The organism is Streptomyces sp. NPDC050738 (assembly GCF_040654175.1).
Classification (GTDB): Bacteria; Actinomycetota; Actinomycetes; order Streptomycetales; family Streptomycetaceae; genus Streptomyces.
In genome coordinates, this window is the sequence record NZ_JBFAHN010000003.1 from 621,371 (window position 1) to 676,891 (window position 55,521).

The window sequence follows — 55,521 nt, forward strand, 5'->3', positions numbered from 1 at the left end:
TGAAGGCGTTGGCGTAGCTGTTCTCGGTGCCGACGAGCGGCTGGCTGTAGTTCTCCGCGTCCGGGTAGTCGGCGATCCAGCCGACGGCGTACGCGTCGTACTTGCCGTGCGTGTAGTTCTTCTGGAACGCCGTCCAGTCGCTCTCGCCCGCGAGCTTCACCTTGAAGACGCCGCCGTTCTCCAGCTGCTTCTTCAGGAGCGCCGCTTCCCTGTCGGTCACGCTGGTCGCGGAGTAGCCGAGGGTGATGGTCACCGGAGTGTGCACGCCGGCGTCGGCCGCGAGCTCCTTGGCCTTGGCCGGGTCGACCTTCGTGTACGTGTCGAAGAACGCGGTGCTGTGTCCGGCGTAGCCCTGCGGGATCAGCGAGTAGAGCGGCTCGACCGTGCCTTCGTAGACCTCGGAGGCCAGGCGGGAGCGGTCGATCAGATTGGCCGCGGCCTGTCGCAGCGCGACCTGGTTCATGGGCGAGGACTTGCGCACGTTGAAGATGAGGTTGCGGGTCTCGTTGCCCGCGACCTCGTTGACATGCGCCGAGGTGTCGCCGGGAGTGAGCGCGGAGAGGACCTTGGGCGGCAGCTCCCGGTGGGTCGCGTCCACCTTCTTCTGCTCCCAGGCCTTGTCGAGCGCCTCGGGCTGCTTGAAGTACTCGACCTCGATCGGCACGCCGGTCCTGGTGATGGCGCCCTTGTACTTCGTGTTGGGCTCCAGCGTCGCGCTGACCCCCTTCTTGTACGCCTTGAGGACGTACGGACCCGAGCCGGCCACCGTGGTGCCCTCGAGGCCCTTGTCCGCGGGGTACACGGTGTGGTCGACGATCGCGCCCGCTCCGGTGGCGATCTTCGAGGCGAAGGTCGCGTCACGGGTCTTCAGGTGGAAGGTGACCTTGTCGCCGACCGCGTCGATCTTCGCGATCGTGGTGAGCAGCGGGCCGGGCCCGCTGTCGTTGTCGATGTTCCGCACCCGGTCCAGCGAGAACTTGACGTCCTCCGCCGTGAGCCGGTTCCCGTTGGAGAAGTGGAGGTCGTCGCGCATCGTGCAGCTGAAGGTGCGCAGCGAGGCGTCGGTGAAGCCGCATTCCTTGGCCGCGTCCGGCTCCGGCGTCGCCGATCCCCGGGGGAAGGTCATCAGCGACTGGTAGAGGGCGCTGTAGAGCGCCCAGGAGCCTGCGTCGTAGGCGAGCGCGGGATCGAGGGAGGAGACGTCGTCCGTCGTCCCCAACCTGATCTGCGTCTTTTTCACGCCACTGTCGGGCAGCAGCTGCCAGGCACCCACGCCGGCTATCGCCAAGACGACACACATCACCAGAATCCGAAGACGGATCGACCGCATTGTCGCGCTCTCCTCAGCAACCCCACCCGCATATTGGCGCTCACCCAATCACAAGGGTTTCACCACCGGAAGAGGCTTTTGCCCGGCGACGCCAAGTCGTTAGCTGACGGACGCCGAGGAGCTCTCCGCGGCCTGTTCGCTCCGCAGGGCCCGCACTCCACGGAACCCGATCACGCCAACCGCCGTCCCCAGGAGAAAGGACGTAATGGCGAGCAGCAGATGGACCCAGAAGTACGCGGTCGGGTCACCCGCGTCGTCGAAGGCGAGACCGCTGCCGTCCTTCACCAGATTCTTGACGAAAGTGATCCAGATGAACCAGGACCACACCCCGAAGGCGAGCAGGAACCAGGAGACGGGGCGACTGAGCTTCATACGTCCAGTATTGCCCCCGTACTCCGGGCGGCCGCGCCGGGGTGGGCCGGGGGTGGGCCCTGTCCGGCGGTTCACCACCGCGGTGTGGGCGGACGGCGTACGGCCCTGTACGTTCTCGTCCGTGTCTGCCGTGAAAAAGACCGCCCTGACGGTCCTCGCCGCCGCGTTGCTGCCCGCCCTGTCCGCCGCGCCCGCCGTCGCGGCCGGTGAGGCGGACGACCCGAAACCACCTGCCCGGATGTCCAGGGTCGGCGGCGACACGCTCGGTCTGGCGGGTACGCAGGTGAAGCTGGGCGCCGGTGCCCCCGTCGTCCCGAAGGACGTGTCCGGGCGGTCGTGGATCGTCGCGGACGCCGAGACGGGCGCCGTCCTCGCCTCGCACAACGCGCACTGGCGGCTGGCCCCGGCCTCGACGCTGAAGATGCTCTTCGCGGACACCGTCCTGCCGAAGTTCCCCAAGACGCAGACCCACAAGGTGCTCCCCTCCGACCTGGCCGGCATGGGTGACGGCTCCAGCCTCGTCGGCATCAAGGAGGACCTCACCTACACCGTCCACGACCTGTGGCGCGGGGTCTTCCTGCGCTCGGGCAACGACGCGGTGCATGTCCTCTCCGCCATGAACGGCGGCGTCCCCAAGACGGTGACCGACATGCAGCGGCACGCCGAGGAGCTGCAGGCCCTGGACACCCATGTGGTGTCGCCGGACGGTTACGACGCCCCGGGTCAGGTCTCCAGTGCGTACGACCTCACGCTCTTCGCCCGCAACGGCATGCAGAAGGCGGACTTCCGCGAGTACTGCTCCACGGCGGACGCCCAGTTCCCCGGCGTCCAGAAGAAGGGCAAGAAGCGCGAGACCTTCGGCATCCAGAACACCAACCGTCTGCTGACCGGCGCCAACGGCGTCACCCAGTACCCGGGCATCGCGGGCGTCAAGAACGGCAACACGACGCATGCCGGCGCGACCTTCACGGGTGTTGCCGAGCGCAACGGCCACGTCCTGCTGGTCACCGTCATGAACCCGGGCTCGACCGAGAGCCAGGCGGTCTACAAGGAGGCCGCCAGGCTGCTCGACTGGGGCTTCGCCTCGGTCGGGAAGGTCACTCCCGTAGGTGAACTCGTCGCTCCCAAGTCGGCGAAGCTCGGCGGCTCGGACAAGCCGGCCACGCAGCAGGACGGCAAGGGCAAGAAGGGCCCGGCGACGGCAGCGGCCGTCACGGCCAAGGACGGTTCCAGCGGGGTCGGCATCGCACTCGCCGTCGCGGGCGGGCTGCTGATCGTGCTGGCGGCCGGGGTGTTCCTGGTCAACCGGAAGTGGCCGCTGCCTGATCTGGTACGTCGCCTTCCGCGTCGCTGATCTCCTGCCGCTCGTCGCCGTCGTGCCGCGTCGCCGTCCAGGCGGCGCAGTACAGCATCAGTTTCACGCTGAAGTTGATCCACAGCAGGAGCGCGATGGGGACGCCGAAGGCGCCGTACATGCTCTTGGCCGCGACCCCCTTCATATAGCTGCTGAGCAGGAGTTTCAGCAGCTCGAAGCCGACCGCGCCGATCACCGCGGCGGTCAGCAGACGGCGGCGCGGCGGGTGCACCCCGGGCAGCAGGGTCAGTACGTACAGCAGGACCAGGAAGTCGGCGCAGGCCGCGACCGCGAGGGCGGCGATCTGCAGCACCACGCTGCCCCAGCCGTTCTTTTCGAGCCCCGTCGCGTCCGCGGTCCAGCCGATCGCGGTGGAGCCGATCGCGGATGCGGCGAACGAGGCGAGGACCGCGCCGCCGAGGCCGAGCAGCACACCGCCGTCCTTGAGTTTGCGCAGGAACGGATTGCCTTCCTCGTCCTCCAGCTCCCATACGGCGCGCAGACATTCCCTTATCGAGCCGACCCAGCCGATTCCGGTGAAGAGCAGCAGCGCTCCGGCGACAAGTCCGATGGCGCCCGCATTGGACACCAGCGCTTCCAGATCCAACTGGTCCGAAATTCCCGGGACTTGTTCGGCGAGCTTGTTCTCCATGGAATGCAGCCGCTCATCGGAGAGCAGCGCCGCACCGATTGCGGCAGCAACCGTGATCAGCGGAAAGAGCGCGAGAAAGGAGATGAAAGTGATCGCCGCGGCCAGCCGCGACCAGTGGACCCGCTGGAGCGTTTCGAAACTGCGCCAGGCGTGCGTGCACATCAGCCGGGTCAGCGGCGGCCCGATGACGGGGAGTTTTTTCAGCCAGTCCATGAGGTCCGCGTACCCTCCGCCGCTCGGAATACCAGAGTGCGCGTTCCCCAGAAGCGCAGGCAGGTGGCGAGTGCCATGCCGATGACGGCGCCGGAGAGCGTGTCGGCGCGCGGGGAGGTGAGGCCGAGGCCGTAGTGGGAGACGGCGAGGCAGAGGAGCTGGAGGAGTGCGCCGGCGATGTTCACGCCGAAGAAGACGGCGTACTCGCGCAGGCCCACCTTGCGGCCCCGGTACGTACCGAAGGCGTTGCCGAGGTAGGCGACCGTACAACCGGCGAGGAAGGAGACGGACTTGGCGGTGATCGGGTCCCATCCCGGCGAGGTGCGCAGCCAGACGAAGAGACCGAGATCGGCTGCGTACGCGCAGATCCCGGCCAGCGCGAAGCCCGCGACCTCCTTGGTGCTGATGCTCACAGGTCGGCCACGGCGAGGGCGTACAGGGCGATCCAGACGAGGCCGATGACGGCGAGCGCGCGGTCGTGCAGGACGACGTCCTCGGGGGCTCCTGCGGTGCCCCGGTCGGCGAAGACCGCGTAGCGCAGGATCGCGAGGATGAAGGCGGCCATGGAGAGCTGGCGCCAGGGCAGCAGGCTGCCGTTGGAGGTTCCGCCGCTCTCCATCGCCCACAGGCAGTACGCGAGGACGGCGACGCCCGCGGCCAACTGCCAGACGAAGCGCAGATATCCGGGGGTGTACGCGGAGAGCAGGGCCCGCGTCGCCCCGCCCTTGCCCTCCATCTGGACGGCTTCGGAGTAGCGCTTGGCGGCGACCATGAAGAGCGCGCCGAAGCCCGCGGTGATCAGGAACCAGCGGGAGAGCGGGATGCCGAGGGCGACTCCGCCGATCATCGCGCGCATGAGGAAGCCGGTGGTGACGACGGTGAGGTCGACGACCAGGACGTGCTTGAGCCATACGCAGTAGGCGAGTTGCATGGCGATGTAGCCGGAGAGGATCGCCGCCGTGAGCTCGTTGCACCAGGCGACGGCGGCCGCCGTGGTGAGGACGGCGAGGACGGCCCCGGCGGCGTAGGCGACCAGCACGGGGACCTGGCCTGCGGCGACCGGGCGGCGGCACTTGGTGGGGTGGGCGCGGTCGGCGTCGGCGTCGCGGGCGTCGTTGATGAGATAGACGGCGGATGCGGCTGCCGTGAACAGCACGAAGACCACGAGGAGTTGGCGCACGGTGCCGCGGGTGAGCAGCTCACCGGCGGCCGCGGGCGCGGCGACGACCAGGACGTTCTTGATCCACTGGCGGGGGCGCGCGGTCTTCAGCAGACCGAGCGGCAGGCCGAGCACGGAGGGGCGGAACTGGGGCCCGGGGGACGGGAGTTGGGGCTTGTCGAGGAGTGCGGCACCGGGTTCAGACATGGGCCGCACCCCCCTTCTTCATCCACTGGGCGCCGATCCCCGCGGTCAGCCCGCCGAGCAGCGCTCCTGCGGCCACGTCCGAGGGGTAGTGGACGCCGACGACCAGCCGGGAGACGCACATCATGGCGGCGAGCGGTGGCGCCAGATGGCGGCCCGCGGGGCGCAGCGCACCGAAGGCGACGGCGGCGGCTGCGGCGGAGGTGGCGTGGGAGGAGGGGAAGGAGTGGCGGCCCGCGGTCTTCACCAGGGGCTGTCGGGCGGGGAGTTGGGGGCGCGGGCGCCGTACGAGCCGCTTGATCCCCATGCTCGCGAGGTGCGCGGCGCCGATCAACGCGGTGCCCCGCAGCCAGGCCCCGCGCCGTTCGTGGTCGAGAGTCGCGCCGGTCAGTCCGGCGGCCAGCCACACGGCGCCGTGCTCGCCGCTCCAGGAGAGCGCTCGGGCCGCGGCCGCGATGCGCGGGTCGCCGCCGCAGTCACGCATCGCCGTCAGGAGTCTGTGGTCGGCGTCGATGGTGCTGTCAATGCCGAGGGAACGCACTGCTGTCACCCCTTCTCCGTACAGGGAGTCCGGCCAGTTGGCCGCACGCCGGAGTGACTCTTCTAGGACAAACCCCAACAATCACGACTATGCGGTGTGACACCCTCTTAATCACCCGTTTCGGTGCGTGCGGTAGCGATACGGTCGCCTGTATGCCTGCCGATTCCACGCGAACCCTCACTTCCCAGACACCTTTGCCCTCGGTGACGTCCGTGACCGGTTGGGGCCGCACCGCCCCGACGACGTCGCTGCTGGTCCGCCCGCGTACGTACGAAGAGGCGGCGACCGCAGTGCGCGAATGCGGCGAGCGCGGCGGCATCGCCCGCGGCCTGGGCCGCGCGTACGGCGACGCCGCGCAGAACGCCGGCGGCGCGGTGCTCGACATGACGGGCCTGGACCGGATCCGCAGCATCGATGCGGACGCGGGGGTGGTCGTGTGCGATGCGGGGGTGAGCCTGCACCGGCTGATGGAGGTGCTGCTGCCGCTGGGATGGTTCGTGCCGGTGACGCCGGGGACGCGCTATGTGACGGTCGGCGGGGCGATCGGCGCGGACATTCACGGCAAGAACCACCATGTCTCGGGGTCGTTCTCGCGGCATGTGCACTCGATGGACGTCCTGCTGGCGGACGGATCGGTGCGCACCGCGCTCCCGGACTCGGACCTCTTCGAGGCGACGGCGGGAGGGATGGGGCTGACGGGCGTGATCCTGTCGGCGACGATCCAACTCCACCCGGTGGAAACGTCGTTGATGAGCGTGGACACCGAACGGGCCACGGATCTCGACGACTTGATGTCCCGCCTGACGGCGACGGACGACCAGTACCGCTACTCGGTCGCCTGGATCGACCTGCTGGCACGGGGCGCGGCGATGGGCCGCTCGGTCCTGACGCGCGGCGACCACGCCCCGCTGGACGCGCTGCCGGTACGGGCACGGCGCACGCCGCTGGCCTTCCGTCCGGGTCAACTCCCCTCGGCGCCCTCCTTCTTCCCCGAGGGTCTGCTGGGCCGCAAGTCGGTCTCCGTCTTCAACGAGCTCTGGTACCGCAAGGCGCCGCGCAAACGCACGGGCGAGCTCCAGAAGATCTCCACCTTCTTCCACCCCCTGGACGGCGTCCCGCACTGGAACCGGATCTACGGCCGCAGCGGCTTCGTCCAGTACCAGTTCGTGGTCGGCTACGGCCAGGAGGAGACCCTGCGCCGCATCGTCCAGCGGATCTCCCGCCGGGGCTGCCCGTCCTTCCTCGCGGTCCTCAAGCGCTTCGGCGAGGGCGACCCGGGCTGGCTGTCCTTCCCGATGCCCGGCTGGACGCTGGCCCTGGACATCCCCGCGAACCTCTCCGGCCTGGGCGCCTTCCTCGACGAACTGGACGAGGAGGTGGCGGGGGCGGGCGGCCGCATCTATCTGGCGAAGGACTCACGCCTGCGCCCGGAGAGGCTCGCCGAGATGTACCCGCACCTGCCCCGATTCCGCTCGCTGCGGGCGGAATTGGACCCCACCGGGGTCTTCACCTCGGACCTCTCACGCCGCCTCTCCCTCTAGTTCAGCCAGCATTGGAGCCCACCCCATGAAGGACGCCTTCGGCACCCCCCAGTCCCTGCTCGTCCTCGGCGGCACATCCGAGATCGCCCTGGCCACCGCACGCCGCCTGGTGGCCCGCCGCACCCGTACGGTCTGGCTCGCGGGCCGCCCCTCCCCCGCACTCGACGAGGCGGCGGTCCAGCTGCGCTCGCTGGGTGCGGAGGTCCGCACGGTCGCCTTCGACGCGCTCGACTCGGCGTCGCACGAGGAGGCGCTGGGGAAGGTGTTCGCGGAGGGCGACATCGACATGGTGCTGCTGGCCTTCGGCATCCTCGGCGACCAGTCCCGTGACGAGAGCGAGCCCCTGTCGGCGGTCCGGGTCGCCCAGACGAACTACACGGGCGCGGTCTCGGCGGGCCTGATCTGCGCCAAGGCCCTCCAGGGCCAGGGCCACGGCTCGCTGGTGGTGCTGTCGTCCGTGGCGGGCGAGCGGGCGCGCAGGGCGAACTTCATCTACGGCTCCAGCAAGGCGGGCCTCGACGCCTTCGCACAGGGTCTGGGCGATGCGATGCACGGCACGGGCGTGCACGTGATGGTGGTCCGCCCCGGCTTCGTACGGTCGAAAATGACGGAGGGGCTGGAAGAGGCGCCGCTCGCGACGACCCCGGAGGCGGTGGCGACGGCGATCGAGGCGGGGCTGCGGCGGCGCTCGGAGACGGTGTGGGTGCCGGGGACGCTGCGGGTGGTCATGTCGGCGCTGCGGCACGTGCCGCGGCCGCTGTTCCGCAAGCTGCCGGTCTGAGGCTGCTGGCTGCTTGCCTGCCGGCTGCTCTGCTACGGAAGCGACGGCTCCGCCGGGACCCCGTGCGATGCGTTCTGCGGGGGGATGACGCCGCCGCCGAAGACGAACTCGCGGAGCTTGCGCCAGACGCCGTCGGCGCCCTGTTCGTACAGGGCGAAGGCCGCGCAGGTCCAGGCCGCCTCGAAGTCGGCGAGGGCTGCGTACGCCCGGTCCATCAGCTCGTCGGAGATGGCGTGCGCGACCGTGACGTGTGGGTGGTACGGGAAGTGCAGGTCCCGGGTGAGGGGGCCCGCCGGGTCGCGGACCTGCTGCTGCAGCCAGGCGCAGGCCGAGCCGCCCTCGACCACCTGGACGAAGACGACCGGGGACAGGGGGCGGAAGGTCCCCGTCCCGTAGAGCCGCATCGGGAAGGAGCGGCCCGCCGCCGCGACCTCCGCGAGGTGCAGCTCGATCGCGGGGAGGGCGGCGGCGTCGACCTCGGTCGGCGGCAGCAGGGTGACGTGCGTGGGGATGCCGTGGGCGGCAGGGTCGCCGAAGCCGGCGCGACGGCCCTGGAGCAGGCTGCCGTACGGCTCCGGGACCGCGATCGAAACGCCGAGCGTTACGGTCCCCACGTCGTTCTCCTCCGCTGTCGGGTTCATGCCTTCTGCGTGCAGTGTGGCGCGCAGGCGGGCCTTGTGGCCAGAGTCCTTGGTCAGGCCCTTGGTCCTGTCCTCGGCGTCAGTGCTTGGCGGGGAGGAAACCCACTCGCTCGTACGCCTGGGCGAGTGTCTCCGCCGCCACGGCGCGGGCCTTCTCGGCACCCTTCGCCAGGATTGAGTCCAGCGTCTCGGGGTCGTCCAGATATTCCTGGGTGCGGGTGCGGAAGGGGGTGGCGAAGTCGGTGACGGCTTCGGCCACGTCGCCCTTCAATGCACCGTACATCTTCCCCTCGTAACCGGTCACCAGGTCGGGGACCGAGGTGCCGGTGAGGGTGGAGAGGATGGTGAGGAGGTTGGAGACGCCCGGCTTGTTCTCGGCGTCGAAGGTGATCACGGTGTCGGTGTCGGTGACCGCGCTCTTGACCTTCTTGGCGGAGACCTTGGGCTCGTCGAGAAGGCTGATGACGCCCTTGGGGTTGGCCGCCGACTTGCTCATCTTGGCGGTCGGGACCTGCAGGTCGTAGATCTTCGCCGTCTCTTTGAGGATGTACGGGGAGGGCAGCACGAAGGTCTCGCCGAAGCGGCCGTTGAAGCGCGTCGCGAGGTCGCGGGTCAGCTCGACGTGCTGGCGCTGGTCCTCGCCGACCGGGACCTGGTCGGCCTGGTAGAGCAGGATGTCGGCGACCTGGAGGATCGGGTACGTGAAGAGGCCGACGCTGGCGTTGCCCGTGCCCTGCTTGGCGGACTTGTCCTTGAACTGCGTCATGCGCGAGGCCTCGCCGAAGCCGGTGAGGCAGTTCATGACCCAGGCGAGCTGGGCGTGCTCGGGGACGTGGCTCTGGACGAAGAGCGTGCAGCGCTCGGGGTCGAGGCCGGCGGCGAGCAGCTGGGCCGCGGCGAGGCGCGTATTGGCGCGCAGCTCGGCCGGGTCCTGCGGCACGGTGATCGCGTGCAGGTCGACGACCATGTAGAAGGCGTCGTGGGACTCCTGCAGGGCGACCCACTGGCGGACGGCGCCGAGGTAGTTGCCGAGGTGGAACGAGCCTGCGGTGGGCTGGATTCCGGAGAGCACACGGGGGCGCTCGGAGTGCACGCTGGGACGATCAGAGGCCATGCACACCATTCTCTCAGGTGTGGAACCGATCCCCGTCGGCCGGTGTATGAAAGATGTGAGGACGCGGGAGGGGGGCCTGATCGGCGCTGTCGACGAGGCTGCGGTGATCGCGCGCGTACGGGCCGGGGAGGCGGAGGCGTACGCAGAGCTGGTGCGCGCCCACACAGGCATGGCGATACGGGCTGCGGTGGCCTTCGGGGCGGGGTCGGACGCCGAGGACGTGGTGCAGTGCGCCTTCTTCAAGGCGTACCAGTCCCTGGGGAGCTTTCGGGACGGGGCCGCCTTCCGGCCGTGGCTGCTGCGGATCGTCGTCAATGAGACGAGGAACACACTGCGCTCGGCGGTGCGCCTGCGGTCGGCGACGGGGCGCGAGGCGGCGCTGCTGGAGGCGGAGCCGCTGATACCGGACGCGGCGGATCCGGCGGTGGCGGCGCTGGAGGGCGAGCGCAGGGCACTGCTGCGGGACGCGCTGGGGAAGCTGAGCGAGGAGCACCGGCTCGTCGTCACGTACCGCTATCTGCTGGACATGGACGAGGCGGAGACCGCCGAGGCGCTGGGGTGGCCCAGGGGGACCGTGAAATCCCGGCTGAACAGGGGGCTGAAGAAGCTGGGGCGGCTGATGCCGTCCCCGGACGGGCGGGGAGGAGGTGATGACGCATGAGCGAGAAGGGGATGCCTGAGCTGCCTGAGCTCCCCGAGGAGCTGCGGGATCTGGGGCGGCGGATGTCCGTGCCCGAGGTCGACGAGGAGTCGATGGCCGAGCGGGTGCTGGCGCGGCTCATCGCGGAGTCCGTGCCGGTCCCGGTCCGGGAGGCGGAGACCGGGACCGGGCCCCCGGGCCGGTTCGCGCGGGCGCGGGGCTGGGCGCGGCGGCGCTGGCGGATGCTGATCGCTGCGCTGTCCGGGCTGCTGGTGGTGCTGGTGCTCACGCCTCCGGTGCGGGCGGCGGTGGTGGACTGGTTCGACTTCGACTTCGGCGGGGTCGAGGTGCGGTACTCCCCGGCGCCGACGCCGTCCGCGTCCCCTGCGCCTGCCCCTGCGCCCTCCTCCGCTCCTGTCACTCCGTGGTGCGGGCCTGGGGTGAGCGCGGTGGAGGCGGCGCGGCTGGCCGGGTTCCGGCCGCTGATACCGGCGGAGCTGGGTGCTCCGGACGTGGTCTCGGTGGCGGCGGCCCCGGCGGGGCGGTCGGTGGTGAGCCTGTGCTGGCGCGGGGCGGACGGGCGGACGGTCCGGCTGGACGAGTTCCCTGCGCAGCTGGATCTCGGCTTCTCCAAACAGACCTCGCAGATGCCCGAGTGGCTGCCGCTGGCCGACGGCACCAACGGACTGTGGTTCGCCCAGCCGCATGTGCTGCGCTTCCGGCTGCAGGACGCGCAGGGCGGCGGATGGACCCCCGCCGCACGCGCGACGGGTCCGACGCTGTTGTGGGTGCGCGGCACGACGATGACGCTGCGGCTGGAGGGGGTCGGCTCCTGGACGCGCGCTGTGGCCATCGCCAACTCGGCCCGCTGAAAGGGGAACCCGAAGGGCTCGGGCGGTGTACCAGAAGTGACTCGGTTCGGAAGGGCCGTACCGGAGTCGGCTGGGGGACGTATGCAGCGGCATCGAAAGGTACTTCGACAGGCACGACGCCTTCTTGCACTGGCTGTTGTGCTCGCAATGAGTTGGGCCTTCGCACCGGGTGCTTCGGCCGGGGGGCCGACGAGCGTCCTGATCGTCTCGCCCGAGAGCGCGAGGACCACGTCGTTCTACTACACGGACAAGGACTACGAAACGCTCACGGAGCTGCTGGCCGCACCCGGCAGTGGCGGACAGTCGACGAGGCCCCCGTCTCTGGGAGAGGCGATGGCGGCCCGCCAGATCAATGTGACGTGGATGATCCACGACATCTCGCCCTGGCGGCTCGACCAGGTGTATGCCCGCCCGGAGAGCGGCACGGTCTGGATACGCAGCTCCACCGACGCCCCCGACTTCGCCAGCGGCACCTGGCATCGGGCGGCACAAGCGCATGAGTTGAAGGCGCTGTTGAAGAAGCTGGGGATGATGGAACCGCCGTCCGACCGGGGCGCAGGACCGGTGCCACCGCCCGATCAGACGAGCGGAGCAACCACCGTCGTCCCTACCGAGCCGGAGCAGCAGCCCACGCCGGCGGCTGCCGCAGCCGGATCCGCGTCAGGGACCGGCTCCGTCTCCCGCGCCGGCGACAGCACGGACTGGTGGTGGGCGATACCGGGCCTGGTGGTCGGTGCGGGGCTGGCGTTGGGGCTTCGGCCCATGAGTGTCCGACTGCTCTCGCGGCCTCGTGGCGGGCCCCGCCAGGAGCTGAGGGACGTATGAGGGCTGCGCTGTTGACCGCCTTGGTGTGTACGGCAGTTGTGGCTCTCGCGCCGGGGGCGGTGGCCGAGGAGCGGGCTCCGGATCTGGCGCTGGTCATCCCCATGGGCGGCGGGGCGCCGGCGTCGCTGTCCGAGAGGGACGCCGACTTCGCCGTACTGAAGGCCCTGATGCAACCGCGGTTCGCTCGTACGGAGCGCACTCCGGAAGGTCTCTCGCCCACCGTGCGGGCGACGGTGATCTGGGGCCTGACAGGGGTAGGCGGCTGGCCGCAGACCGACCGGGCACCGGGCGGGGACATCGCATTCGAGGGGCAGGATCAGGTGATGGCCGCAGAGGACTCCTCGTCCACCACGGTCTGGGTGCGCTCGGATCCCTCGGTCGATGTGAACGACGACGACATCCGCTGGCACCGGGTTCCGGTCGGAGTGCTCGACCTGCTGGCCCGGCACCATCTGCTCGGACCGGACCGGCCGCCCGCCCGGTCGGAGAAGGGCGGGGCGGACGGCTGGTGGTGGCTGATACCCGGACTCGCCGCCGGATACGGCGCGGCCGTGCTCGTACGCCGGCAGCGGGCTCGACCAGAGGAACCGCAACATCAGTTGATCGACCTGGACGCCTAGGCCCAGTCCGGCTAGTCGGTGGGCAGGCCGGGGGCCGGGAAGGCGGCCATCAGTTCCGCCACCTCCGCGCGGACCTTGGCCAGCTGGTCCTCGTCGCCGGTGCGGGCCGCGGTGACACCACGGTCGATCCAGTCGGCGACGGCGGCCATGTGCTGGGTGCCGAGACCGCGAGAGGTGAGGGAGGGAGTGCCGATACGGACACCGGAGGGGTCGAAGGGCTTCCTCGGGTCATAGGGGACGGTGTTGTAGTTGACGACGATTCCGGCTCGGTCGAGGGCCTTGGCCGCCACCTTGCCGGGGACGTCCTTGGGGGTGAGGTCCATCAGGATCAGGTGGTTGTCGGTGCCGCCTGAGACCAGATCGAAGCCGCGGGCGAGCAACTCCTCGGCGAGGGCCCGGGCATTGGCGACGACCGCGTGGGCGTAGTCACGGAAGGAGGGCTGGGCCGCCTCGTGCAGGGAGACGGCGATGGCGGCGGTGGTCTGGTTGTGCGGGCCGCCCTGGAGGCCGGGGAAGACCGCCTTGTCGATGGCCTTGGCGTGCTCCTCGCGGGAGAGCAGCATCGCGCCGCGCGGGCCGCGCAGGGTCTTGTGGGTGGTCGTGGAGATGACGTCCGCGTGCGGTACGGGAGACGGGTGGGCGCCGCCCACGATGAGGCCCGCGATATGGGCGACGTCCGCGACCAGTACGGCGCCGGATTCGCGGGCGATCTCGGCGAAGGCCGCGAAGTCGATGGTGCGAGGGAGGGCGGTGCCGCCGCAGAAGATGAGCTTGGGGCGTTCCTTGAGGGCGAGTTCGCGCACCTCGTCGAAATCGATCAGGCCCGTGTCGGCGCGGACGCCGTACTGGACGCCGCGGAACCACCGGCCGGTGGCCGAGACACCCCAGCCGTGGGTGAGGTGACCGCCCATCGGAAGCGCCATGCCCATCACCGTGTCGCCGGGCTCGGCGAAGGCGAGGTAGACGGCGAGGTTCGCCGGGGAGCCGGAGTAGGGCTGGACGTTGGCGTGCTCGACGCCGAACAGGGCCTTGGCGCGGGCGATGGCCAGGGATTCGACCTGGTCGATGTGCTGCTGGCCCTCGTAGTAGCGGCGGCCCGGGTAGCCCTCGCTGTACTTGTTCTGCAGGACCGTGCCGGATGCTTCGAGGACGGCCTGCGAGACGTAGTTCTCGCTGGGGATCAGGCGGAGAGTCTCCGACTGGAGTTTCTCCTCGGCGCCGATCAGGGCGGCCAGTTCGGGGTCCGAGGAGGAGAGGGCGGGGTGGCTGGGCTTGTTCGCGGAGCGGGGAAGGCTCATGGCGTCCTCCGGGTCGGTGTCAGGTCACGTTCCCGGGGTGCCCAGGCGGGCGGCACCTCGTGCGTCAAGCCGCGCGCGGCTCCCTCGGGGTCGATTCCCCGCTCGCCAGTCGCCGTGCGTGCCGTACAGACTAGCGGGCGCGCCGTACGGGCGGGTTTCCCCGTCCGGCATGCGAGCGACGATAGACAGGGGGCGCCATCCCTGCCCCAGGCCGTATCGAGCCGTACGAAACGGAGACCCCGTGTCGAACACCGCAGCCGCCATCGCCACCGCGGACACCCACAGCGCGCACAACTACCATCCGCTGCCCGTCGTCGTCGCCTCGGCGGACGGCGCCTGGATGACCGATGTCGAGGGGCGCCGCTACCTCGACATGCTCGCCGGCTACTCGGCGCTCAACTTCGGCCATGGCAACCGCCGTCTGATCGACGCCGCGAAGGCGCAGCTGGAGAGAGTGACGCTGACCTCCCGGGCGTTCCACCACGACCGGTTCGCCGACTTCTGTACGCAGCTCGCCGAGTTGTGCGGCATGGAGATGGTGCTGCCGATGAACACCGGGGCGGAGGCGGTCGAGACCGCCGTGAAGACCGCCCGGAAGTGGGGCTACAAGGTCAAGGGGGTTCCCGACGGACAGGCGAAGATCGTCGTCGCCGCCGACAACTTCCACGGCCGTACGACCACGATCGTCAGCTTCTCGACCGACCAGGAGGCGCGGGCGGACTTCGGTCCGTACACCCCGGGCTTCGAGATCGTCCCGTACGGGGACGTCGACGCGCTGGACCGGGCCGTCGACGAGAACACCGTCGCCGTCCTGATCGAGCCGATCCAGGGCGAGGCGGGGGTGCTGGTGCCGCCGGCGGGCTATCTGCCGTTCGTACGGGAGCTGACGCGCGTGCGGAACGTGCTGTTCATCGCGGACGAGATCCAGTCCGGGCTCGGGCGGACCGGAAAGACCTTCGCGTGCGAGCACGAGGGCGTCGTGCCCGACATGTACGTCCTGGGGAAGGCGCTGGGCGGCGGGGTCGTGCCGGTGTCGGCGGTCGTGTCGTCGGCCGAGGTGCTCGGGGTGTTCAGGCCCGGTGAGCACGGGTCCACGTTCGGCGGGAACCCCCTCGCCTGCGCGGTGGCGCTGGAGGTCATCGCGATGCTGCGCTCCGGCGAATTCCAACAGCGGGCCACGGAGTTGGGGGACCACCTCCACCACGAGCTCGGCCTGCTGGTGGGCGACGGCACGGTCGAGGCGGTCCGTGGGCGCGGGCTGTGGGCCGGCGTGGACATCGCGCCCGCCCTGGGCACCGGGCGGCAGATCTCCGAGCGGCTGATGGAGCGCGGAGTCCTGGTGAAGGACACCCACGGGTCGACGATCCGGATCGCGCCCCCGCTGGTGATCAGCAAGGAGGACCTGGACTGGGGTCTCGACCAGCTGCGGGACGTGCTCGCCGGCTAGCGCCGAGCAGTCGAGTCAGAGGATGACGTGCGGCAGGAAGCGGGCGTACTCGTCGGTGACCGGGCCCGCCGACTCGCGGATCCCGAGGCCTGCCGCCTCGTCCTCGACGACCCATGCACCGAGCACCACACGATTGCCGTCGAAGTCCGGCAGCAGCGCCAACTCCTGGTAGCAGCAGGGTTCGTCGGTGCGCAGGACGGGGGGCGCGGAGCCCGGCTCGTGCAGGGTCACGCCCGCGCCCTCGCGGCCGAGCAGCGGCTTCGCCACGTACCCCTTCGTGGTGGCCAGTTCGCGCGGGCCGTCCAGGTAGGCGGCGAGCAGGTTCGGGTGGCCCGGGTAGAGCTCCCAGAGGATCGCCAGGAGCGCCTTGTTGGAGAGAAGCATCTTCCAGAGCGGTTCGATCCAGCAGGTGGAGCCGGTGGAGCCGCCATTGTCGAGAGTGCGCAGGACGTGCGGGCCGAAGGCGTCGGTGGTCAGCCACTCCCAGGGGTAGAGCTTGAAGCAGCTGCGGATGAAGCGGAGCTTCTCGTCGACGAAGCGGCCGGTCAGACCGTCCCACCCGATGCGCTCCACCGACAGCATCTCGGTGTCGAGGCCCGCCTGTTCGGCGGTTTCGCGGAGGTACGCGACCGTCATCAGATCCTCGCCGAGCTCGTCGGCGTCCGAGTGCGCGAAGTGCACAGGGCCCGGCGGCAGGAGGTGCGCCTGCTTCTTCCAGGCGGCGACGAGCCGCTCGTGCAGGGAGTTCCACTGGTCGGCGCCGGGGAAGCGCTCCTCCATCCAGAACCACTGCGGGCTGGCCGCCTCCACCAGTGAGGTGGGGGTGTCGGCGTTGTACTCCAGCATCTTGGCCGGGCCCGTGCCGTCGTAGCGCAGGTCGAACCGGCCGTAGAGGGAGGGCTGTTCGGCCCTGCGGCGCCAGGACTCGGATATGAGGTGGATCAGCCGAGGGTCGGTGATGCCCAGGTCGGCGAAGCGGTTCTGCTCGACGATGTGCGCGGCCGCGGCCAGGCACATGGCGTGCAGCTCCTCCACGACATCCTCGAGCGCCTCGACCTCGGGCAGCGAGAACGCGTAGTACGCGCTCTCGTCCCAGTACGGGCGCAGCGAATCGTCCGGGTAGCGCGTGAGCGGGTAGATGACTCCCTGCTCCTCGACGGTCTGCTGCCAGCCGGGGCGCGGGTCGATGACGTGCCGTTTCATCGTCAGCCGCCGCTGGAGCCGTGGCCGCCGCCGAAGCCGCCGCGGGAGACCGACGCCTTGTCGTAGCTGCCGCCGGAGACCTTGCCGTTCTTGCTCTTGCCGCCGTAGTAGTACGTGCCGTGGCCGGTGCTGTCCTTGCACTCGTAGTCCGGCAGCTTCTCCTGCGTCACCCGGTCCACGCACCGCCGGTCCGGCTCGTCCGACCCACAGGCGGTGAGCGTCGCCGCGAGCACGCCGACCCCACCGAGCACCACGACACTCGACCTCATCCTGCGCATGCGCTGCTCCCCCGTCGTCCGTCACACAACCCGATTGCGACCCCCCACCCTAGGCCCCGTTCTCCGGCTGTTCCCAGCGGCCCAACTAGAGTCCCGTTCTGTGCTCCTTGGGATGATCTGTGCTCTCGCCTCGTCGGTCTGCTTCGGTACGGCCTCCGTGTTCCAGGCCGCCGCCGCGCGCGCGGCCGAGCCCGGCAGCGGCTCCGGAGTGGACGCCGCACTGCTGCTGCGAGCACTGCGCCAGTGGCGCTACATCCTCGGCCTCGGCCTCGACGCCGTCGGTTTCGTCCTGCAGATCGTCGCCCTGCGCACCCTGCCCATCTACGCGGTCGGGGCCGCCCTGGCCGCCAGTCTCGCCGTGACCGCGGTCGTCGCGGCCCGCGTCCTCGACGTCCGCCTCGACCGCACCGAATGGGCCGCGGTGGGGGTCGTCGTCGCGGGTCTCGCCATGCTGGGCCTGTCCTCCGGCGAGGAGGGCCACACGGCGGGCTCGACCGCCCTGCGCTGGTCGATGCTGGGCGTCGCGCTCGCCATCCTGCTCCTCGGTACGGTCGCCGGACGCCTCCCGGGCCGCTCCCGGGCGCTGGCGCTCGGGCTCGGCGCGGGTGTGGGCTTCGGGGTCGTCGAGGTCGCCGTACGGCTCATCGACTCGGTCACGGACTTCACCAACCCCGCGCTGTACGCCCTGCTGATTGGCGGCGGTTCGGCCTTCCTTCTCCTCACGTCGGCGCTGCAGCGGGGCTCGGTGACGACGGCCACCGCGGGCATGGTCATCGGCGAGACGATCGGCCCCGCGCTGGTCGGAGTGGTCTGGCTCGGCGACCGTACGAGGGAGGGCCTGGGCTGGCTGGCCGTACTGGGCTTCGCGGTGGCAGTGGCAGGGGCACTGGCCCTGGCCCGCTTCGGCGAGGCGCCGGACCCAGGCCGGCACCAGCCGGAACCAAGCCCCTCCGGCGACTGAGCAGCAGGGCTCCCCGGCGACTACGGCAACACCCGGCACAACGCCTCCAGCGCCCCCGCCCACGCACTCTCCGACGGCGTCCCGTACCCGACGACCAGCGCATCACCCCCCGGCCCCACACCCTCGTGCCGGAAACGCGAAAGCCCCTCCAGGGCGAGCCCCTGCCAGGCCGCCGCCTGCACCACCGACCGCTCCGTCCCCTCCGGGAGCTCCAGCACCGCGTGCAGCCCCGCCGCGATCCCGGTCACCCGCACCGACGGCGCCCGCTCGCCGAGCGCGGCCACCAGCTCGTCGCGCCTGCGCCGGTAGCGCTGCCGCATCCCGCGCACATGCCGGTCGTACGCTCCCGAGGAGATGAACTCGGCCAGCGTCAGCTGGTCCAGCGCGCTCGTCGACCAGTCTGAGTAACCCTTCGCCGCCGCGACCTCACCCACCAGCGCCTCGGGCAGCACCATCCATCCCAGCCGCAGCCCCGGGGCAAGGGATTTGCTCGCCGTGCCGAAGTAGACGACGTGCTCCGGGTCGAGCCCCTGAAGGGCGCCCACCGGCTGCCGGTCGTAGCGGAACTCGCCGTCGTAGTCGTCCTCCAGGATCACCCCGCCCGTGGCACGCGCCCAGTCGACGGCGGCCGCGCGCCGGGCCGGATGGAGCGGGACCCCCATCGGGAACTGGTGCGCGGGCGTCAGCAGCACCGCACCCTCCCGGTCCAGCGCCCTGGTGTCCGTACCGAGCCGCCGCCCGAAGGGCAGTGCGGGCAGCCGGAGTCCGGCCTCCGCCAGGAGGTTCCAGTGCAGATCGAGGCCGTACGACTCGACCGCCACCTCCCGCACCCGCCTCGCCCGCAGCACCGTCCCCATCAGCCTCAGCCCGTGCACGAAGCCCGAGCAGACGATGATCCGGGACGGGTCGGCATGCACACCGCGCGCCCGCGCCAGGTAGTCGGCCAGGACGGTCCGAAGTTCGATGCGGCCGCGCGTATCGCCGTATCCGAAGGCGTCGTTCGGGGCGTCGGTCAGTGCACGCCTGGCCGCCTTGAGCCACTGGGTGCGCGGGAAGGAGGACACATCGGGAGCGCCGGGCTTGAGGCTGTACGCGGACGTCCGCCGGACCTGCGGCTGCGTCACGGGCCGCTTCGCCGCGCGCGGCGAGGACCGCGCGGCCACCCGCGTCCCCGACCCCTGGCGCGCGGTCAGCCACCCCTCCGCGACCAGTTCGGCGTAGGCGTCGGCGACCGTATTGCGGGCGATCCCCAGGTCGGCGGCGAGCGACCGCGACGAGGGCAGCCGCACCCCGGGCGCGAGCCGCCCACCGCGCACCGCATCGCGCAGCGCCTCCGTCAGTCCGGCGCGCAGCCCGCCTCCCCGCAGCTCCACATGGAGGTCGGCACCGAAAGTGGCCCAGGAATCTGTCACAGAAATGGACCATACTCCTGCGCCACTCTCCCCGTAATGTCGCCTTTATGAACACGAGCGAGCACAGCCACCGCGCCCCAGAGCACACCCCCCGCCTCCAGTGGGCCGAGCACGCCCCCGAGGTCTACAAGGCCATGATCAAGCTGGAGGTCGCCGCCAAGCACGGCGTCGACCCGGTCCTCTTCGAGCTCGTCAAGATCCGCGCCTCGCAGATCAACCACTGCGCGTTCTGCCTCGACATGCACACCAAGGACGCCATCGCCGCGGGCGAGACCGTGGAGCGGATCGTGCAGCTCAGCGCCTGGGAGGAGTCCCAGCACTTCTACACGGAGAAGGAGCTGGCGGCGATCGAGCTGACCGAGGCGGTCACCGTACTGACCGACGGATTCGTCCCCGACGAGGTCTACGCCAAGGCCGCGAAGCAGTTCACCGAGCCCGAGCTGGCCCACCTCATCGCCGCGATCGTCGCGATCAACGCCTGGAACCGCTTCGGCGTCTCCACCCGCATGGTCCCCGGGCACTACACCCCGGGCCAGTTCAAGTGACCGAAGGGACCGGACCTCGTGGCTGGCAGATCCCCCGCGAGGTCGCGAAGGCACTGTCCGCGCTGAGTTCGGCGGCCAAGCAGCACCTCGATCCGGTCCTCGCCGAGCTCGTCATGATCCGCGCCTCGCAGCTCAACCACTGCGCGTTCTGCCTGGACATGCACATCGAACTCGCCCTGAAGAAGGGCGAGTCGCAGGACCGGATCGATCTCCTCGCGGCCTGGGAGGAGGCGGGAAGCCGCTTCACCTCCCAGGAACGTGCCGCCCTCGCGCTCACCGAGGCGGTCACGGTACTCACCGAAGGGTTCGTCCCCGACGCGGCGTACGCGAAGGCCGCCCAGGAGTTCACCGAGACCGAACTGGCCCATCTCATCGCCGCCATCACGGTCATCAACAGCTGGAACCGGCTGATGGTGACCCGGCGCACCGCCCCGGGAGAGACCGCATGGCACAGCTGACCGCCGCCTTCCGCGCTCTGCACCACGACCGCGCCCCCGGAGACGCGCTCGTCATCCCGGGCCCCTGGGACGCCGCGAGTGCCCGCACGTTCGCGGACGCCGGCTTCCCCGCTCTCGCCACGCCGAGCGCGGGGGTCGCGGCCTCGCTGGGGTACGAGGACGGCGAGACGCCCGCAGCGGAGATGTTCGCGGCGGTCGCCCGCATCGTCCGCTCCGTCGACATCCCCGTCTCGGCGGACATCGAGGGGGGTTACGGACTGCCGCCCAAGGAGCTCGTCGCCCGCCTCCTGGAGACCGGAGCGGTCGGCTGCAATCTGGAGGACTCGGCCGGGGACGGCACCCTCAAGGACCCGGCGGAGCACGCCGACTGGCTGGCCGAGGTCATCGCCGAAGCCGGTGAGGCGCTCTTCGTCAACGCCCGCGTGGACACGTACATCCGTGGCATCGACGACACCGCCCAGGCGGTGGCCCGCGCACAGCGCTACCTCGCGGCCGGCGCCGACTGCGTCTACCCGATCGGAGCCCCGCCGGACCAACTCCCGCTCCTGGCAGCCGAGATCGACGCCCCGATCAACGCCGGCGCCCCGCCCAACGGCCCCTCGCTCGCCGAGCTCGGCCGGCTGGGCGCCACCCGCATCACCTTCGGCCCGGGCCTGCAGCGCAAGGCGACGGCGGCGGTACGGGAGATCGCGGAGGCGCTCTCCAGCGGAACGTACTGAAACGCATGCAGGCCCCGCCCTATCCGGGCGGGGCCTGCATGCGTTCAGAACAAGAGGTCTCAGATCAGGCCGAGCTCGCGCACCGCGGCAGATCCTCAACGCTCCCCTCGCACCGCTCGGCCCCTGGGGCCTCACGGGCATCGGCGAGCTGCGCCGGACTCCGTCCGACGGACCGGCCGACGCCGGATCAGATCAGGCCGAGCTCGCGCACCGCGTCGCGCTCCTCGACCAGCTCCTGCACCGACGCGTCGATCCGCGCGCGGGAGAAGTCGTTGATCTCCAGGCCCTGGACGATCTCGAACTTTCCGTCCTTCGTGGTGACCGGGAAGGAGGAGATGATGCCCTCGGGGACGCCGTAGGAGCCGTCCGAGACGATGCCCATCGAGGTCCAGTCGCCGTCCGCGGTGCCGTTGACCCAGGTGTGCACGTGGTCGATGGCGGCGTTGGCGGCCGAGGCGGCCGAGGACGCGCCACGGGCCTCGATGATCGCGGCGCCGCGCTTGGCGACGGTCGGGATGAAGGTGTCGGCCAGCCACTGCTCGTCGTTGACGACCTCGGCGGCGTTCTTGCCGGCGACCTCGGCGTGGAAGATGTCCGGGTACTGCGTCGCCGAGTGGTTGCCCCAGATGGTGAGGCGCTTGATCTCGGAGACCGGCACGCCGGTCTTCTGCGAGAGCTGCGAGATCGCGCGGTTGTGGTCCAGGCGGGTCATCGCGGTGAAGCGCTCGGCCGGTACGTCCGGGGCCGACGCCTGCGCGATGAGCGCGTTGGTGTTGGCCGGGTTGCCGACGACGAGGACCTTGATGTCGTCCGCGGCGTTGTCGTTGATGGCCTTGCCCTGCGGACCGAAGATGGAGCCGTTGGCGGCGAGCAGGTCGCCGCGCTCCATGCCCTTGGTACGCGGGCGGGCGCCGACGAGGAGGGCGACGTTGGCGCCGGCGAAGCCGACGTTCGGGTCGTCGGTGATCTCGATGCCCTGGAGCAGCGGGAAGGCGCAGTCGTCGAGCTCCATGGCGGTGCCCTCGGCGGCCTTCAGGCCCTGGGGGATCTCGAGGAGTCGCAGCTTGACCGGCACATCCGAGCCGAGCAGGTGACCGGATGCGATGCGGAAGAGCAGCGCGTAGCCGATCTGGCCGGCCGCGCCGGTCACAGTGACGTTGACGGGAGTGCGGGTCATGGCGATCTCCGTAAGACAGCTGGCGTTGGGGTCCCGGCCCCTGGTACGGGAAGCCTGATCCTTGAATCTTGATGTGAAGAGACTTCCAGCGATCAGGCTATCGGACCCTGCGGACGCTCAAGCCCCGACCCCATGTGGCACGGGGCACACACCCGGCGGAATGGACCGCAAAAGACGGAGGCCGCCCGCGCCAAGGGGGGGTGAGGCGCGGACGGCCACCGTCGGGTGCGAGCACCCGTGGGGGGATAGAAGTCAGCTGCCCCGTCCTGCGCCGACCATTCCCCCGGATCCACCACTAATTGTTCGTGCAGCCCTGCGCACCGGTCCTGAGCGTCGCGCAAGCCTTCACCTGAGCCGGGTCGGTCACCGCGATCATCGGTGTGTACGCATCGGGATCGGCGGCCACCGTCCCCTTCTGCGTGGCCGCTCCGGCCGCGCTGACCTGCACGATGTCTCCCGTGGCCGCCTGGTTGATGCGCGCCCACGCCGCCCCGCACGTCTTGCTGTACCGGACCTCGACGAGCGTGCCGCCGACGGTGACGTTCGCCAGCGACTTGGCCAGTTCGCCTCCGCAGCCCATCGCTTCGGGGTCCTTTCCGGTGCAGTCCTTGCCGCTGCACTTCACCCCGGCGGGCAGGTTGGGGTGCGTCGAGACGGTCGGACTCGGCGAGGTCTTCTTGCCACCGGAGTCGTCGCCCTTGCCGCCCAGGTCGGTCAGGAGCACGGCGGCCGCTATCACCAGGAGCGCACCCACCACGCCGGCCAGGAACATCGTCAGCTTCTTGCGCCCTGGCCGTCCGGGGCCCTCGGGGTTCCGGTCTGTGGGGTTCCGGTCGGAGGGCGACGGTGGCCGGTTGCGGGGCTGCTGCGGTGGTGGCGGCTGGTGCGTCATGCCGCCGGGCGGCGGCCCGAACTGCCCGCTCTGGACCGGCACCACCGGGGCGTCGGCGATCGGTGCGGGCGCCGCCTCGGGCACGGCGCTCTGAGCGCGCGCGCTGCCGTTCTTCGTGCGCGCCGGAGCCACCGGCGCGGAACCGAACTCCCCCAGGGCGGCGCGCGCCTGGGAGATCCGTATGGCTTCCATGGTCATGTCGTGCCGCGCCTCGGAACGGCTCCACGCCCGCTCCGCAAGCTCCCACATGGTGGTCAGATGAACCGGGTTGGTCCCGGTCACCTCGGCCAGTGCGACGATCGCGCCCTTCGGCGCGAGCAGCCGCCCGTTCAGATAGCGCTCCCACGACGTCTTGCTGTAGCCGGTCCGGTCGGCCACCGCAGCGATGCTCAGCCCGCTCCGGTCGACGAGCCTGCGCAGCTGGCTGGCAAACTCCCGTACCTGCGGGTCGAGTTCCTCCGGCAGAGCCTTCCAACGAGGCATTGCTTCCCCCTTGTCCCCCCGTGTGTGCGTATGTACGTGTCCGACTGATGCGCCCCCGGCGCAACCCTCGTTCTGGCTACCCCAAGGGATGCACAAAGCCAGGATGTCAGTTCCCCGGGCGGGAGCGCACGGGGGCATTCAGGTCGGCAGGACTCATATCGCACGCCCCTCTTCGCTCCGGCCGCCCCTGCCTCCCCGTACGACGGAGGCCCGCACTCCACAAGAAGGAGTACGGGCCATCCGCCCACCGCGGTACCGGAGTTCTAGGTGCGCACCGTGAAGTGGACGATGTCGTTCAGGAACGGGATCGTCAGCCACGGCTTCGGCTGCGCCATCAGCGCGAGCAGCACGATGGCCAGCCCGAGGATCGCGTACGTGACCATGTCCGTGAACCGGGAGCGGACCGCGAGCATGCCCACCGACGGCAGGCACCAGCGCATCACGGCACCCGTGAGCATCGCGACGCCGATCAGCAGCAGCCCGACGCGGGTGACGTCGAACGCGACGAGCAGCAGCCCGAGCCCGGTCATGGAGAGCACGGTCAGCAGCGGCCACTGACGGGCGGGCGCCGGAGCGTCCGCACCGGCCGCGCGGCCGCCGCCCTGCGGGCGCGCGGTGTCGGTCGTCACGGCGGGGAAGCGGCGCGAGGCGCGCACGGGCTCGCCATCGGGGCCGGGGGCGCTGACGGCTTCCCGGGTCGCGACGATCTCGTCGTCCTCGGTACGAAGGAGGCCGTCGTCGTCCACCAGGGTCTCCGCCGGCTCCGCGCCTTCGGAGGCCTCTGCTGCCTCGGTCGCCTCGGCCGTCCGTACGGCCTCCGGCTTCCCGTCGTCCTCAGCCGTCATGGCGCTCGGCCGCCTCGACGACATTGACCAGCAGCTGTGCGCGCGTCATCGGGCCGACGCCGCCCGGGTTCGGGGAGATCCAGCCGGCCACGTCGGCGACGCCCGGGTGGACGTCCCCGACGATCTTGCCGTTCTCGTCGCGGCTGACGCCGACGTCGAGCACGGCCGCGCCCGGCTTGATGTCCTCGGGCTTCACCAGGTGCGGGACGCCGGCCGCGGCGACGACGATGTCCGCCTGCTTGAGCAGCGAGGCGAGGTCGCGGGTGCCGGTGTGGCAGAGCGTCACGGTGGCGTTCTCGGACTTGCGCGTGAGCAGCAGCCCGATCGAGCGGCCGACGGTGATCCCGCGGCCGACCACGACCACATGCGCGCCGTTGATCTCGACGCCGTGGTGGCGGAGCAGCTGGATGATGCCGTACGGAGTGCAGGGCAGTGGCCCGTCGACGCCGAGCACCAGCTTGCCGAGGCTCATCGGGTGCAGGCCGTCGGCGTCCTTGGCCGGGTCCATCAGTTCGAGGACGCGGTTGGTGTCGATGCCCTTGGGCAGCGGGAGCTGAACGATGTAGCCGGTGCATTCCGGGTTCTCGTTCAGCTCGGTGACGACCGCCTCGATCTCCTCCTGCGTCGCGGTGTCGGGGAGCTCGCGCTGGATCGAGCCGATGCCGACCTCCGCGCAGTCCCGGTGCTTGCCGTTGACGTACCAGCGGCTGCCCGGGTCGTCACCGACCAACAGCGTGCCGAGACCAGGGGTGATGCCCTGCTCCTTGAGGGCCGCCACGCGGACGGTGAGATCGGACTTGATCGCGGCTGCCGTGGCCTTGCCGTCGAGAATCTGGGCTGTCATGCGCGCCATTCTTCCAGGGCCCGGCGCGATCACCCAAGTTGCACTTGCACAACTCATAGGGCATTCGACTGGACAAACTTATGGCTCGTTTAGAACGATGATCGGCGCAGTGTGTCGCGGGCAGTACCGGGGGGCGAAACCGCTCAGTTCCATGCATTTCCTCCGCTCGGACCGCGTCGTCCCCATGAACTACGGAGGAAAGTCAGCCATGAGCTTCGGCGACCCGAACAACCCTTACGGCCAGCAGCCGCAGCAGCCGGGCCAGCAGCCCGGCTACGGCTACCCGCAGCAGGACGCGGCGCAGGCCGGTTACGGCTACCCGCAGCAGCAGCCCGGTTACGGCTACCCGCAGGGTCAGCCGGGCTACGGCTACCAGGGCGTTCCGCAGTTCGCGGGCTGGTGGAGCCGCTTCGGCGCGGTGCTGATCGACGGCCTGATCATCGCCGTCCCGTACGCCGCCCTCATCGGCATCGGCGCCGCCATGGGCGGCGGTGCGGGCTCCGCCCTCGCCGTGCTCGGCATGCTCGTCGGCTTCGGTCTCGGCCTCTTCAAGATCTACAAGGAGGGCACCGAAGGCGCGTGGATCGGCAAGAAGGCCCTCGGCATCCGCGTGCTGCGCGAGGCCGACGGCCAGCCGCTCGGCTTCGGCATGGCCTTCGTCCGCAACCTCGCCCACTTCGTGGACAGCATCGCCTGCTACCTCGGCTGGCTGTGGCCGGCGTGGGACGCCAAGAAGCAGACGTTCGCCGACAAGATCATGGGGTCCCTGGTCGTCAAGTCCCAGTGACCTGAGCACCCGTACGCGAAAAGGCCGTAACCCCCGCCCGGCGGGCGGGGATTACGGCCTTTTCGTGGTCCCGGTCAGTGGAAGAAGTGCCGCGTCCCGGTGAAGTACATCGTCACGCCCGCCTTCTTCGCGGCCTCGACGACCAGCTCGTCACGGACCGAACCGCCCGGCTGCACCACGGCCTTGACCCCGGCGTTCGCCAGGATCTCGAAGCCGTCGGGGAACGGGAAGAAAGCGTCCGACGAGGCGTACGAGCCACGCGCCCGCTCCTCGCCCGCCCGCTCCACCGCCAGCTTCGCGGAGTCGACGCGGTTGACCTGCCCCATGCCGACGCCGACCGAGGCGCGATCCTTGGAGAGGAGGATCGCGTTGGACTTGACCGCGCGGCAGGCCTTCCAGGAGAACGCCAGCTCGGCGAGCTCCTCGGCGGACAGCGCCTCGCCGGACGCGAGCGTCCAGTTGGCCGGGTCGTCGCCGTCCGCCTGGAGGCGGTCGGTGACCTGGAGGAGGGCGCCGCCGTCGATCTGCTTGACCTCTACGGCGCTGGACGGCGCCTCGGGGGCGCGCAGCACACGGATGTTCTTCTTGCGGGCCAGGACCTCGACCGCGCCGTCTTCGTACGCCGGAGCCACGATGACCTCGGTGAAGATCTCGGCGACCTGTTCGGCGAGGGCCACCGTGACCGGGCGGTTGACGGCGATCACGCCGCCGAACGCGGAGAGCGGGTCGCAGGCGTGCGCCTTGCGGTGCGCCTCGGCGACGTCGTCGGCGATGGCGATCCCGCACGGGTTGGCGTGCTTGATGATCGCGACGCAGGGCTCGGCGTGGTCGTACGCGGCCCGGCGCGCGGCGTCGGTGTCCGTGAAGTTGTTGTACGACATCTCCTTGCCGTGCAGCTGCTCGGCCTGGGCGAGACCGCCCGTCCCGGAGACGTACAGCGCGGCGCCCTGGTGCGGGTTCTCGCCGTACCGCAGCACGTTGGAGCGCTCGTACGTGGAGCCGATGAACTCCGGGAAGCCGCTGTCGTCGGCGGGCGCATAGCCGTCCACGAACCAGTTGGCGACCGCGACGTCGTACGCCGCCGTGTGCTGGAAGGCCTCCGCCGCGAGCCGCTTGCGCGCGGTCAGGTCGAAGCCTCCGGCCTGCACGGCGGACAGCACGTCCGCGTACCGCGCCGGGCTGGTGACGACCGCGACCGACGGGTGGTTCTTGGCGGCGGCGCGGACCATCGAGGGGCCGCCGATGTCGATCTGCTCGACGCACTCGTCGTCGCTCGCGCCCGAGGCGACGGTCTGCGTGAACGGGTAGAGGTTGACCACGACCAGCTCGAAGGGCTCGACGCCCAGCTCGGCCAGCTGCCGCTGGTGGTCCTCCAGGCGCAGGTCGGCGAGGATGCCCGCGTGGACCTTGGGGTGCAGCGTCTTGACGCGTCCGTCCAGGCACTCGGGGAAGCCGGTCAGCTCCTCGACCTTGGTGACGGGCACACCCGCGGCGGCGATCTTCGCAGCGGTCGAACCGGTCGAGACGAGCGTGACACCGGCCGCGTGCAGCCCCTGGGCAAGCTCCTCGAGCCCCGTCTTGTCGTAGACACTGATCAGCGCGCGACGGATGGGCTTATTCACCGACATGAACCTTTCGTCCCTCAATGCGGTAGCCGTTACGGGCCAGACGCCCCACGACCTCGACGAGCAGCGAACGCTCGACTTCCTTGATGCGCTCATGGAGAGCGGCACCTTCGTCTTCGTAGTCCTCAGACCGGACAGCGACCACGCCCTGCGCGATGATCGGGCCGGTGTCGACGCCGTCGTCGACGAAGTGGACGGTGCAGCCGGTGACCTTCGCGCCGTACGCGAGTGCGTCGCGCACGCCGTGGGCCCCGGGGAAACTGGGCAGCAGGGCGGGGTGGGTGTTGATGAACCGGCCCCCGAACCGGGCGAGGAATTCCTTCCCCACGATCTTCATGAAGCCGGCCGAGACGACCAGATCGGGCTCGTACGCGGCCGTGGCCTCGGCCAGCGCCAGGTCCCAGTCCGTCCGCTCCTGGTGGTCCTTCACCTTGCAGACGAAGACGGGCAGCCCGGCGGCGCGTGCGCGCTCCAGACCGGCGATGTTCTCGCGGTCCGCTCCGACGGCGACGACCTCGGCTCCGTACCCCTCGGGATCGGCGGCGATCGCGTCGAGCAGGGCCTGCAGATTGGTTCCTGACCCGGACACCAGGACGACAAGACGGGCAGCGGCCACGACGGGGCCCTTTCTGGAATGCGGCTTTGTACGGTCCTACGAACGCATCGCACGCCCCGATACGGGGAACCCTACGAACGCGCCGACCGTCGGCAACGATACCGGCACACCGGACGGCCCCCACGGGACGGGGGCCCGGCCGGAAGGTAGCGTCTGGGGCAGGCACCGTCTCCCGGACGGGAACCGACTGAGGGGAACACGTTCACCAGATGCAGGACCGACGCCACAGCGTGACCGAACGCCTCCGCCTGCTGCTGCCGCGGGAGCGCCGCTCACCGTCCTCATCTGCCCCTTCGCCGGACGGCTCCGACGACAAGAACCCCTTCGCGCCGCCGCCCGAGAACCAGCCGGAAGAACCTTGGCGCCCACGCCGCCCCGAGGGCGGCGACGACGGCGAAAACGGTCCTGAAGACGCCCCTCCGCCGTCCCCCTGGGGCGGCCGGTGGAGCAACCAGCAGCCGGGCCGCCAGGACGGCGGCTTCGGCGGCGGCCCCCGCCCCCAGCGCCCCGACCAGGGCGGTTCCGGTGGTCCTGGCGGCCCCGGCGGTCCGCTGCCCGGCCTCCGCTGGGACCCGACCGACCCGGCACAGCGGCGTGCACGTTATGCGCTGCTCGCCGGGATGTGGGCCTTCTTCTGCGCTTTCCAGATCTGGCAGCTCGGACTGCTGCTCGGCGCGCTGGCCCTGTACTGGGGCATCAGTTCGCTGCGCGCGAAGCCGAAGCCGAAGCTGCGCGAGGACGGTACGCCCCTGCCGGCGCCCGCACCCGGCACACCCGCTGCGGCGTCGAGCAAGCCGCAGACCACGGCGGCGGTGACCGGCCTGGTGACGGCGGGACTCGCACTGGCGATCATCGCCGCGACCTTCACCGTGCAGATCGTCTACCGCGACTACTACACCTGCGTCGACGACGCCCTCACGCAGTCGGGCAAGATCGCCTGCAACAGCGAGCTGCCCAAGTCCCTGGTGGACTTCTTCGGCACCCAGTCCTAGGGGGTGTCCAGCTCGGGATCCGTACGGGAATCCGAGCCCTCGGCCGCGTCCGCAACCGGGATCTCGGCGGGCGGGTTCGCTGACGGGTCCTGAGCCCGCACGGCGTCAGCGGTCGGAGCCTGGTCCGGAATCCCGTCCTTCGCCGGGTCCGGAGCGGGGACCGAATCCGGAGTGGGGGCCGGGTCCGCGGCCAGGTCCGCGGGCGACTCCAGGTCCGCGCCGGCATCAGCCACCGGTTCATGCGGCGCGTGCGGCGGGAACAGTGCCATCAGGCCCCCCGACGCCTCCTTGAGCGCCGCCCACCTGCGCTCACGCTCCTCGCCCTCGCCCTCGCCCTCGCCCTCGCCCACGGCTGCGTCGTCCTCCAGCCCCCGCCGGAAGCGCCACCACCGCGTCCCCAGCGCCAGCGGCACCCCCACGCCCGCCGTCCACACCAGCGCCGCCGCACCCGTGCGCCACCACACCGGGCCGAACTCCGCCAGGCTCCCCGTCCCGAGCGGCCCGCCCGCCAGCGCTGCGAGCAGCGCCGTGCCCAGCGCGCATCCGGCGGCCGCCAGCGCGGCCACGGACGCCGTTTCGCGCAGGCCCCGGTCGTGTTCCGTACGTACGGACAGCCGGCCCACCAGCACCCCGGCCGCCACCGGAACGAGCGCCACCGCCCAGCCGAGCCAGGACCCGCGCCCCTCCGCCGGGACCGCGGCGAGCAACGGGAAGTGCGGCAGCGTGGGATTCGCGGTCACCGCCAGGGGGGACACCGTCGCCCCTGCCCCGAGCGCGAAGCCGGGGCCCAGTGCGTAGGACGCCGCCCACACCGCCGCGTTCGGTACGAGAGCCAGCGCCAGCAGCAGCACCGCGAACCGGCCCGACCACACCCCTGTGAGCTGCGGAAACGCGCGCTGCGCGGCCCCCGCGTGCCAGACCAGCGCGCCCCCGACGAGGAGTGCGCCCCCGCCCACGAGAACGGCGATCCCGGCGGCCGCCGCCCGCACCGCGTCCCAGACGTCGTCGGGAACCCACTCGGGCAGCGGCCCCTGCGGCCGCCCGGCCGCCGTCCACACCCCGAGCCCGACCGTCCCCGCGACGACCACCGAGAGATGGAGCGCGGCGCTGAGCGGCCCCGCGGCCAGCGGCCCCCCGAGGTCGTACAGCGCGACCACGCCCGCGACCAGCAGATATCCACCGGCCACCGCCCAGAAGGCACCCCGCACGGACGCCACGGGGCGGCCGTCCTCCTGATCGAGGCAGTCGCGCGCGGCCCGGTACAGCAGCCAGATCGGTCCCACCGACAGCAGCATCGGTACGACACCGACCGGCGCCGGCACCCCGGAGAGGGTGTCGGGCCTGGTCAGCTCGGTGCCGTGGGCCAGCAGCCAGAGGCCTGCGGCGACGTGCAGGGCCCCGTCAGGGCCGCTGTCGGGGAACGGGGAACTGATCCACTCCACCATCACCAGGACGGCGAGCGAGCCGAGCCCGACCCCCGCGGCGACGGCCCCGCGCAGAGCGCAGTCGACAAGCGCGGCGGCCTGGCGACTCCGCACGGGGACGGACGGCGGCAACAACGGGCTGCGATCGGTCACTTGGGTCACGGAGCCATGCTCCCAATGACGGACACATTCGCGGCGCAACAGGCAAAGAGCCGTCGTGTCACTCAATATACGTTTATGTACTTTTCTGTCCGCCGTTCGATCACGGAGAGTCGCTCATGACCGAACTGCCCTCCCCCAAGGAGCGGCGCAGGCTGCGCGAGGCGAAATCCCTGACCGAGGAGCAGGTCGCGACGGCCGTAGGCGTCACCCGGGCGACCGTACGGTCCTGGGAGACCGGCCGGACCACGCCGCGCGGCCGCAGGCTGGAGCAGTACGCGAAGCTGCTGCAGCCTGAGGCAGCCGAGACGACGGCCGAGACAAAGGCCGAGGTCACGGCCGTGGCGCCGGCGCCCGAGGCAGCTCCCGCGCCCGCGCCCGCCCGCCCCCATCAGTCCCTGTCGCAGCACACTCGTCCCAGGCCTGCGGCCAAGCGGGCCGCCAAGCCGCCCGAGACGAGCCCGTCGCGTCACGCTCACCAGACCGCGGTGGCGCGTGTCATGGCCGCAGCGGCCGCCCAGCCTGCCCGACCCGCCCAGCCTGCCCGGCACGCCGTGCAGGTCTCCGCAGCGGCGGAGACACCGGACCCCGAGCCCCAGGCCAGGGCCGAGGCCGAGGCCGCAGCGCAGGACCGGAAGCAGGGCGCGGCGCAGACCGCCGCAGTGCAGGAGCCACCGGCCGCGGACGGCGCCCCCGAGGCCCCTGAGGCCCCGGCAGGACCGGTGGCCCGCACGCCAGCCGAGGCCTTCGACGCGCTCTACACCCGGACCGCCCCCTCCCTCGTACGCCAGACATACCTGTTCAGCGGGCGTATGGGGCTCGCCGAGGACTCCGTCGCGCACGCCTTCCACCTCGCCTGGCAACGCTGGCCCGAGGTCGCGACCGACCGGGACCCGGAGGGCTGGGTGCGGGCGGCGGCGTACGAGTACGCGATGTCCCCCTGGCACCGGCCGCGTCGCGCCGCCCGCCACCCCGACCAGGCCCCCGCCGACCCGGAGCGGCGCGCGCTCTTCGACGCGCTGCTCGGGCTGCCCCCGGTCTACCGCCGCACCCTGCTGCTCTGCGACGGCGTCGGGCTCGGCGTCGCGGACACAGCGGCCGAGACGGAGGCCTCCACCGGGGCCGCCGCCAACCGGCTGCTGCACGCGCGCGCCGCCCTGGCCGAGCGACTGCCGGAGCTGGACGAGGACGCGGATCTGCGGGAGCGGCTCGCCGCGCTGACCGAGGCGGACCCGGCCACCAAGCTGCCGGCCGCCCGCACCGCGCGGACGGGAAGCGAGCGCAGGACCCGGTTCTGGACGCGGGCGGCGATCGGGTTCGTCGCCGCGATCACCTGCGCGACCATCTTCACGCTGGCGACCGCGCCGACGTCGTACGTGAAGCCGACACCCACCGGGGCGTACGTCACGGGGGTCCCGGTCCCCCACGGCGGGCCCGAGCGGCTCAGCAAGGCGGACCAGAAGGTCCATCAGAAGCTGCGCGAGGAACCGGCGAACGGGCCGGGGCACCTCGTCCCGGACACGCGCTGACGCACCGAAGACGCACCGAACGCGACGCGGGCCCGTACCCCTGGAAACCAGGGGTACGGGCCCGCGTCGTAACTGCCTTGAAACTAGGCGGCGTTCAAGATCTCACGCGCCAGCTTGGCCGTCTCGGTCGGCGTCTTGCCGACCTTGACGCCGGCGGCCTCAAGGGCCTCCTTCTTCGCCTGGGCGGTGCCGGACGAACCGGAGACGATGGCGCCTGCGTGGCCCATGGTCTTGCCCTCGGGGGCGGTGAAGCCCGCGACGTAACCGACGACCGGCTTGGTGACGTTCTTCGAGATGAAGTCCGCCGCACGCTCTTCGGCGTCGCCGCCGATCTCGCCGATCATCACGATCAGGTCGGTGTCGGGGTCCGCCTCGAACGCCGCGAGGGCGTCGATGTGCGTGGTGCCGATGATGGGGTCGCCACCGATGCCGACGGCCGAGGAGAAGCCGAGGTCACGGAGCTCGTACATCATCTGGTACGTCAGCGTGCCGGACTTCGAGACCAGGCCGATGCGGCCCGGCTTCGTGATGTCGCCCGGGATGATGCCGGCGTTGGACTGGCCCGGGGTGATGAGACCGGGGCAGTTCGGGCCGATGAGGCGGGTCTTGTTGCCCTTGGACTGCGCGTACGCCCAGAAGGCGGCGGAGTCGTGGACGGCGATGCCCTCGGTGATGATCACGGCGAGGGGGATCTCGGCGTCGATCGCCTCGATGACCGCGGCCTTGGAGAAGGCCGGGGGCACGAAGAGGACGGAGACGTTGGCGCCCGTCTTCTCCATCGCCTCGGCGACGGAGCCGAAGACCGGGACATCGGTGCCGTCGAAGTCGACGGACGTGCCGGCCTTGCGGGGGTTCACGCCACCGACGATGTTGGTGCCGTCCGCCAGCATGAGCTTGGTGTGCTTCATGCCCGTGGCACCGGTCATGCCCTGGACGATGACCTTGGATTCCTTGGTCAGGAAGATAGCCATGGTGTTCTGACCTCGTCCCTTACTTCGCAGCCGCGAGCTCGGCGGCCTTGTCGGCCGCGCCGTCCATGGTGTCCACGCGCTGTACCAGCGGGTGGTTGGCGTCGGACAGGATCTTGCGACCCAGCTCCGCGTTGTTGCCGTCGAGACGCACGACCAGCGGCTTCTCGACCTTCTCGCCCTTGGAGGCGAGCAGTTCGAGGGCCTGGACGATGCCGTTCGCGACCTCGTCACAGGCGGTGATGCCGCCGAAGACGTTCACGAAGACGGACTTGACGTCCGGGTCGCCGAGGATGATCTCGAGACCGTTGGCCATGACCTCGGCGGAGGCGCCGCCACCGATGTCGAGGAAGTTGGCCGGCTTCACGCCGCCGTGGTTCTCACCGGCGTACGCGACGACGTCCAGGGTCGACATGACCAGACCGGCACCGTTACCGATGATGCCGACCTCGCCCTCGAGCTTGACGTAGTTGAGGCCCTTGGCCTTGGCGGCAGCCTCGAGCGGGTTGGCTGCGTCCTTGTCCTCGAGCGCCTCGTGGTCGGCCTGACGGAAGTCGGCGTTCTCGTCGAGAGACACCTTTCCGTCGAGCGCCAGGATGCGGCCGTCCTTGGTCTTCACCAGCGGGTTGACCTCGACGAGGAGCGCGTCCTCGGCGACGAAGGTGTCCCACAGGGTCACCATCGCCTCGGCGACACCCTCGGCCACGTCGGCCGGGAACTTCGCCAGGGCGACGATCTCGCGGGCCTTGACGATGTCCACACCGTCGACGGCGTTGACCGGGACCTTCGCGAGGGCCTCGGGGGTCTTCTCCGCGACCTCCTCGATGTCCATGCCGCCCTGCACCGAGGCCATGGCCAGGAAGGTGCGGTTGGTGCGGTCGAGGAGGTACGAGACGTAGTACTCGGCCTCGATCTCGGGGGACAGCTCGGCGATCATCACCTTGTGGACCGTGTGGCCCTTGATGTCCATTCCGAGGATGTCCGTGGCACGGGCCACGGCTTCGTCGGCGTCGGCGGCGAGCTTGACGCCGCCGGCCTTGCCTCGGCCACCGACCTTCACCTGGGCCTTGACGACGGACTTGCCGCCAAGACGCTCGGTCGCCTCGCGGGCTGCCTCAGGCGTGTCAATGACTTCACCGGCCAGCACCGGTACACCGTGCTTGGCGAAGAGGTCCCTCGCCTGGTACTCGAACAGGTCCACGCGCGTTCCGTCCTTGGTGATCGCGGTTTTAAATCTGCGTGGGCGTGCCGCGAAGGCAACGTGACTGCACTGTCACAAGGGAGGCGTACACGGTGTCCGGTACGCGGCATGTCCGTCTCGCAGGTTATCCCCGCAGGACGTAGGTCCCTAAATCACAGATCACTCCAGGGCGGTGATTACGGTCACAGAGGGTGCCCTGAAACCGGGCGGTCCCCTGGGGCTCGGGGACCGCCCGGCGAGCAGGGCTGCTAAGCCCTGCGGTCCATCACAGGCCGTACGCGGAGTGCGTGGGAACGGCATCCTTCACGGCGGCCGGCGTGACCGAAGCCACAGTCGCCGAAGCGCCGGTCGCGGCGTGCGCGACCGTCGGCTGCGCGTCCCGGACGACTCCGGAGACGACGCCCTGTGCGAAGGGGCCGACCTGGGTGGTCACGCCCTGGGCGAGGGTGCCGACGTCGGCGACGGCGTTGCCGACGACCGGGACGACGCCGTCGACGGCGGTCCCCGCGATGGGCGGCAGGACGGAGTCGGCGGTCTGGGAGACGGCCGGTCCCGCGGTGTTCCGGACGGTGTCCTGGGCTGCGGTCTGCGCGTAGCCGGGGATCTGGTCCAGGGGGCCGAAGAGGTAGTCGATCTCGTCGGCGTGGGCCGAGGGGAGCTCGGGGGTCTGCGGGGTCCGAGAAAGCTGCGGTGTCCGGGAGGTCGGGGCCGCGGGAATCTGGTCCGTGACCTTGGCGGCCGTGCCCTGGGCGTCCGCGCCGTCCACGACCTTGTCGAGGGCGGTGTGCGGTACGGCGACGGGCAGTTCGGCAGCGCTCGCGGACGCTGCCGCGCCCACGCCCCACACTCCGGAGACGGTGGCGGCGACAGCTATGGAACGGCGGAAGTTCTTGTTCATGGCGTGCTTCGGTTCCTTCGAATTCGGCAGAGCCGGTCCGGGGAGTCCCGGACGGCGGGCAGACCTGTTCCGCCCCCGCGCGACAGGTCGGGACGGGGGAACGGTCAGCCCTAGCCGGGGAATTCGAGGATGTCGTGCGGTCGGTCACGGACCGGTTCGTCGGTGGCCGGGCGCCCGGCGCCGCGCGCGAGAACGAAACGCGTCGAGCCTGCGGCGGGGACGGCGTGCGGCTCGCCGGTGCGCGGCGTATGCCCCTCCGCCGACCACTTGCCGTCGACACCGCACGGGTCGACGGGCTGCTGTCGTACGGGAGGACGCACCTGCCCTTGGTGCGGGGGCGCTGCGGCCTGCGTCTGCCGGTACGCGACCCGGTGCGCGGCTGCCGTGCGCGGTGCGGCGTGTTCCGCCGCAGGAACACGGGGCTTGGACGCGGTGCCGATGTGCTGCGGCCCCGACTGCTTCGGACTCGCCTGCTGCGGCTCCGGCGTCACCGGCACGAGGACCGGCGGCTTCGTCTGCCGTACGGGAAGAGCGGTGCCGACCTTGGCTGCCAGCTTCCGCACAGGGCTTGCCACTTGCTCCACCGTGTCGGTGACCGGTGCTGCCAGCTCCCGCACTTGGCGCACCGGCTGGGCATCACTCACCCCGGGCAGCTTGGGCACCACCGGCTCGGCCGCATGGGCCTGGCCGCCGAAGAAGAACCCCAGCGCCAGCAGCCCGCCCAGGAACAGCATCACGCGCACGGCGCGTGATGCTGCAACGGGCAGAACGACTACGGCAGTCAAGATCCGAGGGGGCCTTCCGGGGGATGGCGGAACGAAGCCCTCCGCGGGCAACGCACCGATGCTTGCACGACACTCCGGGGGTTACGCAAGTCCTCTGTTACTGATGCGCCGCCATGTCCGGTATGGGAAGCGCCCTCTTCTCGATCGCCGCAGCCATGACCTCCGGGAACAGATCGGGCGTACACGCGAACGCCGGAGCGCCCAGCGCGGCCAGGGCCGCCGCGTGATCGCGGTCGTAGGCCGGAGCTCCTTCGTCCGAGAGCGCGAGCAGCGCCACGAACTGCACGCCCGAGGCCTTCATCGCCGCGACGCGCTTGAGCATCTCGTCCCGGATCCCGCCCTCGTAGAGGTCGCTGATCAGCACCACCACCGTGTCGGCGGGGCGGGTGATCTGCGACTGGCAGTAGGCGAGCGCCCTGTTGATGTCGGTGCCGCCGCCGAGCTGCGTACCGAAGAGGACGTCGACCGGATCGTCGAGCTGGTCGGTCAGGTCGACGACGGCCGTATCGAAGACCACGAGGCGCGTCGAGATGGAGCGCATGGAGGCGAGGACCGCGCCGAACACGGATGCGTAGACGACCGATGCGGCCATCGATCCCGACTGGTCGATGCAGAGGACGACGTCCTTCTTCACCGACTGCGAGGCCCGTCCGTAGCCGATGAGCCGCTCGGGGACGATGGTCCGCTGCTCGGGGAGGTAGTTCTTCAGGTTGGCGCGGATCGTGCGGTCCCAGTCGATGTCCCGGTGCCGGGGCCTGCTGATCCTCGCCGAACGGTCCAGTGCCCCGGTCAGCGTCGCCTTCGTCCGGGTGGCGAGGCGCTTCTCGATGTCGTCGACGACTTTGCGGACGACCATGCGGGCCGTCTCCTTGGTGGTCTCCGGCATGGCCTTGTTGAGGGAGAGCAGGGTGCCGACGAGATGGACGTCCGCCTCGACCGCCTCCAGCATCTCCGGCTCCAGGAGCAGCGCGGAGATGCCCAGCCGCTCAATCGCGTCGCGCTGCATGACCTGGACGACGGAGCTGGGGAAGTACGTACGGATGTCCCCGAGCCAGCGTGCGACGGACGGCGCGGAGGCGCCGAGTCCGGCCGACCGCCCGCTGCTGCGGCCCCCCTTGCCCTTGCCGTTGCCGTAGAGCGCCCCCAGGGCTCCGTCCATCGCGGCGTCTCTGCCCGCGAGTTCGCACCCGGTGCCGTCGGCCGCCCCGCCGCCCAGCACCATGCGCCAGCGCCGCAACCGCTCGTCCGTCGTCCCGCTCATCTCTCCCCCATTCCCAGCAGCAGCCGTACCACCGGCTCCACCGCGTCCGCGCGCTCCTCGTCGATCCCCGTCCCGAATCCCGGCGCCCCCGACTCGGCCGGGCGCGGCTGCCCCTCCGCTGCGGGACCCCGCCTGACCAGCTCGCCGAGGGTCCGCCGCACGCCCGGCTCGTACGCGGCGAACGTCCGCCGCAGCAGCGGGAGTACGTCCGTGAACGCATCCCCCGGCACCCCGGTCAGCCAGGCGTCCACCAGACCCATCAGCCGCTCGTCGTGGACCAGGAGCATCCCGCCGCCCGAGGCGCCGCCGACGAACCCCTCGATCCACGCGGCCGCGTCCACGGGCGGTGTGCCGGGCGAGAGGGCGAGCCCCATGAGCCGGGCCGCCTCGTCCTCGGCGAGCCGCCCGTCGTCGAGCAGCAGCCGGGCCGCCCGGCCGCGCAGCACCCCGGGGACGGAGTCCCTCGCGGTGAGCCCGAGCAGCGTCTGCGACCAACGCCCGCGCAGGCCCGCGGAGTTGTCCGAACCGTCCACGAGCAGGCCTATCGCGGTCTGGACTCCGTCCAGATGGCCGCGCATCTGGTCGGCGCCGTCCGCGTCCAGGCCCGTGCAGGCCGGCGGCAGGCCCACGCAGATCCGCATCGCGAGTCCCACGGCGACCTTCGCCAGGGCAGCGGTGTCCGTGGCACGCACATCGCCGTACCGGAGCGAGCGGGCCAGTGCGGGCAGCGCCTGGGCGAGGTGTCCCACGTCCGCGTCGAGCGCGGCCCGGTCGGCGAGCGCCTGCATCACCACAGGGAGGGCATCGGGCAGTTCGGCCAGGAGGCATTGTTCGGCCAGTGCGGTGACCTCGGCGAGCACGGTCGCCGAGACCGCCCGGGACTCCGCCTTCGCCGTCGCGGCGGACAGCACGGTGGTCCCCCACACCCCGGCCTCGGCGACGCGTACGGAAAGCTCAGGCTCCCAGCGGAGCCGCCAGCTCTCCCGGAACGTCCCCGTGCTCCCCCGCCCGCTCGCCGGCTCGCCCCAGCCGATGCCGAGCAGCCGCAGCCGGTGCAGAAGCCGGGAGCGGGCGGCGTCGGTCTCCTTGCGCAGATCGAGCTCCAGCTCCCGCGTCGCGGCCTCGGCCTTGAGCCGCAGCGTGCGCTGCGTCCGGGTCAGATCGCGCTGCAGCGGCACGGCGGGGGCCGCGTCGGGAACCTCGCCGAGCACATCACCGACGACAAGCCGGTCCTGTACGAGTGCGAGGGGGACATCGGAGCCTTCGCACATCACCGCCCGGATCGCGTCGGTCGTCTCGCCGAGACCGGCGAGCGGGCGCCCGCGCATCGCGGCCAGGGTCTCCGCGAGCCGGACCGCCTCGATGACGTGGGCGGAGGAAACGATCCGGTCCTCCTCCCTCAACAGTCCGGCGACCTTGGTCATCCAGCGCTCGACAGGCCGGTCGGGGGCGGCGAAGAGGTGTCCGTACCAGCCCGGGGAGTCGATGCCCGCGCCATAGCCGCTGCGGCGGGCGAGCCTGCGGTGCGTCCAGGGCACCCAGGTCAGTTCGGTCCTGACCCTGGGCAGCCCCTTGAGCAGGGCGCGGTCGGCGGCCAGGGTGGTCCGGGCGGCGAGCGCGGGCACATGCCAGGCCCCGCAGACCACCGCGACGCGGTCCTCGCCGAACTCCTTCACCGCGGTGCGGAGTTGGATCCGCATGTACGCCTCCCGGAGGAGATCGCGCGCATGCCCGCCGTCGCCGTACGTCTCCCGGAGCGCCGCCATCGCCTCGGCGAGCGCTTCGAAGGGCGCCAGTGCATCGCCGCCGCCGGTGCCCCGGTGCTCGACGACGTCCTCCCACCAGCGCTCGGGGTCGTCATATCCGGCGGCCTCCGCGAGAACCCCGATCGGGTCGATACGGACCGACCCGGCCTCCCCCTCCTCCCCTTCTTCTTTCTCTTCTTCCTTCTCTTCCTCTTCTTTCTCCTCATCCACCGCCAGCGAGTTCGCCGCCGGGAGGTCGATGAACCGCACCTCCACCTCGCGCGCCAGTGCCCAGCGGATCGCGACCCACTCCGGTGAGAACTCGGCCATCGGCCAGAACGCCGCCTTGCCCGGGTCGTCCGTGATGTGGGCGAGCAGTGCCACCGGCGGCCGCATCTCCTCGTCCGCCGCGAGCGCAAGGAGCGCATCGCCCTCGGGCGGCCCCTCGATGAGCACGGCCGCAGGGACCGCGGCATCGAGCGCGTCCCGCACCGCGCGAGCCGACCCCGGGCCGTGGTGGCGGACGCCGAGGAGCAGCGTCATACCGACACCTCCCGGCAGGCGCGGTAGAAGTCCTTCCAGCCGTCCCGTTCCCTGACCACGGTTTCCAGATACTCCTGCCAGATCACCCGGTCGGCCGCCGGGTCCCGTACGACCGCGCCGAGGAGCCCTGCGGCCACATCGGCGGGGCGCAGCACCCCGTCCCCGAAGTGGGCCGCCAGGGCGAGGCCGTTGGTGACGACGGAGATCGCCTCGGCCGTGGAGAGTGTCCCTGACGGGGACTTCAGCTTCGTGCGCCCGTCGGCGGTGATCCCGCTGCGCAGCTCGCGGAAGACGGTGACGACCCGGCGGATCTCCTCCAACCCCTCGGGTGCCGCGGGGAGTTCCAGCGAGCGCCCCATCTGGTCGACGCGGCGGGACACGATGTCCACCTCGTCCTCGGCGGAGGCGGGCAGCGGCAGGACCACCGTGTTGAACCGGCGGCGCAGCGCGCTGGAGAGTTCGTTGACGCCGCGGTCGCGGTCGTTGGCGGTGGCGATGAGGTTGAAGCCGCGGACGGCCTGCACCTCCTGCCCCAACTCGGGGATGGGCAGAGTCTTCTCGGACAGGATCGTGATGAGCGTGTCCTGTACGTCGGCCGGGATGCGGGTCAGCTCCTCGACGCGGGCCGTCATCCCCTCGGACATGGCCCGCATGACGGGGCTGGGGACGAGCGCGTCGCGGCTGGGTCCGTTGGTGAGCAACTGGGCATAGTTCCAGCCGTATCGGATGGCTTCCTCGGGTGTGCCGGCCGTGCCCTGCACCAGCAGGGTCGAATCGCCGCTGACGGCGGCCGCGAGGTGTTCGGAGACCCAGGTCTTCGCGGTGCCCGGCACGCCGAGCAGCAGCAGCGCACGGTCGGTGGCGAGTGTGGTGACGGCGACCTCGACGATGCGGCGCGGGCCGACGTACTTCGGCGTGATCACCGTCCCGTCGGGGAGCGTGCCGCCGAGCAGATAGGTGGCCACGGCCCACGGCGAGAGCTGCCAGCGGGCCGGACGCGGCCGGTCGTCCGCTGCGGCAAGTGCCTTGATCTCATGGGCGAAAGCGTCCTCGGCGTGTGCCCGCAGAACTTCGGAATCGGTCACGGTGGATCCCCCTCCAGATCACTGAACCGGCTACGACACCAACCGTGCACCATGCCACTGACAATCGCTCTGACCTGCGGCGACGGTCGATTGTCAGTGGCGGCCCGTAGCGTTCCCACCATGAATCAGCAGGGGGTGCGCTGGACTGCGGATCAGGTGCTGGCACTGGCTCCTGATGCCGCGTCACGCAAGGCGGGAAGCAGGCTCGGTTCGGCCGGGCCGTGGTCGGAGACGGGGTGTGGCGGCGGGGACGGCCGGGGGGCCGTGTGGGGAGAGTGCAAGGGGAGCGGGAGCACGCCGTACCGGACCGTCGTGGACACGGCCGGGGTGGCGTACAAGTGCAGCTGCCCGAGCCGGAAGTTCCCGTGCAAGCACGCGCTGGGGCTGCTGCTGCTCTGGGCGTCCGACGAGGAGGCGGTGCAGGAGGTGCAGGCGCCGCCGGAGTGGGCCGGCGAGTGGCTGGAGGGGCGGAGGAAGAAGGCCGAAGAGGCGCAGGCAGCACCGGATACGGCCACTGCCACCGCCGATCCGGAGGCGGCGAGACGCAGGGCCGAGCGGCGGGCGGAGCGGGTGACCGCGGGAGCCGTGGAGCTGGAGCAGCGCCTCGATGACCTGCTGCGGGGCGGGCTCGCCGCCGCCGAGCAGGCGGGGTACGGACTCTGGGAGGAGACGGCGGCCCGGATGGTCGACGCCCAGGCGCCCGGACTGGCAGGGCGCGTCAGGGAGTTGGGGGCGATACCCGCCTCCGGGGCCGGGTGGCCGGTGCGGCTGCTCGAGGAGTGCGCGATGCTGCATCTCCTCGACCGGGCCTGGCTGGGTCGCGAGCAGCTGCCGGAGCCGCTGGCCGCCACGGTGCGTACGAGAGTGGGGGTGCCGGTCGCCGCCGAGGGGGCTGCGGTCAGGGACCGCTGGCTGGTCCTCGCCCAGTACGACAGCTCGGACGGCAGGCTCACCACCCGCCGGATATGGCTCCACGGGCGGGAGTCGGGGCGCACGGCACTGGTCCTGGACTTCGGTGCGGCGGGCCGGGCCCCCGGGGTGGCCCTGCCGGTCGGCCTGGAGCTGGACGCCGAACTGACTGCGTATCCGGGGGCCGGGCAGCTGCGGGCGGCGCTGGGCGAGCGCTTTTCCGGCCGGGGGTCCGGGGGTTGCCCCCCGGAAGAACACAGCGGTGTGGCGGGCGGGGCGGACGGTCCGCCGGCCGGGGTGCGGGCCGCCGATGCCGTCGCCGCGTACGGACGGGTGCTGCGGGACGACCCGTGGGCGGAGTCCTGGCCGGTGACGCTGGCTGAGGTCATACCCGTCCCTTCCGGGGACAGCTGGCAACTGGCCGACAGCGACGGTCGGTTGGCGCTGCCCATCGCGCCCGACGCGCTGTCCCGCCCCGGACTGTGGACGCTTGTCGCTCTGTCCGGGGGCGGCCCCGTCACCGTCTTCGGCGAGTGCGGGCACCGGGGTTTCACACCGCTCACGGCCTGGGCGCCGGACGGGACCGACGCGGTCCCACTGACCTGAAGGGGGTTGCATGACCACGACCACTGCCACATCGACCTGGGAAGATCTGGTCACATCGGCGCTGCTCGGCACCGACCGCAGACCCGCACCCGACGGTGTCACCTCGCTGCTCGACGCCGCGGCCCTGCAGACCGTACGACGCCGGGCGGGCCTGCGCCCTGCGCCTGCCAGCGCACCTCCCGAACCCGCGGCGCACGACCCGCGGCCCGCGTTGCCCGCACCCGCACGGCGGCGCCTCGCCCAGTTGCTCGCCGACCGCAGCGGACCGTCCGGGTCGGGCGGGCGCCGCGGCACGACCCCCGATCTGACCGAGCTGCTGCCGCAGTGGCTCGCCGCCGCAGGCCTGCACGGCTACCGGTCGCCTGCCTCGCTGCTGCCCGCACTCCTGGACGCGGCCAGAGCGCGTACGGATCTGCGCCCACAGGCTCTGGCCTTCGCCGGGCCACGGGGACTGTGGCTGGCCGGGCTCAATCCGGAGTGGAAGTTCGCCCTGCGGGGTGCGGTGTCGTCAGGGGGTGGGGCCGCGCTTCCGCCGCCCACGGACGGCGTCGCCGTACAACACCTCTGGGAAGAAGGGCTGTTCGCGGAACGGGTCGCCCTTCTCGTCTCCGTGAGAGCGGCCGCACCGGAGGCCGGGCGCGCACTGCTGGCCGCCACCTGGTCCACGGAGCGGGCCGAGGACCGGCTGATGTTCCTGGACTCGCTCCGCACGGGTCTCTCGGACGCGGACGAGCCGTTCCTGGAGCAGGCGCTCTCCGACCGCAGCCGCAACGTCCGCTCCACGGCGGCCGAACTGCTCTCCGCGCTGCCCGGATCCGCGCTGGCCGGGCGGATGGCGGTGCGGGCGGCGACCTGCGTCAGCCCGGACCGCACGGGAGGCGACGCGGGGATCGTGGTGGAGGCGCCGCACGAGTGCGACGCGGCGATGCAGCGCGACGGCGTGGCGCCGGTGCCACCGTCGGGCCGGGGTGAACGGTCTTGGTGGCTGGGGCAGTTGGTGGAATCCGCCCCGCTGTCGGTCTGGTCGGGCCGGTTCGGTGGCCGGACACCTGAGCAGATCACCGGGCTCGCGGTGGCGGACGACTGGGGCGAGGAACTGCACGCGGCCTGGTGCCGGGCCGCGGTGCGGCAGCGGGACGCCTCGTGGGCGCGGGCCCTGCTCGGCGGCCCTGGCACGGCATCGCTCGCCGAGCGGGCCAAGCTCCTCGCCACGCTCCCTGAGGACGAACGGGCCACCTGGGTGGCCGAGTTCATCGCGGCCCACGGCCTGTCCGAGGCGTTCCAGCTGCTGGGGGTCTGCGCGGTGCCGTGGTCGGGTCCACTCGGGCGGGCGGTGGTGGACTCCCTGGAGATCGCCCGGGACGCGGGAAGCTACCCCTGGAGCTTCAGCGGGGTGATGGGCCTGGCGGAGCGCTGCATGGACCCCGACGAGGCGAGCCGCTTCGAGGTGCTGGCCGCGCTGCCCGACGAGGCGGAGGGCGCGTCGCCGGGGGCCGGGGGCTACTGGTCGGAGGCCTTCCAGCGCCTCGTGTCCACGCTGCGGCTGCGCGCGGCGATGCTCACGGAGCTGGCGGGGCCGGGGTGACTTGGGGGCTCGGCCCCCGCACCCCCGCTCCTCAAGCTCCGGAGGGGCTAGGCGCCCGCCGGCTGGCGGACGTTGGCGTGGACCCAGTCGACGATGGAGGCGGTCGTCGCGCCGGGCGTGAAGATCTCCGCGACGCCCTTCTCCTTGAGCGGCGCGATGTCCGCCTCGGGGATGATGCCGCCGCCGAACACCTTGATGTCCTCCGCGTCCCGGTCCTTCAGGAGCTCGATCACCTTGGCGAAGAGCGTGTTGTGGGCGCCGGAGAGGATGGAGAGGCCGATGGCGTCCGCGTCCTCCTGGATCGCCGTGTCCACGATCTGCTCGGGAGTCTGGTGGAGCCCCGTGTAGATGACCTCCATACCGGCGTCGCGCAGCGCCCGCGCGATGACCTTGGCCCCGCGATCGTGGCCGTCGAGCCCCGGCTTGGCGACCACCACGCGGATCGGACCCTCGACACCCATCACTGCCTCCATGCACACGAAGTGAACGAACGTTATCGACAGCATCCCGCAACCCGCCGTTTCACGGTGGTCGGGGAGGGGGAAATCACACCTGGGACATGTATCGGGGAGCCGCAGACGAGGTCGTCGCACCACCGCGCCGTCAGCCGCGCGGCACGGTGGTGCGACGGCCGACATCTTCGTTCCGTCGTACGTCGTACGGCTTCCCATGAGGGCACACGGGGGACAGAGGCGTCCCCGCGCGTGCCGTTAGGGAGGTCGGCCCATGCGGGTCATGCCCTTCTTTCTCCTTCCGCAGTGTCTGCTGCGCCGGATGCGTTTCTCCTCGGCCCTGCTGAGATCCACCGCCCTGGAGCTCGCGATCCTCGCCGGGCATCTGCTCCTCTATCCCGCCGGGATCGCCACCGAGCGCCGGGACGACACCGAGCACGCCGCCGACGAAGCGGCGCAGCTCGCGATCTCGGCCCCCGACCGGCCGCCCGTCGTACTGCTCCACGGCTTCGTGGACAACCGCTCCGTCTTCGTCCTGCTGCGCCGCTCCCTGGCCCGGCACGGCTGGCGCCACCTCGAGTCGCTCAACTACTCGCCGCTGACCTGCGACATCCGCGCCGCCGCCGAGCTGCTCGGCCGCCATGTGGAGGAGATCTGCGCCCGCACGGGACACCAGCAGGTCGACATCGTCGGGCACAGCCTGGGCGGCCTGATCGCCCGCTACTACGTACAGCGCCTCGGCGGCGACGCACACGTGCGCACCCTGGTCACCCTCGGCACCCCGCACGCGGGCACCCACATCGCCCTGCTCATGAGCGCGCACCCGATCGTGCGCCAGATACTCCCCGGCTCCTCGGTGATCGAGGAGCTGCGCAGGCCGGCGAGCGGCTGCCGCACCCGTTTCGTCAGCTTCTGGAGCGATCTCGACCATCTGATGGCGCCCGTCGAATCGGCCTGCGTGGAGCACCCCGACCTGATCGCGCAGAACGTCCGGGTCAGCGGTATCGGGCATCTCGCGCTGCCCGTCCACCCGGCGGTCGCCGCCGGCATCCGCCAGGCGCTGGACGTGACGGAGACGGAGGTCGGCGCGACAGGGTCGGTTTCGGTGGCCTGAGAACCGCCCGGGACCCCGCCCGAGGACCCCAAAAATCCGAACGCGCATCGAACGCCGGGCCAAAGCTCTGCCCAAAGACCGCCGAAAGGCGGCCGAATGCCCGTTTCCCGACGGCCCGGAACCTGCCGAAGATTGTCGTCGCCGCATACTGCCGGGTACAGTCGCGCCACTGCTTTCCTGTGAGTTACCTACAGACTCATGCGACGCAAGGTCCTGCTGCCTAGGCGAGAGAGACGTTGGTGAACGACCAGCAAACCCACGCCGGGTACGTCGGATATGACGCCTATTCCACGGGCAGTTACGAGACCGACCCCCTCTTCGGCAGTCTCCCCGGCACGGCGGCGTACGACACGTCGCAGACCGGGCAGTACGACACCACCCAGTGGGACACCGGCGCCCAGCAGCAGTACGGCTACGACACCACCGGCCAGTGGCAGACGCAGACCCAGGTCCCCGCCCAGGCCGTCGCGTACGACAGCTACGACACCACAGGGCAGTGGGACGCATCGGCCTGGAACCAGACCGGGCAGTACGACACCACCCAGTGGGACACCGGCGCCCAGCAGCAGTACGGCTACGACACGGGTGTGTACGACGCCACCGCCTGGAACGACACCGGCGCAGCCCCCGCGCAGCCGGATGTCACCGCGGAGACCGGCCAGTTCAGCGCCACCGAGTTCGCGGAGTTCACCGCGTACGCGGCGCCCGAATTCGCAGAGCCCGAATTCGCAGAGCCCGCATGCGCGGAGTCCGAGCCCGAAGCCCCCTCCGCCGAGGCCCCCGAGCCCGCGGAGTTCGCCGTGGCCCCCGACGCCTCCACACCCATGACCCCTTCCCCCCGCCGCTCTTCCGGCGGCGGCAGCCGGGGCCGGCGCCGTACCCCCGCGAAGCGCTCGGCACTGATCAGGGTCGCCGTGCCCTCCGCCTGTGTGATGGGCGTCGCCGGGATCGCCGCCGCCTCCGTCACCGGGCTCGGCTCGGCCTCCTCCGACGACAGCACGACGACGCAGGCCGCGGCCGACCCCTCGTCCGTGCAGTCCGTCGCCGCCAACACCAAGGTCGACACTCAGCTCGCCAACCTCAGTCACGAGGCCGACGACTTCGCGGACCGCGCCAGCCGCACCCAGGAGCGCCTCGACCTCAAGGAGCGTCAGGCCGCCGCGAAGGACAAGGCGGAGAAGGAGGCGGCGGCGAAGGAGGCCGCCCGCCCCAAGTACCTCCTCCCGGTGAAGCAGAAGGGCCTCAGCGCCTATTTCGGCCAGGCCGGCGTCAACTGGATGTCCGTCCACACCGGCATCGACTTCCCCGTCTCGTACGGCACCCCGGTGTCGTCCGCGATCGACGGCACGATCCGCACCCAGTGGAACAACGCCTACGGCAACATGGCCATAGTGACGGGCGCCGACGGTACCGAGACCTGGTACTGCCACCTCTCCAGCACCAAGATCCGTTCCGGTTCGGTGAAGGCCGGCGACGTCATCGCGTACTCGGGGAACTCCGGAAACTCCACCGGGCCGCACCTCCACTTCGAGGTACGACCCGGCGGCGGTTCGGCGATCGACCCGCTGCCGTGGCTCCGCAGCCACGGCCTCGACCCGACGTAAGCCGTAGCGACTACAGCTTCTCGACCGGCGCGTACCGCAGCAGCAGCTTCTTCGGGCGCTCGTCCCCGAAGTCCACCGTCACCTGGGCGTCCGCGCCCGTCCCGGTCACCTGCATGACCGTGCCCAGACCGAACTGGTCGTGGGTGACCCGGTCCCCCACGTGCAGCGTGATCACCGGCTTGTCGCTCGCACGCCGCGTGGCGAAGCCCGTGGCGCCACCGCTGCCGCCCCGCGCACGCGAGGAGGACAGCGACGCGGCGATCCCCGACGTCGGCCCCGCCGGAGCCGCCATCGCACCCGTCCGCTTCCACTCCAGGTGCTGGGCCGGGATCTCCTCCAGGAAGCGCGAGGCCGGGTTGTACGAGGGCTGGCCCCAGGCGCTGCGCATCGTGGAGCGCGTCAGATACAGCCGCTCGCGCGCCCGCGTGATCCCCACGTACGCGAGACGCCGCTCCTCCTCGAGCTCCTTGACCTGCCCCAGCGCGCGCATGTGCGGGAAGACCCCGTCCTCCATGCCCGTCAGGAACACCACAGGAAACTCAAGGCCCTTGGCCGTATGGAGCGTCATCAGCGTTATGACGCCGGAGCCGTCCTCGTCCTCGTCCGGGATCTGGTCCGAGTCGGCGACGAGCGCGACCCTCTCCAGGAACTCGGCGAGGGTGCCCGCGCCCTCCTCGCCTGCCGCCGAGCGCTCCTGCTCGAACTCCAGGGCCACGGCGGCCAGTTCCTGGAGGTTCTCGATACGGGTCTCGTCCTGCGGGTCGGTGGATGCCTGCAACTCGGCGAGATAGCCGGTCCGTTCGAGCACGGCCTCCAGTACGACGGCCGGTCCGGCCCCCGACTCGACGATGGTCCGCAGCTCCTCCATCAGGACGTTGAACCGCTTGACGGCGTTCGAGGAGCGGGCCGCCATTCCGTACGCCTCGTCGACCCGGCGCAGCGCCTGCGGGAAGCTGATCTTCTCCCGCAGCCCGAGCGCGTCGATCATCGCCTCGGCGCGCTCGCCGATCCCGCGCTTGGGTACGTTCAGGATGCGGCGCAGCGGGACGGTGTCCTCGGGATTGGAGAGGACCCGGAGGTACGCCAGGATGTCCCTGACCTCCTTGCGCTCGTAGAAGCGCACCCCGCCGACGACCTTGTACGGGAGCCCGACCCGGATGAAGATCTCTTCGAAGACACGGGACTGGGCGTTCGTACGGTAGAAGACGGCGACGTCCGATGCCTTCGCGTCGCCCGCGTCCGTGAGCCGGTCGATCTCCTCGGCGATGAACTGCGCCTCGTCGTGCTCGGTGTCCGCGACATAGCCGACGATCTTCGCGCCCTCGCCCGCGTCGGTCCACAGGTTCTTGGGGCGGCGGCTCTCGTTGCGCTCGATGACGGCGTTGGCGGCGGAGAGGATCGTCTGCGTGGAGCGGTAGTTCTGCTCCAGGAGGATCGTCGTCGCGTCGGGGTAGTCCTCTTCGAACTGCATGATGTTGCGGATCGTCGCGCCTCGGAAGGCGTAGATCGACTGGTCCGCGTCACCGACGACGCACAGCTCGGCGGGGGCGGGGCCCGACCCCACCAGCTCCTTGACCAGCGTGTACTGGGCGTGGTTGGTGTCCTGGTACTCGTCGACCAGGACGTGGCGGAAGCGCAGCCGGTAGTGCTCGGCGACGTCCGGGAACGCCTGGAGCAGGTGCACCGTGGTCATGATGATGTCGTCGAAGTCGAGGGCGTTCGCCTCGCGGAGGCGCCCCTGGTACATCGCGTACGCCTCGGCGAGGGTCTTCTCGAAGCCGTCGGCGGCCGTCGAGGCGAAGGTCTCCTCGTCGATGAGCTCGTTCTTGAGGTTGGAGATCTTGGCGCTGAAGGCCTTGGGCGGGAACTTCTTGGGGTCCAGGTCCAGATCCCGGCAGACCAGGGCCATGAGCCGCTTGGAGTCCGCGGCGTCGTAGATCGAGAACGACGACGTGAAGCCGAGCTTCTTCGACTCGCGGCGCAGGATGCGGACGCACGCGCTGTGGAAGGTCAGGACCCACATGGCGTGGGCGCGCGGGCCCACCAGATTCTCGACGCGCTCCTTCATCTCGCCCGCGGCCTTGTTGGTGAAGGTGATCGCGAGGATCTGGCCGGGGTGGACGCCGCGGGCGCCCAGGAGGTGCCCGATGCGGTGGGTGAGCACCCGGGTCTTGCCGGAACCCGCGCCGGCCACGATGAGCAGCGGGGACCCGGAGTGCACGACCGCCGCGCGCTGCTCGGCGTTCAGGCCGTCGAGGAGCGCGGCGGGGTCCACGGCGGGGCGGGGGGCGCCGTCGCGGTAGTACGCGTCACGAGGCGGCCCGTCGAAGGCGCCGCCGAAGAGGTCGGCGGGGACCTCCTCGGGGGCGTGGTCCTCGGGGGGCGGAGGCGCGTCCTCGGTGGGCTGGAGGTTCGCCAGGAAGCTGTCGTCAAAGAGGCTGCTCATCGTCCACCGAGTCTAGGCCGGACCAGTGACACTCCGGGTCGGTATCCCCGGCCCCCGCTCCTGTAGCGGCCGGAGACCGCTTTCGGGAGGTCCGTCCCGCAGGTCACGAAAATGTATCGGGCATATCGAACATCAGGCTTCCCACCCGCCACAGGAGGCCGCTACCGTGCTCGCTCAGGTGGCCGTACCCCCACCGGCGAACCGCGCCGGAGCGCGCCGCCGCGCCGAGTCCGCTCTGCCGCACGACCTGCGTCGTACGGCAGTTGGAGCCGGGGACCCACCAAGCACCACCGGGGTGAATCGGTCCGTACCCCCAAAGGACCGTAGGGCGCCTTCCGAAGCCCGAACCCGACAGCTAACCCGGTAGGCGGTCCACGGAAGGAACACGCCTGCCTTGGCAGACCACCGCAAGCCGCGTACCCGAATACGCGCAGCCGTACCCGCCGTATCGCTCACGACCGCGGCACTCGCCTCCGTCTCGCTGCTCACGCAGAGCGCGCAGGCCGCGCCCGCGCAGCCGAAGCCGAGCATCGAGGACGTACAGAAGAAGGTCGACGACCTCTACCGGCAGGCCGGCACCGAGACGCAGAAGTACGACCGCGCCAAGGAGTCCACCGCTCTGCAGCGCAAGAAGGTCGACAAGCTCCTCGACGCCGTGGCCGCACGCACCGACCAGCTCAACAAGTCGCGGCGCGAGCTGGGGCAGTACGCGGCAGCGCAGTACCGGGGCGGCCCGCTCGCCACCACCGCGAACCTGCTGCTCGCCGACGACCCGCAGTCGTACTTCGACCAGAACCAGGCCATGAAGCAGCTGTCCGCGCAGCAGACGCACGCGGTCGACGACTTCGAGACGCAGCAGAAGGCGGCGGCGAAGCAGCGCGCCGAGGCGACCACGCAGCTGGAGACGCTCACCACCGCGCAGGCGGATCTGAAGGCCACCAAGGGGCAGGTGCAGTCGAAGCTCGCCGAGACGCGGGAGCTGCTGTCGAAGCTGACGGCGGAGGAGAAGGCACGGCTGGCGGCGCTGGAGAAGGCGCGGCAGAAGGCGGCCGCGAAGAAGGCGGCGGAGCTGGCGGCCAAGCAGGCGGCGGCGGAGAAGGCCGCGAAGGAGGCGGCGGCGAAGGAGGCGGCGTCAGGCGGCGGCTCCGGCAGCGCCTCGGGTTCGTCGTCCTCGGGTTCGTACGCGGCCAAGGCCGCCAAGGTCCTCGACTTCGCCCGCGACCAGATGGGCAAGCCGTACGTCTGGGGCGCGACGGGCCCCAGCTCCTACGACTGCTCGGGCCTCACCCAGGCCGCCTGGAAGGCCGCCGGCATCGACCTCCCGCGCACCACCTGGGACCAGGTGAAGGTCGGCAAGCGCATCGCGACGGCCGATCTCCAACCCGGTGACCTGGTCTTCTTCTACGACGACATCAGCCATGTCGGGATCTACATCGGCGGCGGCAAGATGATCCACGCACCGCACACCGGCGCGAATGTCCGCGAGGAGTCGATCTACTACATGCCGATCTACGGCTCGGTGCGCCCGGCCTGACTCACGCCGGGCTCACCTCAGCCTCACGTCCACAGCACCGCGATGAAGATGTTGGCCACGGTCAGGCCGCCGACCGCACCGAACAGCGCCTTCTCGACCTTCTCCTCGTCACGCTTGACGTAGACCAGGCCGAGAATCACGATCAGGACCGCCAGCTTGATGCCGATCTTGACGTTGTTGACCGTGTGGTCGTCGGCCTGGTTGAGGCCGACCAGCGCGACCCCCGTGACCAGCATCGTCAGCGCCCCGTGCAGCATCGCGGGCACGAAGCGCGCCGTGCCCGCGCCCATCGCCTTCATCTGGGTCAGGAAACCACCGAGCAGCGAGGCGATGCCGATGATGTGCAGGCCCACGAAGACATTGATCAGTACGTCCATGGGCCAGACCCTAGCCACCCCTTGACACCATCTTTCACTCAGGTCGTGCGCATTCACCGGTCACAGCCGCTCACTCCATGACCAAAATGAACCACTTCAAGGCAAACCAGCGCTTTCGCGCAACCTCAGGTTTAGCGTCCTTCTCCAGGTGACCGGCTCCCCACCGCCGTCCCGTCCGATCCGCAGGAGAAGGGCCGGACGACTGTCGGTCACCACCGCCGAAAGAACCGGCGGCGGCCCGCTCCCCCTGTGCGGGCCGCCGCCGGACGCGCGTCACGGACGTGACGCGCGGATACGGACGTCATACGGAAGGACGTGACCCGCCCTCGTGGCCGCTCACCGAAAACCCAAGCAGCGCCCGCTCACCGGCCCCGCCGCCCGCACCGCGGCCACCCTCGCGATCGCCACCGTGGCATCGGCCACCGCCTTCGAAGGCACCGGGCACGCGGAGCCGAACCTCACCCCCGCTCAGGTCAAGGCGAAGGTCGACAAGCTGTACCAGGAGGCGGAGGTCGCCACCGAGGCGTACAACGGCGCCAAGCAGAAGACCCAGGCCACCCAGAAGGCCATCTCCGCGCTGCAGGACGAGGCCGCCCGCAAGACCGAGACCCTCAACGCCGCCCGGCGCCAGATCGGGCAGAGCGCGGCCGCCCAGTACCGCACCGGGGGCATCGACCCGACCGTGCAGGTGCTGCTCTCCTCGGACGCCTCGCAGTTCCTGGACCGGGCCGCGATGACCGACCAGCTGGGCGCGCGCCAGAGCGCCGATATCGATGACATTCGGCACCAGATCGGCCAGATCGACCAGTTGCGCACCACCGCCGACACGCGTTTCACCCAACTCCGCACCGACCAGGCGGACTTGAAGAAGCAGAAGACAGCGGTCCAGGCGAAGATCCGCGACGCGCAGGCACTCCTCGACCGGCTCAGCGCCCCCGAGCGCACGAGTTACGAGAGCGCTGCCGCCGCCCCCGCCTCGGCCGCCAGCCGGTCCGTGGCCCGCTCCTCGGCCGTGGCCCCCAACTCCCGTGCGGCGCAGGCGGTCTCCTTCGCGTACGGCGCCCTCGGCAGCCCCTACGTCTGGGGCGCGACGGGCCCGAACGCCTTCGACTGCTCAGGCCTCACCCAGGCCGCCTACCGCTCGGCCGGCCTCTCGCTCCCCCGCACCACCTACACCCAGATCAACGCCGGGCAGCGCGTCACCCAGTCCCAACTGGCCCCCGGTGACCTGGTGTTCTTCTACTCGGGCATCAGCCACGTGGGACTGTACGTGGGCGGCGGCCAGATGATCCACGCCCCGCACCCCGGCGCCCCCGTCCGCCTCGCGCCCATCGATCAGATGCCCTTCGCGGGTGCGGTCCGTCCCGGGTAGGACGCCAACTGCAGGGTCAGCCACCGGAACACACCGGGCACCTGCGCCCTCCACACCGAGGTCACATGCGCCCCCGCGACGCCGACCTGCACACTGGTGGGCGACTTGGCGGCCCGCTGCAGGGCCAGACCGTCCAGATACCCGTCGTGCTTGCGCCCCGTGACGAAAAGGGCGACGTGCGGCGGGATCTTGGCGTGCTTCAGGATCCACAGCGGATTGTTCACCTTGCGCAGCTGCGGGTCCTTGGCCGTGATGGAGTCCTTCTCGGCGGCCGGGTCGTTGTAGCCGGACAGGCCGACCGCCGCGCGGTACCGGTCGGGATGCGCCAGCGCCAGCTTCACCGCACAGTGCGCACCGGCCGAATACCCGGCCACCGCCCACCCCTTGGCCCCGGTCTGGGCCCGGAAGTTGTCGGTCACCATCTTCCGTACGTCCACACTCAGCCAGGAGTCGGCGTTGACGATGCCGGGCACATTGGCGCACCCGGCGTCCTGGCCCGACAGCACATTGGTCCTCGGCTGCACGAGGATGAACGGTGCGATGTCCCCCCGCTTCATCCGGGACGCCAGCTGCGTGTTCACATGCAGGGTCCCGAACCACGACTTGGGGGACCCCGGGTAGCCGCCGAGCAGTTCGACCACGGGGAACTTCCGGTTCCGGTAGGCCGGGTCGCTGTACTGCGGCGGCAGCCACACGTACACCTCGCCCTTCACCTTCGACACGGGCCCGTGCAGCTGGGTGACCTTCACCCCGCTGCCCATCCGCCCGTCGTGCACCGCCTTGAACTCCTGGCGGGTCACCGGCTCGTTGGCCATCTTCTTGCCGCCGAGGCCGTCGTCCCCCAGATTCGGCGCGGCCTCGATGTGGTTGCCCGTGCCGAGGAGATCGGCCCAGTTGTCGTAGAGACCGTTGCTGTTGTTCACCGCCACGAACACGGTCATCACGGCCGCGGCCTGTGCGAACACGAGCATCACCAGCCGCGCCCCGCCCCGCACCGCCGCAGGGCCGCGGACCCGGCTCCACAGCACCAGCGGCAGCACGACGGCCACCACGGTCAGGACGATGGTGGTCAGGAAGAAGGGTGTCCCCGTCAGGCTCATCACGCCGGGGAAGATGCCCTTCCGACCCTGCGGGTTACCCGCTTTGCCCGGTTTTTACGTCGTACCGTACGGCGCGTGTGGAAACTCTGGTTGACGACACTGACCCTGTGCGCGGCCCTCTGCCCGCCCCAGCAGCCTCCCCAGCGGCCCTACTGGACCGCAGACCGCATGGCCACGGCCACGCCCCTCGACTCCGTGCCGAGCGCCTCATCCGCGCCCCGCGCCTCGCCTGCCGTCAACGGCACGTACTTCAAAGGCATCCCTCCGGTCGGCACCTTTTTCTTCGACTCCCCGGCCGTCGGCACCGGCACCACGTCCTGCACCGGCAGCGTGGTCCACAGCCCCACCCGGGACCTGATCCTCACCGCGGCCCACTGCGCCCGCCCCCTGCGCGCGGCGCACCACCGCGTCTTCGTCCCCCAGTACCGCTACGGCGCCCCGGCCACCGCCCAGCCCTACGGCGTCCACCCCGTCACCGCCCTCTTCACCGACCCCGGCTACCCCCGTGACACGGACCTGGACGTCGCCTTCGCCCGCGTGGCCGCCCCCGTCGAGCAGAGGACCGGCGCCCTCACCCTCACCGCGACGACCACCTACACCCAGCGCGTCACCGTCATCGGCTACCCCTCCAGCCCCAAGATCAACAGAAGCCACCAGCCCATCACCTGCACCGCCCCCACCACCCGCCTCCCCGGCCACCACCAGCTCCAAATGGTCTGCGGCGGCTTCTACGGCGGAGTCTCCGGCGGCCCCTGGATCACCTCCTACGACCCGGCCACCCGCACCGGCACGGTCATCGGCGACACGGGCGGCCACGAGACGGGCGGCCGCGTCCACTGGATCAGCTACGCCCCGGTGTTCGGCCACGCCGCCCTGGCCCTCTACGCACGCGCGGTCGCCGCCGGCCGATGAGTTTCCCCGCGCGAAGGAGTCCCCGCTTCATGACAGACAACGAGAAGTCCCCCGACGCCATCCCCGTCAGCATCACCGGAATCGGGTCGGTCGCCGTCCCCGTGGCCGACCAGGGCCGCGCCCTGAAGTTCTACGCGGACCTCCTCGGCCTGGAGCTGCGCCGCGACGCCGACACGGGCAACGGCTGGCGCTGGCTGGAGGTCGCCCCCGCGAACGCCATGACCTCCGTCGCCCTGATCCCCACCCGCGAGGACATCCCCACCGGCATCGACACGGGCATCCGGCTCCTGACCCCCGACGCCGCCTCCGCCCACGCGGCGCTGCTGGCCCACGGAGCGGACGTGGACGAGGAGATCACGCGCTGGGGCGGCGGCGTACCGCCGATGTTCTCCGTACGGGACCCCGACGGAAACAAGCTGGTGATCGTCGAGAGCCGCTGACGGGCTGACGGCCGTCTCCCGGGCTAGCGTC

Annotated in this window: 53 protein-coding genes and 1 riboswitch (1 of these 54 running past the window's edge); of the genes, 23 read left to right on the forward strand and 30 right to left on the reverse strand. The window is 70.9% G+C overall.

Annotated elements, in window-relative coordinates; all coding sequences use genetic code 11:
• Positions 1 to 1,330 carry the 5' portion of an ABC transporter substrate-binding protein gene (locus AB0H78_RS11060; protein ID WP_363233974.1) on the reverse strand. 227 nt of this gene lie to the left of the window's left edge, so 1,330 of the gene's 1,557 nt are visible here — the first part of the coding sequence; its start codon is at positions 1,328 to 1,330; its stop codon lies off the left edge, out of view.
• Between the two features lie 99 nt (positions 1,331 to 1,429).
• Entirely contained in the window at positions 1,430 to 1,702 is a 273-nt protein-coding gene (locus AB0H78_RS11065; protein ID WP_363233975.1) for a hypothetical protein, read from the reverse strand.
• A gap of 121 nt (positions 1,703 to 1,823) precedes the next feature.
• Here AB0H78_RS11065 and AB0H78_RS11070 point away from each other — a divergent pair, with 121 nt between their 5' ends.
• Entirely contained in the window at positions 1,824 to 3,056 is a 1,233-nt protein-coding gene (locus AB0H78_RS11070) for a D-alanyl-D-alanine carboxypeptidase (RefSeq protein ID WP_363233976.1), read from the forward strand.
• Here the strand turns inward: AB0H78_RS11070 and AB0H78_RS11075 are convergent.
• The 4 genes from AB0H78_RS11075 to AB0H78_RS11090 are packed head-to-tail and all read right to left on the reverse strand — an operon-like array spanning position 3,004 to position 5,768.
• Positions 3,004 to 3,921 (reverse strand): YihY/virulence factor BrkB family protein, encoded by a 918-nt coding sequence (locus AB0H78_RS11075; protein ID WP_363233977.1) that lies wholly within the window; start codon positions 3,919 to 3,921, stop codon positions 3,004 to 3,006. The two genes, AB0H78_RS11070 and AB0H78_RS11075, sit on opposite strands and share 53 nt — an antisense overlap.
• Positions 3,909 to 4,334, reverse strand: coding sequence for a GtrA family protein (locus tag AB0H78_RS11080; protein ID WP_363233978.1), 426 nt, complete (start codon positions 4,332 to 4,334; stop codon positions 3,909 to 3,911). Before AB0H78_RS11080 ends, AB0H78_RS11075 begins: the two co-directional genes overlap by 13 nt.
• Positions 4,331 to 5,287, reverse strand: a complete 957-nt coding sequence (locus AB0H78_RS11085; RefSeq protein ID WP_363233979.1) for a decaprenyl-phosphate phosphoribosyltransferase — start codon at positions 5,285 to 5,287, stop codon at positions 4,331 to 4,333. The genes AB0H78_RS11080 and AB0H78_RS11085 overlap by 4 nt, the downstream gene beginning before the upstream one ends.
• Positions 5,280 to 5,768 carry a phosphatase PAP2 family protein gene (locus tag AB0H78_RS11090; protein ID WP_363234119.1) on the reverse strand — a complete coding sequence of 163 codons (489 nt, stop codon included), beginning with the start codon at positions 5,766 to 5,768 and terminating at the stop codon, positions 5,280 to 5,282. The genes AB0H78_RS11085 and AB0H78_RS11090 overlap by 8 nt, the downstream gene beginning before the upstream one ends.
• A gap of 209 nt (positions 5,769 to 5,977) precedes the next feature.
• Here AB0H78_RS11090 and AB0H78_RS11095 point away from each other — a divergent pair, with 209 nt between their 5' ends.
• Together AB0H78_RS11095 and AB0H78_RS11100 are read left to right on the forward strand one after the other, a co-directional pair.
• On the forward strand, positions 5,978 to 7,366 hold the full coding sequence (locus AB0H78_RS11095) for an FAD-binding oxidoreductase (RefSeq protein ID WP_363233980.1): 1,389 nt from the start codon (positions 5,978 to 5,980) through the stop codon (positions 7,364 to 7,366).
• Positions 7,367 to 7,391: 25 nt separating this feature from the next.
• Positions 7,392 to 8,147, forward strand: a complete 756-nt coding sequence (locus AB0H78_RS11100) for a decaprenylphospho-beta-D-erythro-pentofuranosid-2-ulose 2-reductase (protein ID WP_363233981.1) — start codon at positions 7,392 to 7,394, stop codon at positions 8,145 to 8,147.
• A 32-nt stretch (positions 8,148 to 8,179) separates the two neighbouring features.
• Here AB0H78_RS11100 and AB0H78_RS11105 read toward each other — a convergent pair whose 3' ends face one another.
• The gene (locus tag AB0H78_RS11105) at positions 8,180 to 8,788 is read right to left on the reverse strand and encodes a 2'-5' RNA ligase family protein (protein WP_363233982.1); all 609 of its coding nucleotides are present in this window, start codon (positions 8,786 to 8,788) and stop codon (positions 8,180 to 8,182) included.
• A gap of 79 nt (positions 8,789 to 8,867) precedes the next feature.
• Positions 8,868 to 9,881 carry a tryptophan--tRNA ligase gene (gene trpS, locus AB0H78_RS11110; RefSeq protein WP_363234121.1) on the reverse strand — a complete coding sequence of 338 codons (1,014 nt, stop codon included), beginning with the start codon at positions 9,879 to 9,881 and terminating at the stop codon, positions 8,868 to 8,870.
• A 76-nt stretch (positions 9,882 to 9,957) separates the two neighbouring features.
• Between trpS and AB0H78_RS11115 the strand changes: the two genes are divergently transcribed.
• The 4 genes from AB0H78_RS11115 (at position 9,958) to AB0H78_RS11130 (ending at position 12,859) form a co-directional block, all read left to right on the forward strand.
• On the forward strand, positions 9,958 to 10,563 hold the full coding sequence (locus tag AB0H78_RS11115) for a sigma-70 family RNA polymerase sigma factor (protein WP_363233983.1): 606 nt from the start codon (positions 9,958 to 9,960) through the stop codon (positions 10,561 to 10,563).
• Positions 10,560 to 11,414 carry a hypothetical protein gene (locus AB0H78_RS11120; RefSeq protein WP_363233984.1) on the forward strand — a complete coding sequence of 285 codons (855 nt, stop codon included), beginning with the start codon at positions 10,560 to 10,562 and terminating at the stop codon, positions 11,412 to 11,414. Before AB0H78_RS11115 ends, AB0H78_RS11120 begins: the two co-directional genes overlap by 4 nt.
• 147 nt (positions 11,415 to 11,561) lie before the next feature.
• On the forward strand, positions 11,562 to 12,239 hold the full coding sequence (locus AB0H78_RS11125; RefSeq protein ID WP_363234122.1) for a hypothetical protein: 678 nt from the start codon (positions 11,562 to 11,564) through the stop codon (positions 12,237 to 12,239).
• The gene (locus tag AB0H78_RS11130) at positions 12,236 to 12,859 is read left to right on the forward strand and encodes a hypothetical protein (protein WP_363233985.1); all 624 of its coding nucleotides are present in this window, start codon (positions 12,236 to 12,238) and stop codon (positions 12,857 to 12,859) included. The genes AB0H78_RS11125 and AB0H78_RS11130 overlap by 4 nt, the downstream gene beginning before the upstream one ends.
• Positions 12,860 to 12,870: 11 nt before the next feature.
• On the opposite strand, the gene glyA is transcribed toward AB0H78_RS11130, so the two are convergent.
• Entirely contained in the window at positions 12,871 to 14,157 is a 1,287-nt protein-coding gene (gene glyA / locus AB0H78_RS11135; RefSeq protein ID WP_363233986.1) for a serine hydroxymethyltransferase, read from the reverse strand.
• 241 nt (positions 14,158 to 14,398) lie between these two features.
• Here glyA and rocD point away from each other — a divergent pair, with 241 nt between their 5' ends.
• Entirely contained in the window at positions 14,399 to 15,604 is a 1,206-nt protein-coding gene (gene rocD / locus AB0H78_RS11140; RefSeq protein ID WP_363233987.1) for an ornithine--oxo-acid transaminase, read from the forward strand.
• A 15-nt stretch (positions 15,605 to 15,619) separates the two neighbouring features.
• On the opposite strand, the gene AB0H78_RS11145 is transcribed toward rocD, so the two are convergent.
• The gene (locus tag AB0H78_RS11145) at positions 15,620 to 16,807 is read right to left on the reverse strand and encodes a glutathionylspermidine synthase family protein (protein WP_363233988.1); all 1,188 of its coding nucleotides are present in this window, start codon (positions 16,805 to 16,807) and stop codon (positions 15,620 to 15,622) included.
• Between the two features lie 2 nt (positions 16,808 to 16,809).
• A complete protein-coding gene (locus AB0H78_RS11150) occupies positions 16,810 to 17,085 on the reverse strand; it encodes a hypothetical protein (protein ID WP_363233989.1) in 276 nt (91 codons plus the stop codon).
• A 112-nt stretch (positions 17,086 to 17,197) separates the two neighbouring features.
• Here AB0H78_RS11150 and AB0H78_RS11155 point away from each other — a divergent pair, with 112 nt between their 5' ends.
• Positions 17,198 to 18,046, forward strand: a complete 849-nt coding sequence (locus tag AB0H78_RS11155; RefSeq protein WP_363233990.1) for a hypothetical protein — start codon at positions 17,198 to 17,200, stop codon at positions 18,044 to 18,046.
• Positions 18,047 to 18,066: 20 nt separating this feature from the next.
• Here the strand turns inward: AB0H78_RS11155 and AB0H78_RS11160 are convergent, their stop codons facing one another.
• Positions 18,067 to 19,458: a PLP-dependent aminotransferase family protein gene (locus AB0H78_RS11160; protein ID WP_363233991.1), complete on the reverse strand. Its 1,392-nt coding sequence runs from the start codon at positions 19,456 to 19,458 to the stop codon at positions 18,067 to 18,069.
• A gap of 47 nt (positions 19,459 to 19,505) precedes the next feature.
• Here AB0H78_RS11160 and AB0H78_RS11165 point away from each other — a divergent pair, with 47 nt between their 5' ends.
• From AB0H78_RS11165 to AB0H78_RS11175, 3 genes are read left to right on the forward strand one after another with little or no spacing between them, the layout of a single operon-like run.
• Entirely contained in the window at positions 19,506 to 20,003 is a 498-nt protein-coding gene (locus AB0H78_RS11165) for a carboxymuconolactone decarboxylase family protein (RefSeq protein ID WP_363233992.1), read from the forward strand.
• A complete protein-coding gene (locus tag AB0H78_RS11170; RefSeq protein WP_363233993.1) occupies positions 20,000 to 20,461 on the forward strand; it encodes a carboxymuconolactone decarboxylase family protein in 462 nt (153 codons plus the stop codon). The genes AB0H78_RS11165 and AB0H78_RS11170 overlap by 4 nt, the downstream gene beginning before the upstream one ends.
• On the forward strand, positions 20,449 to 21,180 hold the full coding sequence (locus tag AB0H78_RS11175; protein ID WP_363233994.1) for an isocitrate lyase/phosphoenolpyruvate mutase family protein: 732 nt from the start codon (positions 20,449 to 20,451) through the stop codon (positions 21,178 to 21,180). Before AB0H78_RS11170 ends, AB0H78_RS11175 begins: the two co-directional genes overlap by 13 nt.
• A 187-nt stretch (positions 21,181 to 21,367) precedes the next feature.
• Here the strand turns inward: AB0H78_RS11175 and AB0H78_RS11180 are convergent, their stop codons facing one another.
• The 4 genes from AB0H78_RS11180 to AB0H78_RS11195 form a co-directional block, all read right to left on the reverse strand.
• Entirely contained in the window at positions 21,368 to 22,357 is a 990-nt protein-coding gene (locus AB0H78_RS11180; protein ID WP_363233995.1) for a malate dehydrogenase, read from the reverse strand.
• Between the two features lie 295 nt (positions 22,358 to 22,652).
• A complete protein-coding gene (locus tag AB0H78_RS11185; RefSeq protein ID WP_363233996.1) occupies positions 22,653 to 23,732 on the reverse strand; it encodes a DUF2690 domain-containing protein in 1,080 nt (359 codons plus the stop codon).
• A gap of 263 nt (positions 23,733 to 23,995) precedes the next feature.
• Positions 23,996 to 24,577, reverse strand: coding sequence for a DUF3017 domain-containing protein (locus AB0H78_RS11190; protein WP_363233997.1), 582 nt, complete (start codon positions 24,575 to 24,577; stop codon positions 23,996 to 23,998).
• Positions 24,567 to 25,421 (reverse strand): bifunctional methylenetetrahydrofolate dehydrogenase/methenyltetrahydrofolate cyclohydrolase, encoded by an 855-nt coding sequence (locus AB0H78_RS11195; RefSeq protein WP_363233998.1) that lies wholly within the window; start codon positions 25,419 to 25,421, stop codon positions 24,567 to 24,569. The genes AB0H78_RS11190 and AB0H78_RS11195 overlap by 11 nt, the downstream gene beginning before the upstream one ends.
• Positions 25,422 to 25,629: 208 nt before the next feature.
• Between AB0H78_RS11195 and AB0H78_RS11200 the strand changes: the two genes are divergently transcribed.
• Positions 25,630 to 26,208, forward strand: a complete 579-nt coding sequence (locus AB0H78_RS11200; protein WP_363233999.1) for an RDD family protein — start codon at positions 25,630 to 25,632, stop codon at positions 26,206 to 26,208.
• 74 nt (positions 26,209 to 26,282) lie between these two features.
• Here AB0H78_RS11200 and purH read toward each other — a convergent pair whose 3' ends face one another.
• Positions 26,283 to 27,836, reverse strand: coding sequence for a bifunctional phosphoribosylaminoimidazolecarboxamide formyltransferase/IMP cyclohydrolase (gene purH / locus AB0H78_RS11205; RefSeq protein ID WP_363234000.1), 1,554 nt, complete (start codon positions 27,834 to 27,836; stop codon positions 26,283 to 26,285).
• Complete coding sequence (purN, locus tag AB0H78_RS11210) at positions 27,823 to 28,449, reverse strand: phosphoribosylglycinamide formyltransferase (RefSeq protein WP_363234001.1); 627 nt, start codon at positions 28,447 to 28,449, stop codon at positions 27,823 to 27,825. Before purN ends, purH begins: the two co-directional genes overlap by 14 nt.
• 209 nt (positions 28,450 to 28,658) lie before the next feature.
• On the opposite strand from purN, the gene AB0H78_RS11215 reads away from it, so the two are divergent.
• Entirely contained in the window at positions 28,659 to 29,441 is a 783-nt protein-coding gene (locus AB0H78_RS11215; RefSeq protein WP_363234002.1) for a hypothetical protein, read from the forward strand.
• Here AB0H78_RS11215 and AB0H78_RS11220 read toward each other — a convergent pair.
• Positions 29,438 to 31,018 carry a DUF6350 family protein gene (locus tag AB0H78_RS11220; protein WP_363234003.1) on the reverse strand — a complete coding sequence of 527 codons (1,581 nt, stop codon included), beginning with the start codon at positions 31,016 to 31,018 and terminating at the stop codon, positions 29,438 to 29,440. The genes AB0H78_RS11215 and AB0H78_RS11220 overlap by 4 nt on opposite strands.
• A gap of 125 nt (positions 31,019 to 31,143) precedes the next feature.
• Here AB0H78_RS11220 and AB0H78_RS11225 point away from each other — a divergent pair, with 125 nt between their 5' ends.
• A complete protein-coding gene (locus AB0H78_RS11225) occupies positions 31,144 to 32,553 on the forward strand; it encodes a helix-turn-helix domain-containing protein (protein WP_363234004.1) in 1,410 nt (469 codons plus the stop codon).
• 83 nt (positions 32,554 to 32,636) lie between these two features.
• Here AB0H78_RS11225 and sucD read toward each other — a convergent pair whose 3' ends face one another.
• The 7 genes from sucD to AB0H78_RS11260 all read right to left on the reverse strand — a co-directional run bounded on the left by sucD (position 32,637) and on the right by AB0H78_RS11260 (position 41,039).
• A complete protein-coding gene (gene sucD / locus AB0H78_RS11230) occupies positions 32,637 to 33,524 on the reverse strand; it encodes a succinate--CoA ligase subunit alpha (RefSeq protein ID WP_363234005.1) in 888 nt (295 codons plus the stop codon).
• A 19-nt stretch (positions 33,525 to 33,543) separates the two neighbouring features.
• Complete coding sequence (sucC, locus tag AB0H78_RS11235) at positions 33,544 to 34,722, reverse strand: ADP-forming succinate--CoA ligase subunit beta (RefSeq protein ID WP_363234006.1); 1,179 nt, start codon at positions 34,720 to 34,722, stop codon at positions 33,544 to 33,546.
• Between the two features lie 265 nt (positions 34,723 to 34,987).
• Positions 34,988 to 35,620, reverse strand: coding sequence for a hypothetical protein (locus tag AB0H78_RS11240; protein WP_363234007.1), 633 nt, complete (start codon positions 35,618 to 35,620; stop codon positions 34,988 to 34,990).
• Positions 35,621 to 35,730: 110 nt separating this feature from the next.
• Positions 35,731 to 36,363: a hypothetical protein gene (locus AB0H78_RS11245; protein WP_363234008.1), complete on the reverse strand. Its 633-nt coding sequence runs from the start codon at positions 36,361 to 36,363 to the stop codon at positions 35,731 to 35,733.
• 139 nt (positions 36,364 to 36,502) lie between these two features.
• Positions 36,503 to 37,666 carry a VWA domain-containing protein gene (locus AB0H78_RS11250; protein WP_363234009.1) on the reverse strand — a complete coding sequence of 388 codons (1,164 nt, stop codon included), beginning with the start codon at positions 37,664 to 37,666 and terminating at the stop codon, positions 36,503 to 36,505.
• Positions 37,663 to 39,954 carry a DUF5682 family protein gene (locus tag AB0H78_RS11255; protein WP_363234010.1) on the reverse strand — a complete coding sequence of 764 codons (2,292 nt, stop codon included), beginning with the start codon at positions 39,952 to 39,954 and terminating at the stop codon, positions 37,663 to 37,665. Before AB0H78_RS11255 ends, AB0H78_RS11250 begins: the two co-directional genes overlap by 4 nt.
• On the reverse strand, positions 39,951 to 41,039 hold the full coding sequence (locus AB0H78_RS11260; RefSeq protein ID WP_363234011.1) for an AAA family ATPase: 1,089 nt from the start codon (positions 41,037 to 41,039) through the stop codon (positions 39,951 to 39,953). Before AB0H78_RS11260 ends, AB0H78_RS11255 begins: the two co-directional genes overlap by 4 nt.
• A 120-nt stretch (positions 41,040 to 41,159) precedes the next feature.
• On the opposite strand from AB0H78_RS11260, the gene AB0H78_RS11265 reads away from it, so the two are divergent.
• Together AB0H78_RS11265 and AB0H78_RS11270 are read left to right on the forward strand one after the other, a co-directional pair.
• Positions 41,160 to 42,554, forward strand: coding sequence for an SWIM zinc finger family protein (locus AB0H78_RS11265; RefSeq protein ID WP_363234012.1), 1,395 nt, complete (start codon positions 41,160 to 41,162; stop codon positions 42,552 to 42,554).
• A 10-nt stretch (positions 42,555 to 42,564) separates the two neighbouring features.
• Complete coding sequence (locus AB0H78_RS11270) at positions 42,565 to 44,139, forward strand: DUF5691 domain-containing protein (protein WP_363234013.1); 1,575 nt, start codon at positions 42,565 to 42,567, stop codon at positions 44,137 to 44,139.
• Between the two features lie 47 nt (positions 44,140 to 44,186).
• Here the strand turns inward: AB0H78_RS11270 and AB0H78_RS11275 are convergent, their stop codons facing one another.
• Entirely contained in the window at positions 44,187 to 44,600 is a 414-nt protein-coding gene (locus AB0H78_RS11275) for a cobalamin B12-binding domain-containing protein (protein WP_363234014.1), read from the reverse strand.
• A 265-nt stretch (positions 44,601 to 44,865) separates the two neighbouring features.
• Here AB0H78_RS11275 and AB0H78_RS11280 point away from each other — a divergent pair, with 265 nt between their 5' ends.
• The gene (locus AB0H78_RS11280) at positions 44,866 to 45,705 is read left to right on the forward strand and encodes an alpha/beta fold hydrolase (protein WP_363234015.1); all 840 of its coding nucleotides are present in this window, start codon (positions 44,866 to 44,868) and stop codon (positions 45,703 to 45,705) included.
• A gap of 239 nt (positions 45,706 to 45,944) precedes the next feature.
• On the forward strand, positions 45,945 to 47,309 hold the full coding sequence (locus AB0H78_RS11285) for a M23 family metallopeptidase (RefSeq protein ID WP_363234016.1): 1,365 nt from the start codon (positions 45,945 to 45,947) through the stop codon (positions 47,307 to 47,309).
• A gap of 10 nt (positions 47,310 to 47,319) precedes the next feature.
• Here AB0H78_RS11285 and pcrA read toward each other — a convergent pair whose 3' ends face one another.
• On the reverse strand, positions 47,320 to 49,755 hold the full coding sequence (pcrA, locus tag AB0H78_RS11290) for a DNA helicase PcrA (RefSeq protein WP_363234017.1): 2,436 nt from the start codon (positions 49,753 to 49,755) through the stop codon (positions 47,320 to 47,322).
• Positions 49,756 to 49,995: 240 nt separating this feature from the next.
• A riboswitch (cyclic di-AMP (ydaO/yuaA leader) is annotated at positions 49,996 to 50,141 on the forward strand.
• An 8-nt stretch (positions 50,142 to 50,149) separates the two neighbouring features.
• On the opposite strand from pcrA, the gene AB0H78_RS11295 reads away from it, so the two are divergent.
• A complete protein-coding gene (locus AB0H78_RS11295) occupies positions 50,150 to 51,289 on the forward strand; it encodes an NlpC/P60 family protein (RefSeq protein WP_363234018.1) in 1,140 nt (379 codons plus the stop codon).
• A gap of 23 nt (positions 51,290 to 51,312) precedes the next feature.
• On the opposite strand, the gene AB0H78_RS11300 is transcribed toward AB0H78_RS11295, so the two are convergent.
• Positions 51,313 to 51,666 carry a hypothetical protein gene (locus AB0H78_RS11300; RefSeq protein ID WP_363234019.1) on the reverse strand — a complete coding sequence of 118 codons (354 nt, stop codon included), beginning with the start codon at positions 51,664 to 51,666 and terminating at the stop codon, positions 51,313 to 51,315.
• A 328-nt stretch (positions 51,667 to 51,994) separates the two neighbouring features.
• Here AB0H78_RS11300 and AB0H78_RS11305 point away from each other — a divergent pair, with 328 nt between their 5' ends.
• A complete protein-coding gene (locus tag AB0H78_RS11305) occupies positions 51,995 to 53,038 on the forward strand; it encodes an NlpC/P60 family protein (protein WP_363234020.1) in 1,044 nt (347 codons plus the stop codon).
• Here AB0H78_RS11305 and AB0H78_RS11310 read toward each other — a convergent pair.
• A complete protein-coding gene (locus tag AB0H78_RS11310) occupies positions 53,002 to 54,138 on the reverse strand; it encodes an alpha/beta hydrolase-fold protein (RefSeq protein ID WP_363234124.1) in 1,137 nt (378 codons plus the stop codon). The genes AB0H78_RS11305 and AB0H78_RS11310 overlap by 37 nt on opposite strands.
• A gap of 90 nt (positions 54,139 to 54,228) precedes the next feature.
• Here AB0H78_RS11310 and AB0H78_RS11315 point away from each other — a divergent pair, with 90 nt between their 5' ends.
• Both AB0H78_RS11315 and AB0H78_RS11320 read left to right on the forward strand, forming a co-directional pair.
• Positions 54,229 to 55,050: a trypsin-like peptidase domain-containing protein gene (locus tag AB0H78_RS11315; protein ID WP_363234021.1), complete on the forward strand. Its 822-nt coding sequence runs from the start codon at positions 54,229 to 54,231 to the stop codon at positions 55,048 to 55,050.
• Between the two features lie 29 nt (positions 55,051 to 55,079).
• Positions 55,080 to 55,490, forward strand: a complete 411-nt coding sequence (locus AB0H78_RS11320) for a VOC family protein (RefSeq protein WP_363234022.1) — start codon at positions 55,080 to 55,082, stop codon at positions 55,488 to 55,490.
• Positions 55,491 to 55,521: the final 31 nt, after the last annotated feature.

Coding starts and splice junctions, on each gene's coding strand:
- AB0H78_RS11065 (WP_363233975.1), bottom strand. CDS start 1,702: ATGAAGCTCAGTCGCCCCGTCTCCTGGTTCCTGCTCGCCTTCGGGGTG.
- AB0H78_RS11075 (WP_363233977.1), bottom strand. CDS start 3,921: ATGGACTGGCTGAAAAAACTCCCCGTCATCGGGCCGCCGCTGACCCGG.
- AB0H78_RS11085 (WP_363233979.1), bottom strand. CDS start 5,287: ATGTCTGAACCCGGTGCCGCACTCCTCGACAAGCCCCAACTCCCGTCC.
- AB0H78_RS11090 (WP_363234119.1), bottom strand. CDS start 5,768: ATGCGTGACTGCGGCGGCGACCCGCGCATCGCGGCCGCGGCCCGAGCG.
- AB0H78_RS11095 (WP_363233980.1), top strand. CDS start 5,978: ATGCCTGCCGATTCCACGCGAACCCTCACTTCCCAGACACCTTTGCCC.
- AB0H78_RS11100 (WP_363233981.1), top strand. CDS start 7,392: ATGAAGGACGCCTTCGGCACCCCCCAGTCCCTGCTCGTCCTCGGCGGC.
- AB0H78_RS11105 (WP_363233982.1), bottom strand. CDS start 8,788: ATGAACCCGACAGCGGAGGAGAACGACGTGGGGACCGTAACGCTCGGC.
- AB0H78_RS11120 (WP_363233984.1), top strand. CDS start 10,560: ATGAGCGAGAAGGGGATGCCTGAGCTGCCTGAGCTCCCCGAGGAGCTG.
- AB0H78_RS11125 (WP_363234122.1), top strand. CDS start 11,562: ATGAGTTGGGCCTTCGCACCGGGTGCTTCGGCCGGGGGGCCGACGAGC.
- AB0H78_RS11130 (WP_363233985.1), top strand. CDS start 12,236: ATGAGGGCTGCGCTGTTGACCGCCTTGGTGTGTACGGCAGTTGTGGCT.
- glyA (WP_363233986.1), bottom strand. CDS start 14,157: ATGAGCCTTCCCCGCTCCGCGAACAAGCCCAGCCACCCCGCCCTCTCC.
- AB0H78_RS11145 (WP_363233988.1), bottom strand. CDS start 16,807: ATGAAACGGCACGTCATCGACCCGCGCCCCGGCTGGCAGCAGACCGTC.
- AB0H78_RS11150 (WP_363233989.1), bottom strand. CDS start 17,085: ATGCGCAGGATGAGGTCGAGTGTCGTGGTGCTCGGTGGGGTCGGCGTG.
- AB0H78_RS11155 (WP_363233990.1), top strand. CDS start 17,198: ATGATCTGTGCTCTCGCCTCGTCGGTCTGCTTCGGTACGGCCTCCGTG.
- AB0H78_RS11165 (WP_363233992.1), top strand. CDS start 19,506: ATGAACACGAGCGAGCACAGCCACCGCGCCCCAGAGCACACCCCCCGC.
- AB0H78_RS11175 (WP_363233994.1), top strand. CDS start 20,449: ATGGCACAGCTGACCGCCGCCTTCCGCGCTCTGCACCACGACCGCGCC.
- AB0H78_RS11180 (WP_363233995.1), bottom strand. CDS start 22,357: ATGACCCGCACTCCCGTCAACGTCACTGTGACCGGCGCGGCCGGCCAG.
- AB0H78_RS11185 (WP_363233996.1), bottom strand. CDS start 23,732: ATGCCTCGTTGGAAGGCTCTGCCGGAGGAACTCGACCCGCAGGTACGG.
- AB0H78_RS11190 (WP_363233997.1), bottom strand. CDS start 24,577: ATGACGGCTGAGGACGACGGGAAGCCGGAGGCCGTACGGACGGCCGAG.
- AB0H78_RS11195 (WP_363233998.1), bottom strand. CDS start 25,421: ATGACAGCCCAGATTCTCGACGGCAAGGCCACGGCAGCCGCGATCAAG.
- AB0H78_RS11200 (WP_363233999.1), top strand. CDS start 25,630: ATGAGCTTCGGCGACCCGAACAACCCTTACGGCCAGCAGCCGCAGCAG.
- purH (WP_363234000.1), bottom strand. CDS start 27,836: ATGTCGGTGAATAAGCCCATCCGTCGCGCGCTGATCAGTGTCTACGAC.
- AB0H78_RS11215 (WP_363234002.1), top strand. CDS start 28,659: ATGCAGGACCGACGCCACAGCGTGACCGAACGCCTCCGCCTGCTGCTG.
- AB0H78_RS11225 (WP_363234004.1), top strand. CDS start 31,144: ATGACCGAACTGCCCTCCCCCAAGGAGCGGCGCAGGCTGCGCGAGGCG.
- sucD (WP_363234005.1), bottom strand. CDS start 33,524: ATGGCTATCTTCCTGACCAAGGAATCCAAGGTCATCGTCCAGGGCATG.
- AB0H78_RS11240 (WP_363234007.1), bottom strand. CDS start 35,620: ATGAACAAGAACTTCCGCCGTTCCATAGCTGTCGCCGCCACCGTCTCC.
- AB0H78_RS11250 (WP_363234009.1), bottom strand. CDS start 37,666: ATGAGCGGGACGACGGACGAGCGGTTGCGGCGCTGGCGCATGGTGCTG.
- AB0H78_RS11255 (WP_363234010.1), bottom strand. CDS start 39,954: ATGACGCTGCTCCTCGGCGTCCGCCACCACGGCCCGGGGTCGGCTCGC.
- AB0H78_RS11265 (WP_363234012.1), top strand. CDS start 41,160: ATGAATCAGCAGGGGGTGCGCTGGACTGCGGATCAGGTGCTGGCACTG.
- AB0H78_RS11270 (WP_363234013.1), top strand. CDS start 42,565: ATGACCACGACCACTGCCACATCGACCTGGGAAGATCTGGTCACATCG.
- AB0H78_RS11275 (WP_363234014.1), bottom strand. CDS start 44,600: ATGGGTGTCGAGGGTCCGATCCGCGTGGTGGTCGCCAAGCCGGGGCTC.
- AB0H78_RS11280 (WP_363234015.1), top strand. CDS start 44,866: ATGCGGGTCATGCCCTTCTTTCTCCTTCCGCAGTGTCTGCTGCGCCGG.
- pcrA (WP_363234017.1), bottom strand. CDS start 49,755: ATGAGCAGCCTCTTTGACGACAGCTTCCTGGCGAACCTCCAGCCCACC.
- AB0H78_RS11300 (WP_363234019.1), bottom strand. CDS start 51,666: ATGGACGTACTGATCAATGTCTTCGTGGGCCTGCACATCATCGGCATC.
- AB0H78_RS11310 (WP_363234124.1), bottom strand. CDS start 54,138: ATGAGCCTGACGGGGACACCCTTCTTCCTGACCACCATCGTCCTGACC.
- AB0H78_RS11320 (WP_363234022.1), top strand. CDS start 55,080: ATGACAGACAACGAGAAGTCCCCCGACGCCATCCCCGTCAGCATCACC.